Annotated in this window: 54 protein-coding genes and 2 pseudogenes (2 of these 56 only partly in view); 32 read left to right on the top strand and 24 right to left on the bottom strand. The window is 60.5% G+C overall.

From position 1 onward, the window contains the following. Positions 1 to 2,619, top strand: the 3' portion of a protein-coding gene (locus K5K95_RS32080; RefSeq protein ID WP_222590491.1) for a response regulator. 567 nt of this gene lie to the left of the window's left edge; 2,619 of the gene's 3,186 nt are visible here — the last part of the coding sequence; its start codon lies off the left edge, out of view; it ends in the stop codon at positions 2,617 to 2,619. 3 nt (positions 2,620 to 2,622) lie between these two features. On the opposite strand, the gene dkgB is transcribed toward K5K95_RS32080, so the two are convergent. Next, entirely contained in the window at positions 2,623 to 3,426 is an 804-nt protein-coding gene (gene dkgB / locus K5K95_RS32075; RefSeq protein WP_222587779.1) for a 2,5-didehydrogluconate reductase DkgB, read from the bottom strand. Positions 3,427 to 3,679: 253 nt separating this feature from the next. Here dkgB and K5K95_RS32070 point away from each other — a divergent pair, with 253 nt between their 5' ends. The 3 genes from K5K95_RS32070 (at position 3,680) to K5K95_RS32060 (ending at position 6,778) form a co-directional block, all read left to right on the top strand. Next, positions 3,680 to 4,546, top strand: a complete 867-nt coding sequence (locus K5K95_RS32070) for a pirin family protein (protein ID WP_222587778.1) — start codon at positions 3,680 to 3,682, stop codon at positions 4,544 to 4,546. A 243-nt stretch (positions 4,547 to 4,789) separates the two neighbouring features. Continuing rightward, positions 4,790 to 6,232, top strand: a complete 1,443-nt coding sequence (locus K5K95_RS32065) for a mechanosensitive ion channel domain-containing protein (RefSeq protein ID WP_222587777.1) — start codon at positions 4,790 to 4,792, stop codon at positions 6,230 to 6,232. A 105-nt stretch (positions 6,233 to 6,337) separates the two neighbouring features. Then, positions 6,338 to 6,778 (top strand): carboxymuconolactone decarboxylase family protein, encoded by a 441-nt coding sequence (locus K5K95_RS32060; RefSeq protein WP_090186164.1) that lies wholly within the window; start codon positions 6,338 to 6,340, stop codon positions 6,776 to 6,778. Here K5K95_RS32060 and K5K95_RS32055 read toward each other — a convergent pair whose 3' ends face one another. The 3 genes from K5K95_RS32055 to K5K95_RS32045 form a co-directional block, all read right to left on the bottom strand. Next, positions 6,779 to 8,371, bottom strand: a complete 1,593-nt coding sequence (locus K5K95_RS32055; RefSeq protein WP_222587776.1) for a DHA2 family efflux MFS transporter permease subunit — start codon at positions 8,369 to 8,371, stop codon at positions 6,779 to 6,781. After that, positions 8,368 to 9,489 carry an HlyD family secretion protein gene (locus K5K95_RS32050; RefSeq protein WP_222587775.1) on the bottom strand — a complete coding sequence of 374 codons (1,122 nt, stop codon included), beginning with the start codon at positions 9,487 to 9,489 and terminating at the stop codon, positions 8,368 to 8,370. The genes K5K95_RS32055 and K5K95_RS32050 overlap by 4 nt, the downstream gene beginning before the upstream one ends. 96 nt (positions 9,490 to 9,585) lie before the next feature. Next, positions 9,586 to 10,350, bottom strand: a complete 765-nt coding sequence (locus K5K95_RS32045) for an AraC family transcriptional regulator (protein ID WP_222590490.1) — start codon at positions 10,348 to 10,350, stop codon at positions 9,586 to 9,588. A gap of 85 nt (positions 10,351 to 10,435) precedes the next feature. On the opposite strand from K5K95_RS32045, the gene K5K95_RS32040 reads away from it, so the two are divergent. Together K5K95_RS32040 and K5K95_RS33755 are read left to right on the top strand one after the other, a co-directional pair. Continuing rightward, on the top strand, positions 10,436 to 11,419 hold the full coding sequence (locus tag K5K95_RS32040) for an MFS transporter (protein WP_409999710.1): 984 nt from the start codon (positions 10,436 to 10,438) through the stop codon (positions 11,417 to 11,419). Beyond that, entirely contained in the window at positions 11,373 to 11,582 is a 210-nt protein-coding gene (locus K5K95_RS33755) for a hypothetical protein (RefSeq protein ID WP_222587773.1), read from the top strand. The genes K5K95_RS32040 and K5K95_RS33755 overlap by 47 nt, the downstream gene beginning before the upstream one ends. A 54-nt stretch (positions 11,583 to 11,636) precedes the next feature. On the opposite strand, the gene K5K95_RS32030 is transcribed toward K5K95_RS33755, so the two are convergent. Continuing rightward, positions 11,637 to 12,818, bottom strand: coding sequence for an acetyl-CoA C-acyltransferase family protein (locus K5K95_RS32030; RefSeq protein ID WP_222587772.1), 1,182 nt, complete (start codon positions 12,816 to 12,818; stop codon positions 11,637 to 11,639). Then, positions 12,815 to 13,597: an enoyl-CoA hydratase gene (locus K5K95_RS32025; RefSeq protein ID WP_222587771.1), complete on the bottom strand. Its 783-nt coding sequence runs from the start codon at positions 13,595 to 13,597 to the stop codon at positions 12,815 to 12,817. Before K5K95_RS32025 ends, K5K95_RS32030 begins: the two co-directional genes overlap by 4 nt. A 229-nt stretch (positions 13,598 to 13,826) precedes the next feature. On the opposite strand from K5K95_RS32025, the gene K5K95_RS32020 reads away from it, so the two are divergent. From K5K95_RS32020 to K5K95_RS32010, 3 genes are read left to right on the top strand one after another with little or no spacing between them, the layout of a single operon-like run. Beyond that, the gene (locus K5K95_RS32020) at positions 13,827 to 14,930 is read left to right on the top strand and encodes a polyamine ABC transporter substrate-binding protein (protein WP_222587770.1); all 1,104 of its coding nucleotides are present in this window, start codon (positions 13,827 to 13,829) and stop codon (positions 14,928 to 14,930) included. A 30-nt stretch (positions 14,931 to 14,960) separates the two neighbouring features. Further along, on the top strand, positions 14,961 to 16,379 hold the full coding sequence (locus tag K5K95_RS32015; RefSeq protein WP_222587769.1) for an aminotransferase: 1,419 nt from the start codon (positions 14,961 to 14,963) through the stop codon (positions 16,377 to 16,379). 53 nt (positions 16,380 to 16,432) lie between these two features. Further along, complete coding sequence (locus tag K5K95_RS32010) at positions 16,433 to 17,269, top strand: helix-turn-helix transcriptional regulator (RefSeq protein ID WP_409999709.1); 837 nt, start codon at positions 16,433 to 16,435, stop codon at positions 17,267 to 17,269. Between the two features lie 157 nt (positions 17,270 to 17,426). Here K5K95_RS32010 and K5K95_RS32005 read toward each other — a convergent pair whose 3' ends face one another. Next, positions 17,427 to 18,170, bottom strand: coding sequence for an anti-sigma factor family protein (locus tag K5K95_RS32005; RefSeq protein ID WP_222587767.1), 744 nt, complete (start codon positions 18,168 to 18,170; stop codon positions 17,427 to 17,429). Then, the gene (locus tag K5K95_RS32000; protein ID WP_222587766.1) at positions 18,163 to 18,675 is read right to left on the bottom strand and encodes a sigma-70 family RNA polymerase sigma factor; all 513 of its coding nucleotides are present in this window, start codon (positions 18,673 to 18,675) and stop codon (positions 18,163 to 18,165) included. Before K5K95_RS32000 ends, K5K95_RS32005 begins: the two co-directional genes overlap by 8 nt. A gap of 153 nt (positions 18,676 to 18,828) precedes the next feature. Between K5K95_RS32000 and K5K95_RS31995 the strand changes: the two genes are divergently transcribed. Together K5K95_RS31995 and K5K95_RS31990 are read left to right on the top strand one after the other, a co-directional pair. Next, complete coding sequence (locus tag K5K95_RS31995) at positions 18,829 to 19,797, top strand: metallophosphoesterase family protein (protein ID WP_222587765.1); 969 nt, start codon at positions 18,829 to 18,831, stop codon at positions 19,795 to 19,797. Between the two features lie 15 nt (positions 19,798 to 19,812). Next, positions 19,813 to 20,121, top strand: coding sequence for a cupredoxin family copper-binding protein (locus K5K95_RS31990; protein WP_090186128.1), 309 nt, complete (start codon positions 19,813 to 19,815; stop codon positions 20,119 to 20,121). Positions 20,122 to 20,251: 130 nt separating this feature from the next. Here K5K95_RS31990 and K5K95_RS31985 read toward each other — a convergent pair whose 3' ends face one another. After that, the gene (locus tag K5K95_RS31985) at positions 20,252 to 20,812 is read right to left on the bottom strand and encodes a hypothetical protein (RefSeq protein ID WP_222587764.1); all 561 of its coding nucleotides are present in this window, start codon (positions 20,810 to 20,812) and stop codon (positions 20,252 to 20,254) included. Between the two features lie 177 nt (positions 20,813 to 20,989). On the opposite strand from K5K95_RS31985, the gene K5K95_RS31980 reads away from it, so the two are divergent. Together K5K95_RS31980 and K5K95_RS31975 are read left to right on the top strand one after the other, a co-directional pair. Continuing rightward, positions 20,990 to 21,181 carry a hypothetical protein gene (locus tag K5K95_RS31980; RefSeq protein ID WP_222587763.1) on the top strand — a complete coding sequence of 64 codons (192 nt, stop codon included), beginning with the start codon at positions 20,990 to 20,992 and terminating at the stop codon, positions 21,179 to 21,181. A 378-nt stretch (positions 21,182 to 21,559) separates the two neighbouring features. Beyond that, positions 21,560 to 21,922, top strand: coding sequence for a DUF6124 family protein (locus K5K95_RS31975; protein ID WP_222587762.1), 363 nt, complete (start codon positions 21,560 to 21,562; stop codon positions 21,920 to 21,922). Positions 21,923 to 23,650: 1,728 nt separating this feature from the next. Here the strand turns inward: K5K95_RS31975 and K5K95_RS31970 are convergent. Both K5K95_RS31970 and K5K95_RS31965 read right to left on the bottom strand, forming a co-directional pair. After that, positions 23,651 to 24,802: an MFS transporter gene (locus K5K95_RS31970; RefSeq protein WP_222587761.1), complete on the bottom strand. Its 1,152-nt coding sequence runs from the start codon at positions 24,800 to 24,802 to the stop codon at positions 23,651 to 23,653. Positions 24,803 to 24,900: 98 nt separating this feature from the next. Beyond that, complete coding sequence (locus tag K5K95_RS31965) at positions 24,901 to 26,487, bottom strand: glucan 1,4-alpha-maltotetraohydrolase domain-containing protein (RefSeq protein WP_222587760.1); 1,587 nt, start codon at positions 26,485 to 26,487, stop codon at positions 24,901 to 24,903. A gap of 193 nt (positions 26,488 to 26,680) precedes the next feature. Between K5K95_RS31965 and K5K95_RS31960 the strand changes: the two genes are divergently transcribed. Beyond that, entirely contained in the window at positions 26,681 to 27,673 is a 993-nt protein-coding gene (locus K5K95_RS31960) for a diaminopimelate epimerase (RefSeq protein WP_222587759.1), read from the top strand. Positions 27,674 to 27,730: 57 nt separating this feature from the next. Here the strand turns inward: K5K95_RS31960 and codA are convergent, their stop codons facing one another. The 5 genes from codA to K5K95_RS31935 all read right to left on the bottom strand — a co-directional run bounded on the left by codA (position 27,731) and on the right by K5K95_RS31935 (position 33,073). Continuing rightward, positions 27,731 to 28,975 (bottom strand): cytosine deaminase, encoded by a 1,245-nt coding sequence (gene codA / locus K5K95_RS31955; protein ID WP_222587758.1) that lies wholly within the window; start codon positions 28,973 to 28,975, stop codon positions 27,731 to 27,733. A 13-nt stretch (positions 28,976 to 28,988) separates the two neighbouring features. Beyond that, the gene (codB, locus tag K5K95_RS31950; protein ID WP_222587757.1) at positions 28,989 to 30,260 is read right to left on the bottom strand and encodes a cytosine permease; all 1,272 of its coding nucleotides are present in this window, start codon (positions 30,258 to 30,260) and stop codon (positions 28,989 to 28,991) included. A 251-nt stretch (positions 30,261 to 30,511) separates the two neighbouring features. Next, positions 30,512 to 31,342, bottom strand: a complete 831-nt coding sequence (locus tag K5K95_RS31945) for an alpha/beta fold hydrolase (RefSeq protein ID WP_222587756.1) — start codon at positions 31,340 to 31,342, stop codon at positions 30,512 to 30,514. 209 nt (positions 31,343 to 31,551) lie between these two features. Then, positions 31,552 to 31,908 (bottom strand): 6-carboxytetrahydropterin synthase QueD, encoded by a 357-nt coding sequence (queD, locus tag K5K95_RS31940; RefSeq protein ID WP_008152165.1) that lies wholly within the window; start codon positions 31,906 to 31,908, stop codon positions 31,552 to 31,554. Between the two features lie 85 nt (positions 31,909 to 31,993). Beyond that, positions 31,994 to 33,073, bottom strand: coding sequence for a patatin-like phospholipase family protein (locus K5K95_RS31935; protein WP_222587755.1), 1,080 nt, complete (start codon positions 33,071 to 33,073; stop codon positions 31,994 to 31,996). A gap of 268 nt (positions 33,074 to 33,341) precedes the next feature. On the opposite strand from K5K95_RS31935, the gene K5K95_RS31930 reads away from it, so the two are divergent. The 4 genes from K5K95_RS31930 to K5K95_RS31915 are packed head-to-tail and all read left to right on the top strand — an operon-like array spanning position 33,342 to position 35,937. Next, positions 33,342 to 33,650 (top strand): PepSY domain-containing protein, encoded by a 309-nt coding sequence (locus K5K95_RS31930; RefSeq protein WP_222587754.1) that lies wholly within the window; start codon positions 33,342 to 33,344, stop codon positions 33,648 to 33,650. Further along, positions 33,650 to 33,955, top strand: a complete 306-nt coding sequence (locus K5K95_RS31925) for a PepSY domain-containing protein (protein ID WP_222587753.1) — start codon at positions 33,650 to 33,652, stop codon at positions 33,953 to 33,955. The genes K5K95_RS31930 and K5K95_RS31925 overlap by 1 nt, the downstream gene beginning before the upstream one ends. A 3-nt stretch (positions 33,956 to 33,958) precedes the next feature. Then, complete coding sequence (locus K5K95_RS31920) at positions 33,959 to 34,627, top strand: response regulator transcription factor (RefSeq protein WP_090186089.1); 669 nt, start codon at positions 33,959 to 33,961, stop codon at positions 34,625 to 34,627. Then, positions 34,624 to 35,937: a sensor histidine kinase gene (locus K5K95_RS31915; protein ID WP_222587752.1), complete on the top strand. Its 1,314-nt coding sequence runs from the start codon at positions 34,624 to 34,626 to the stop codon at positions 35,935 to 35,937. The genes K5K95_RS31920 and K5K95_RS31915 overlap by 4 nt, the downstream gene beginning before the upstream one ends. A 123-nt stretch (positions 35,938 to 36,060) precedes the next feature. On the opposite strand, the gene K5K95_RS33750 is transcribed toward K5K95_RS31915, so the two are convergent. Both K5K95_RS33750 and K5K95_RS33745 read right to left on the bottom strand, forming a co-directional pair. Beyond that, the gene (locus tag K5K95_RS33750) at positions 36,061 to 36,765 is read right to left on the bottom strand and encodes a methyl-accepting chemotaxis protein (protein ID WP_409999746.1); all 705 of its coding nucleotides are present in this window, start codon (positions 36,763 to 36,765) and stop codon (positions 36,061 to 36,063) included. Between the two features lie 201 nt (positions 36,766 to 36,966). Beyond that, positions 36,967 to 37,023, bottom strand: a pseudogene (locus tag K5K95_RS33745) (hypothetical protein); the annotation flags it as partial. Positions 37,024 to 38,401: 1,378 nt separating this feature from the next. On the opposite strand from K5K95_RS33745, the gene K5K95_RS31905 reads away from it, so the two are divergent. From K5K95_RS31905 to K5K95_RS33735, 3 genes and pseudogenes are all read left to right on the top strand, one after another. After that, positions 38,402 to 39,718, top strand: coding sequence for a Na+/H+ antiporter family protein (locus K5K95_RS31905; protein ID WP_222590489.1), 1,317 nt, complete (start codon positions 38,402 to 38,404; stop codon positions 39,716 to 39,718). Positions 39,719 to 39,910: 192 nt separating this feature from the next. Beyond that, positions 39,911 to 40,687, top strand: a pseudogene (locus tag K5K95_RS33740) (cache domain-containing protein); the annotation flags it as partial. A gap of 84 nt (positions 40,688 to 40,771) precedes the next feature. Next, the gene (locus tag K5K95_RS33735; RefSeq protein WP_408003521.1) at positions 40,772 to 41,593 is read left to right on the top strand and encodes a methyl-accepting chemotaxis protein; all 822 of its coding nucleotides are present in this window, start codon (positions 40,772 to 40,774) and stop codon (positions 41,591 to 41,593) included. Positions 41,594 to 41,710: 117 nt separating this feature from the next. Here K5K95_RS33735 and K5K95_RS31895 read toward each other — a convergent pair whose 3' ends face one another. Next, a complete protein-coding gene (locus tag K5K95_RS31895) occupies positions 41,711 to 42,646 on the bottom strand; it encodes a LysR family transcriptional regulator (protein WP_222587749.1) in 936 nt (311 codons plus the stop codon). Between the two features lie 240 nt (positions 42,647 to 42,886). On the opposite strand from K5K95_RS31895, the gene K5K95_RS31890 reads away from it, so the two are divergent. The 3 genes from K5K95_RS31890 to K5K95_RS31880 all read left to right on the top strand — a co-directional run bounded on the left by K5K95_RS31890 (position 42,887) and on the right by K5K95_RS31880 (position 44,089). Further along, positions 42,887 to 43,381, top strand: coding sequence for a DMT family transporter (locus K5K95_RS31890; RefSeq protein WP_222587748.1), 495 nt, complete (start codon positions 42,887 to 42,889; stop codon positions 43,379 to 43,381). 2 nt (positions 43,382 to 43,383) lie between these two features. Next, the gene (locus tag K5K95_RS31885) at positions 43,384 to 43,836 is read left to right on the top strand and encodes a DMT family transporter (RefSeq protein ID WP_222587747.1); all 453 of its coding nucleotides are present in this window, start codon (positions 43,384 to 43,386) and stop codon (positions 43,834 to 43,836) included. An 85-nt stretch (positions 43,837 to 43,921) separates the two neighbouring features. Beyond that, complete coding sequence (locus K5K95_RS31880) at positions 43,922 to 44,089, top strand: metallothionein (RefSeq protein WP_090186068.1); 168 nt, start codon at positions 43,922 to 43,924, stop codon at positions 44,087 to 44,089. Positions 44,090 to 44,165: 76 nt separating this feature from the next. Here the strand turns inward: K5K95_RS31880 and K5K95_RS31875 are convergent, their stop codons facing one another. Further along, complete coding sequence (locus tag K5K95_RS31875) at positions 44,166 to 44,393, bottom strand: DUF6555 family protein (protein ID WP_090186063.1); 228 nt, start codon at positions 44,391 to 44,393, stop codon at positions 44,166 to 44,168. 145 nt (positions 44,394 to 44,538) lie between these two features. Here K5K95_RS31875 and K5K95_RS31870 point away from each other — a divergent pair, with 145 nt between their 5' ends. From K5K95_RS31870 to K5K95_RS31860, 3 genes are all read left to right on the top strand, one after another. Continuing rightward, positions 44,539 to 45,318, top strand: a complete 780-nt coding sequence (locus K5K95_RS31870) for an AraC family transcriptional regulator (RefSeq protein WP_222587746.1) — start codon at positions 44,539 to 44,541, stop codon at positions 45,316 to 45,318. A 95-nt stretch (positions 45,319 to 45,413) separates the two neighbouring features. Next, positions 45,414 to 45,587, top strand: coding sequence for a DUF1427 family protein (locus K5K95_RS31865; protein ID WP_090186053.1), 174 nt, complete (start codon positions 45,414 to 45,416; stop codon positions 45,585 to 45,587). A 29-nt stretch (positions 45,588 to 45,616) separates the two neighbouring features. Beyond that, a complete protein-coding gene (locus tag K5K95_RS31860; protein ID WP_222587745.1) occupies positions 45,617 to 46,573 on the top strand; it encodes a zinc-binding alcohol dehydrogenase family protein in 957 nt (318 codons plus the stop codon). A gap of 121 nt (positions 46,574 to 46,694) precedes the next feature. On the opposite strand, the gene K5K95_RS31855 is transcribed toward K5K95_RS31860, so the two are convergent. Continuing rightward, entirely contained in the window at positions 46,695 to 47,717 is a 1,023-nt protein-coding gene (locus K5K95_RS31855; protein ID WP_222587744.1) for a purine-nucleoside phosphorylase, read from the bottom strand. A gap of 24 nt (positions 47,718 to 47,741) precedes the next feature. Further along, positions 47,742 to 48,698 carry a nucleoside-specific channel-forming protein Tsx gene (locus tag K5K95_RS31850; protein WP_222587743.1) on the bottom strand — a complete coding sequence of 319 codons (957 nt, stop codon included), beginning with the start codon at positions 48,696 to 48,698 and terminating at the stop codon, positions 47,742 to 47,744. A gap of 255 nt (positions 48,699 to 48,953) precedes the next feature. Between K5K95_RS31850 and selD the strand changes: the two genes are divergently transcribed. After that, positions 48,954 to 49,988, top strand: a complete 1,035-nt coding sequence (gene selD / locus K5K95_RS31845; protein WP_222587742.1) for a selenide, water dikinase SelD — start codon at positions 48,954 to 48,956, stop codon at positions 49,986 to 49,988. Then, positions 49,988 to 51,091, top strand: coding sequence for a tRNA 2-selenouridine(34) synthase MnmH (gene mnmH / locus K5K95_RS31840; protein ID WP_222587741.1), 1,104 nt, complete (start codon positions 49,988 to 49,990; stop codon positions 51,089 to 51,091). Before selD ends, mnmH begins: the two co-directional genes overlap by 1 nt. 44 nt (positions 51,092 to 51,135) lie before the next feature. Here mnmH and K5K95_RS31835 read toward each other — a convergent pair whose 3' ends face one another. Then, positions 51,136 to 51,813, bottom strand: coding sequence for a histidine phosphatase family protein (locus tag K5K95_RS31835; RefSeq protein ID WP_222587740.1), 678 nt, complete (start codon positions 51,811 to 51,813; stop codon positions 51,136 to 51,138). A 372-nt stretch (positions 51,814 to 52,185) separates the two neighbouring features. Here K5K95_RS31835 and K5K95_RS31830 point away from each other — a divergent pair, with 372 nt between their 5' ends. From K5K95_RS31830 to hemB, 3 genes are all read left to right on the top strand, one after another. Continuing rightward, the gene (locus K5K95_RS31830) at positions 52,186 to 52,884 is read left to right on the top strand and encodes a glutathione S-transferase family protein (RefSeq protein WP_222587739.1); all 699 of its coding nucleotides are present in this window, start codon (positions 52,186 to 52,188) and stop codon (positions 52,882 to 52,884) included. Positions 52,885 to 52,917: 33 nt separating this feature from the next. Continuing rightward, the gene (locus K5K95_RS31825; protein ID WP_222587738.1) at positions 52,918 to 53,760 is read left to right on the top strand and encodes a PhzF family phenazine biosynthesis protein; all 843 of its coding nucleotides are present in this window, start codon (positions 52,918 to 52,920) and stop codon (positions 53,758 to 53,760) included. 214 nt (positions 53,761 to 53,974) lie between these two features. Next, positions 53,975 to 54,949 carry a porphobilinogen synthase gene (hemB, locus tag K5K95_RS31820; protein WP_222587737.1) on the top strand — a complete coding sequence of 325 codons (975 nt, stop codon included), beginning with the start codon at positions 53,975 to 53,977 and terminating at the stop codon, positions 54,947 to 54,949. A 123-nt stretch (positions 54,950 to 55,072) separates the two neighbouring features. Here the strand turns inward: hemB and K5K95_RS31815 are convergent, their stop codons facing one another. Further along, on the bottom strand, positions 55,073 to 55,570 hold the end of the coding sequence (locus K5K95_RS31815) for an FAD-dependent oxidoreductase (RefSeq protein ID WP_222587736.1). It continues 1,038 nt past the right edge of the window; only the last 498 of its 1,536 coding nucleotides appear in the window; its start codon lies beyond the right edge, outside the window; it ends in the stop codon at positions 55,073 to 55,075.

The raw sequence follows: 55,570 nt of genomic DNA, 5'->3' as shown, positions 1-55,570 counted from the left end.
TATGGGCAGGATGACGTCTACCTCGGTGACCTCATCAGCGCCAATTACCTGATCAACAACAACTACCTCAATTACATACACCTGGTGGCACCGTCCGGCCTTGACGCCAATCCGTTCGGCTTCGCATTGGCGCGGGACAACCTGGCGCTCAAGGGCGTCATCGACAAGGCACTGGCGGCGATCCCGATGGATCAGCGCTCGCTTATCGAACAACGCTGGAGTGCCGGCCAGGCGAAGGTCATGGGTCAGCAGCGAGTGAGTCTGAGTGAGAGTGAGCAGCGTTGGCTGGATCGGCACCCGAAGGTGAACGTGGGCGTGGTCGAAAACTTTGCGCCGTTGACGTTCTTCGATACCAAGGGGCGATTCAGCGGGTTGACGGCGCAATTGCTGACGTTGATCAGTCAGCGCAGCGGTTTGAACTTCAACGTGCTGCGCGGACAATCCCTGGACCAGCAGGTCCAGCGACTCAGGACCGGCGAGGTCGACGTCTTGCCCGCCATCATCCCCACGACCGAAGGCATAGCCAAACTGCACTTCACCAGAGCCTATATGGTCACCCCGTATGCCTTGGCGAGTATGGTCACCCCGGGTAGCCCCAAGAGGCTGGAGGATCTGAGCGGCAAACGCCTGGCGATTTATCACAGTCATCCGCTGCGCGCTTTTATTCAGACTCGCGTCCCCGGCGTGCGGATGGTGGATGTGCAAAGTCCGGCCGAGGGCCTGGATCTGGTCAATAAAGGGCAGGCCGATGCTGCGCTCAGCTCGTTGTTCATGACCCGCTACCTGATTGCCCGGTATTACCAGGGTCGCTTACAAATCAGCAGTACCGTGGGCGTTGAACCGGCGCGCATCAGCTTGGCCACCGGTCCGGATGCACGGGAGTTGCAGTCGATTCTGAACAAGGCATTGCTGAGCATTTCGCCCGAGGAAATGGACACGCTGGTGGCCCGCTGGAGCAATGATGTGGTGGTCGAAGACAGCTATTGGCTGCGTCACCGCCAAAGTATTTTGCAGGCGTTTGCTGCGGCAGGGGCTGCGTTGATGCTGGCGCTGGGGTGGATCGCCTGGCAGCGTCGGCAGATCCGTCAGCGACAACAATGGTTGCAGCAATTGCAGGAGGCCAAGGACGCGGCAGACGATGCCAATCGGGCGAAAACCACCTTCCTGGCGACCATGAGCCATGAAATCCGCACCCCGATGAATGCCCTGCTCGGCATGCTTGAAATGGCCGACAAACACGCGCAAGAGGGCGTCGTCGACCGTTTTTCCATTGACGTCGCGTCGACCGCAGCACAGCAGTTGCTGGCGTTGATCGGCGATATCCTCGACATCGCGCGCATCGAATCCGGGCATTTGTCCCTGACGCCCGAACGGGTCAATCTTCACGCATTGGTGACGTCGGTCTGCCGGGTGTTCGAAGGGCTGGCCCGGGAGAAAAATTTGTTATGGCGGGTCGATCTGGACCCCGCCAGTGACCGTGATGTGCTGATCGATCCCACGCGCTTGAAGCAGGTGCTGTCCAACCTGTTGAGCAACGCGATCAAGTTTACCCGTGAAGGCGAGGTGGGTCTGACGCTGCGGGTGGTGCCTGGTTTGTCGGGGCATCTGACGCTCGACATGCGCATAAAGGACAGCGGCATTGGCATCAGCAACGCTGATCAACAGCGCTTGTTCAGTCCTTTCGTTCAGGTGGGAAATCTTCAGCCGTCGGGTTGCAAAGGTTCGGGGCTGGGGCTGGTCATCAGTCGCACGCTGTGCGAAATGATGGGCGGGCGACTGACGCTGCGTAGCGTCCTGGGTCGGGGTTCGGAGGTCGAGATCAGTTTGTCGCCGGTTGCCTTGAAACCGTTGCCAGCCTGCGAATCGGAGGATCGCACAGTACAAAAAAACACACGTCTGCTGACGATTCTGGTGGTGGACGATTACCCGGCCAATCGGCAATTGCTTTCCAGTCAGCTCGTTTATCTCGGGCATCGCGTGATGGAGGCCAAGGAGGGGGAACAGGCACTCGAGCTGTGGCGAACCCACGCCTTTGATGTGGTCATCACCGACTGCAATATGCCGCAGTTGAGCGGTTATGAATTGACCGGCGCGATCCGTGATGAAGAACGTGCTCAAGGCGTGCCGCGCACACTGATTCTGGGCTTCACCGCCAATGCCCAACCTGAAGAAAAAGTCCGTTGCCTTGAAGCTGGGATGGACGACTGCCTGTTCAAGCCGATCCGGCTGGCGGACCTGGACAGGTGGCTTGCCGAGCGGTTTGTCGAGACATCGAGCGCACGTCCCTCGGCGTCGGAAATCGACTTGAGCGGGCTGGAATCCTACATCGGTGCTGACCGCACGCAGATCGATCGATTGTTACGCAAGCTGGCGGAGTCCAACCGCGAGGACCGCGAGAATCTGCTACACGCGCAGGCCAACGATAATCTGCCAGCGTTGAAAGACCTCGCGCACCGTATCAAGGGCGGTGCGCGCATCGTCGGCGCCCGGCATCTGATCGAAGCGTGCGAGCAACTGGAGCGTGCCTGCGCCTTGGCCAGCGCAGCGTTGATCAACGAAGCCGTCGATCGGTTGCAGCGTGCCATGCAACGTCTCGATCAGAGCCTGGAGCAGGGCTGACGCTTAATCCCAGTGCGGCGCGATGCCTTTGGGGCTGGTCAATCGCTGGCTGCGATCAAGACCTGCGATCAACGCCATGTCGGCCTCGCTCAACGTCAGGCCGCAGGCTTGTAGATTGCTTTGCAGGTTTGTGCGTTTGGTCGAAGAGGGGATCACCGCATAACCCAGTTGCATGGCCCAGGCCAGCGTGACTTGGGCCGGGGTGGCCTGAAGGCGCTCGGCGATCTGTTGAATGACCGGGTCTTTGAGCACTTCGCCGTAGGCCAGGGTCATGTACGAGGTGATCTGGATGCCCTGGCTTTGCGCAAATTTGACGACCTTGCGGTTTTGCAGGTACGGGTGCAATTCGATCTGGTTGGTGGCGATGTTGTCGGCACCGACGGCGGCGATGGCCTGTTTCATCAGGTCGATGGTGAAGTTGGACACGCCGATCTGACGGGTCAGACCCAGTCGTTTCGCTTCAAGCAAAGCGCCCATGAATTCTTCGACCGGCACTTGATCTTCCGGGGACGGCCAGTGGATCAGCGTCAGGTCCAGGTAGTCGGTTTGCAGTTTGCGCAAGCTTTCCTTGAGGCTGTCGATCAGCCGATCCTTGGCAAAGTTGGCGACCCAGATTTTGCTGGTGATGAACAACTCTTCACGAGGGATGCCGCTGGCAGCGATGGCCTCGCCGACCTCGGCTTCGTTCTCGTAGATTTGCGCGGTGTCGATGGCCCGGTAACCAAGCGCCAGGCCGGTGCTCACCGAATCGATGACCACCTGGCCTTGCAAGCGAAAGGTACCAAGACCGAATGCGGGAATAGACATCAATGACTCCAGGGGTTGCAGTGAGAATGGGCAGGAGTATCCCCGGCCGCCGCCCCGGGAAAAACCGCTGGTTGGGCAAAGCACTGTTGACCGCAAGTCATGAATCGCTGGGGGGCTCGGGTGATTGGAGGTGTCTGGTCTCCAACCATCGTTCTCCAGATAGAACGCTTAAGCCGATTTTTGCTGTCTAGTGCGTTAATGGGTTCGGTTTTAAGCTGTGTCCATCGCGTCAAACAACGAATTTGGAGGCAGGATGAAAAACATCATCGGTATCTATACCAGCCCGCGGACTCATTGGGTCGGCGACGGCTTCCCGGTTCGCACGCTGTTTTCCTACGACAACCTGGGCAAACACATCAGCCCGTTCTTGCTGCTCGACCATGCGGGTCCTGCTGAATTCACCCCGACCACCGAACGTCGTGGCGTCGGCCAGCACCCGCACCGCGGTTTCGAAACCGTGACCATCGTCTACAAGGGCGAGCTGGAACACCGCGATTCAACCGGCAGCGGCGGCAAGATTGGTCCGGGCGATGTGCAATGGATGACTGCCGCGTCGGGGATCATTCATGAGGAGTTCCACTCTGAAGGCTTCGCCAAAAGTGGCGGAACCCTGGAAATGGTCCAGCTGTGGGTCAACCTGCCGGCCAAGGACAAAATGGCCGATGCCGGTTACCAGACGATTCTCGATGGCGACATCCCGAGCCTGCCGCTCAAGGACAACGCCGGCAGCCTGCGCTTGATCGCTGGCGAGTTCGACGGTCATACCGGCCCGGCGCGCACCTTTACCCCGGTCGATGTCTGGGACCTGCGCCTCAACGGCGGCAAGTTGTTGACCCTCGATCTGCATGAAGGTCGTAACACGGCACTTGTTGTGTTGCGTGGCACGGTTCAGGTCAACGGCCAGGAGCTGGTGCGTCAAGGGCAACTGGCGTTGTTCGAACGCAACGGGCATCAGCTGAGTCTGGAAGCCAACGACGATGCCGTGGTGTTGCTGCTCAGCGGCGAGCCGATTGACGAGCCGATCGTGGGTCACGGCCCGTTTGTGATGAACAGCGAGCAGGAAATCCACCAGGCGTTTGCCGACTTTCAGTCGGGCCGGTTCGGTCGGATGAGCGGTTGATTTGATCCCGGACTACCGCAACCTGATGACCCGCTATAACACCCTCACCAATAGCCAATAACGGCTGACGACACACATCCCCTGTGGGAGCGAGCCTGCTCGCGATAGCGGTCTGACAGTCACTTAATCGGTGGCTGTCCTGCCGCCATCGCGAGCAGGCTCGCTCCCACATTTTTTTGTGGTGTTAACAGATCTGCAATTACTCCTACACTGTGCCCATCCGTACATGGCTGGAGTTGTTCGATGCTGTCATTGCTTACCGACCACCCGTTGATTTGCGCCCTGATCCTGATCGTGATCGATCTGGGGTTATGGCGCTTGATCACAGCCAGCGGCAGCAACTGGAAACTGGTCGTACGGCTGGTGATTTTCTCGCTGTTCAGTCTCCTGCTGTTCAACGAAGGCTTGAACCCGCTGGAGCCGGCACCTTGGGCCGACAACGTGCCGCTGCACCTGGCGGCCACCGGTTTGCAGATCGGCTGGTGGCTGTTCGGTGCGCGCACGCTGACGGTGCTGATCGGTGCGTTGATGATGCAACGGGTCGGGCACACCGGACGCTTGCTGCAAGACCTGCTCGGCGCGGTGATCTTCCTGATCGCCGTCATCGCCGCCCTGGCCTACGTGCTCGAACTGCCGGTCAAGGGCGTACTCGCCACTTCCGGCGCCTTGGCGATCGTCGTCGGCCTGGCGTTGCAAAGCACCCTCAGCGACGTGTTCTCCGGGATTGTCCTCAACACCACCAAACCCTATCAACTCGATGACTGGATCTCCATCGACGGCACCGAGGGCCGGGTCATCGATATCGACTGGCGCGCCACGCGCCTGCAAACCTCCCAGGGCAGCATGGCGGTGATTCCCAACTCGCTGGCGGCCAAGGCCAAAATCATCAATTTCAGCCGGCCCAGCGATATCTTCGGCGTCTCGATCAGCCTGCAACTCAGCCCGCATGCGCGCCCGCATACGGTGATCGAGGCGCTGGAACGGGCGATGCAAGGGTGCCGTTATCTGCTGAACAAACCGGCACCCTGCGTCGCATTGAAAAGCTCCAGTCCCAGCGGCGTGGAATATGAAATCAGTGGCTTCGTGGTTTCCATGGATCAGAAACGCATGGTCCGCAATCTGTTGTTCGATCTGGCTTACCGACATTTGCAGGCGTCCGGTGTCAGCCTGTTGTCGACCGTCGAAACCAACGTGCCGTCCGACCTTTCGCGGCCACGGGCGTTGCTGGACAGCTCGAGCATCTTCTCGACCCTGCGCCTGGAAGAGAAAGAAACCTTCAGTCAGAACATGAAGCGGCAAACCTTCCGCGCCGGTGAAATGATCCTGCCGGCGGGGGAGGTCAGCGATCACCTGTTCATCATCGAATCCGGCGTGGTCTCGGTAGAGCTGAGCCGTAACGGGGTCAAGTTCGAATCCGGGCGGATGGGGCCGGGCGAGGTGATCGGCGAGGGCGGGATTTTGTCGGATACGGCGATGCCGGCAGATTTCAGCGCCAAGACCGCTTGCAGCCTGTACCGGATCGAAAAGGACTACCTCAAGCCGTGCCTGGACGCGCGGCATGACATCAACGAAGCGATGAAGGCGTTGCTGGAATTCCGTTTGAACAAGGCACAAAGCTTGACGCAGGAAACGCCTGCGGTGGTGCAGAAGAAAGGGTTTTTGCAGTGGTTGCGCAATCGAGCCTAGGGTTCGCTGGTGAATGGCCTCCTCGTCTTCTGAAATATTGGCTATTTGTGAGTGACACGGGCGGGATTAACGTAGCTCCACCCTCACTTGTCATTGGAGCCCACCATGAAACCTCGTATCGATTTCTACACCGCTTCCCCCGACGCGCTCAAAGCGATGATCGCACTGGAAACCGCGGTATCGAAGCTGCCGCTGGAAAAGACCCTGATCGAACTGGTCAAGCTGCGTACCTCGCAAATCAACGGCTGCGCGTTCTGCCTCGATATGCACAGCGCCGATGCCCGCAAGGGTGGTGAAGAAGAACGCCGCCTGTACACGCTGTCGGCCTGGCGTGAAACGCCTTTCTTCACCCCGCGTGAACGTGCGGCCCTGGCCTGGACCGAGTCCCTGACCCTGCTGAGCCAGACCCATGCGCCGGATGAAGACTATGAGTTGGCCGTATCGGAATTCAGCCCAAAGGAAATGGTCGACCTGACCGTGGCCATCACCACCATCAACGCCTGGAACCGCCTGGCCGTTGGTTTCCGCAAAATGCCTCAAGCCTGATCAATGAGCGTCTGCTGACGGCGCGGCCGGTGGTTGCACCTTGCGCATCAAGGGCACCATCGCCGTGGCGATGATGAAGCAGACCATGATCATCAAAAACGCATCGCCATAGGTTTGCGTCTGCGCTTCGCGGTAGGTCAGCAGCCATAGCTGATGCAGGCTGGCGGTGACGCCGGTGTCACCGCTCTGGCCCAGGTTGGCGAAGTTGTTGCCGACCTGGGACAGCCACTGATTCAGCGCTTCGTTGGTGCTGTTCAGGTGTTCCGCCAACCGGGTGAAGTGCAGGTTGGTGCGGTCGTTGAGGATGGTCGCACAAGCCGCAATGCCAATCGCTCCCCCCAGGTTGCGCATCAGGTTGAACAACCCCGAAGCATGTTTGAGCCGCGCTGGCGCCAGTCCGCCCAAGGTCAGCGTCACGGCGGGTGGCACCGCCAGTTGCTGGGCAATCCCGCGAAAGGCTTGCGGCAACATCAATTCTCTGGCCCCCCAGTCATGGGTGATCGGGCTGAAATCCCACATCGATAACGCGAACAGACCAAGACCGGTCATCATGATCCAGCGCAGATCGATGCGGTTGGCCAGAAAGGCGTACAACGGAATCGCCATGATCTGGAACACCCCGGTGGAGAAAACCGCCAGGCCAATGTCCAGCGCGCTGTAGCCACGCACCCGGCCGAGAAACAGTGGCGTGAGGTAAATGGTGGCGAACAGGCCGATCCCGGTAACGAACGAGAAGAAACAGCCGAGGGCGAAGTTGCGGTCCTTCAGGGCGCGCAAATCGACGATGGGGTTGACCACGTGCAAGGTCCGGCCAATGAACGCCAGTCCCGCGATGCCGCTGATCCATGCCGTGGTCAGGATCGTGCTGTCGCTGAACCAGTTCCAGCGCGGGCCCTCTTCGAGGGTGTATTCCAGGCAGCCGAGAAACAGCGCCATGAACAGCATGCTCAGGTAGTCGGCGCCCTTGAGCAGCGAGAGTTCCGGCTGGTCGATTTTCACCAGCATCGGCACCGCCACCGCGACAAAAATCCCCGGCACCAGGTTGATGTAGAACAGCCAGTGCCAGGACGAAATGTCGGTAATCCAGCCACCGATCACCGGCCCCAAGGTCGGCGCCAGCGAGGCCACCGCACCAATGGTCGCGGCGGCAATCACCCGTTGCTTGCCGGTGAAGAAAAAGAACGCGGTGGTGAACACCAGCGGGATCATCGAGCCGCCGAGAAAACCTTGCAAGGCGCGGAAGGCGATCATGCTCTGGATGTTCCAGGCTGCGCCGCAGAGCAGACTGGCCAAGGTGAAACCCACTGCCGAAGCGCAGAACAACCAACGTGTGGAGAACACTCGCGACAGCCAGCCCGACAATGGGATCACGATGATTTCAGCGATCAGGTAACTGGTCTGCACCCACGCCGTTTCGTCGGTGCCGGCCGAGAGACCACCGCCGATGTCGCGCAACGAGGCGGAGACGATCTGGATGTCCAGCAGCGCAATGAACATGCCGATGCACATCGTGGCGAAGGCAAAGACCTTGGTCACTGTCGCCATGCTGGCGGCATTGAACGGTTGCGCGGGGGCGGCGAGGGCGCGGCTCATGGTGCGCTGGCCACGGCAGAAGTTTGCGGTTCTTCACGGGTGTCCACTTCAGCGGTCACCGACAGCCCCGGACGCAGGTGGCCCAGCACGCCATCCGCTGGATCGAGGATGATTCTGACCGGCACTCGCTGCACGATTTTAGTGAAGTTTCCGGTGGCATTTTCCGGTGGCAGCACGCTGAACTGAGAGCCGCTGGCCGGCGCGAGACTGTCCAGATGACCGTGGAATTGCTGCCCTGAAAGCACGTCGGCATGGATGATCACCCGTTGGCCCGGGGTCATGCGCGCCAGTTGATCTTCCTTGAAGTTGGCATCAACCCACAGTCCGCTGGACGGCACCACCGACAGCAACTGTGAACCGGCCTGCGCATACGCACCGACCCGCGCCCGGCGATTGCCGACCACGCCATCAACAGGGGCCTTGAGTTCGGTGTAGCCGACGTTCAACTGCGCAAGATCACGTTCGGCCCGAGCCTGCACCAGCGCGGCGCGAGCTTGTTGTTTCTGGGTTTCAATCACGTTGAGCTGACGCTGTGCGGCCAACAGCTCTGCCTGAGCCCGGGCACTGAGCGCCTGCGCGGTCTTGAAGGTGGCGCTGGCCCGTTGAGCGCTTTCCACCGAGACCGCATTGCTGCCGACCAGTTTTTTGTAGCGCGCATCGTCATCCCGGGAACGCGCGGTTTCGGCCCCGGCGGCATCTATACCGGCACGAGCCTGACCGATCACGGCCTGTTGCAGTTGTTCGGTGGCGTCGAGGTTGGCCAGCAGCGCTTCTTCGGCAGCCACCGCGCCTTCGGCCTTGGCCAGGTTGGCGCGGTAGTCGCGCGAATCGAGGCGGATCAACACATCGCCGGCCTTGACCTTCTGGTTATCGGTGACCAGCACTTCCTCGATATACCCGGCGACCTTCGGCCCGATCACCGTCACGTCACCGCCGATATAGGCATCGTCGGTTTCCTCGATGAAACGCCCGGCAGTCCACCAGTGAGTCGCATACAGCCCGGCAAACACCAAGGCAGCGAGGGCGGCAGTCAACAGGATCAGGCGCTTGAGCAGGGGCGGCTTGGCTGGGCTCACCGGGACAGCAAGGTCGGATTCGAGGCTGGGCATGCTGGTCATGGGGATTACCTGTGAGAAACGGGTCTTTATTACGTATGTAATATGACGTAGGTAATATTTTGTGGCAATTGGTTTTTGCTGCCGATCGTCAGGTGCTTATTTGAGCCAGTGGCCAGGCGTGAGGCCGGTGAGGTCCTTGAAGAACGCGATAAACGCGCTGTCACTGGCAAATCCTGCTTCGAATGCGCAGTAGCTGATGCTGCGCCCGGTGGCGAGTAATTCCATTGCACGCATCAGCCGCCACTGTTGGCGCCATTGCTGATAACTCATGCCGGTTTCGCGCTGGAAGATTCGCCCGATGGTGCGTCCGCTGGCACCGATTTGCTTTTCCAGCAGCTGAAGCTCCGGCGGCAGTTGCTCGGGTGTGGCCAGCAGCGGCGCCAAGCGCTTGTCCCAAGGCAGGGGCAAGAGCATCGGTTGCTGGGGCGCCTCGCGAATCTCGCTCAGGCAAAGCCCCAACAGATGAACCCATTTTCCCTGCTGCCAATCCGTGTCGAAATCGGCGAGTGCTATCGGCTCCAACACCGCCCGCAGCAACGGGCTGACTTCAATCACGCAGATTTGCTGCGGCAGCCCGGAGCACAACAACGGTGTCAGGTAAATGGAGCGATAGTCGACGCTTTGCTGCATCACGGCGCGGTGTTCGATTCCCGGGGGAATCCAAGCGGCGCGGGAGGGCGGCAACAGGCAAAGCTGCTGCGCAAGGGTGATGCGCGTGCAGCCTTGACGGGTGAACAGCAACTGTCCGCGTGCATGCCGATGCCGTCCGGAATCGTGATCGCCCAGGGTGGCCGCAATGCCGATAACCGGTGCCGGAGAGTGGTCGGGATTGAATTGCGCGTGGGCGTCGAGCCAGGCCATGGATTGTCCGATTTCAACGATTAATTGGCAGGACTTGGATAGTACGTCAGTCACGACTCCTTAAGCTGCTCGACAGTTTTTCTTGATGAGTGAAGTCGCGATGAATTCCAAAAGCCTGTTGATATTGGCAATCGCCCTGCTGATGTTCCCGCAGATCGCCCAAACCCTTTACAGCCCGGCACTGGCAGATATCGGCGAAGTCTTTGCCGTGGGTGCGCAACAAGCTGCGCAAACCCTGTCGGTGTATTTTCTGGCCTTTGCGTTCGGCGTGGTGGTGTGGGGCCGGTCGTGTGACCGGATCGGACGTCGACCCTCGATGCTCGCAGGTCTTGCGCTGTACGCAGGGGCTTCAGTGCTGGCTTTAAATGCTCGCACATTCGATGCCTTGCTGATGGCCCAGGCATTGGCCGCGTTCGGTGCAGCGGTGGGTTCGGTGGTGACGCAAACCCTGTTGCGCGATCGCTTCAAGGGCACAGAACTGGCGCAAGTGTTTTCAATAATGGGCATCGCGCTGGCGGCCAGTCCGGCGATTGGCCTGTTTACCGGGGCGAGCCTGGTGCACGCGTTCGGCTATCGAGGCGTGTTGATGCCTGTTGCTGGTGTCCTCGACGCTGTGGCTGTGGTGCCTGCGGACCTTGCCGGAAACCCGCCCGCAAAAGGTGGAGACACCGCCCCTGTACGAGACGCTGTGGCGCATGCTGCAAGACCTCGATATCTGGCGCTCGACGCTGCTGGTGGCGGTGTTCAATATCGCGCTGTTCAGCTACTACAGTCTCGGCCCGTTCATGTTCCAGCGACTGGGCTTGAGTGCGCAAGGGTTCGGCTACAGCGGCGTGATCCTGGCCCTGGGTTCAGGACTCGGTGCCTGGCTCAACAAGCGATTGCTGCGTCGCGGCTTGAGCGGCCCACAGCTTGTTCAGCTGGCAGGGGCGGTGATGTTGTCGGGCGCCAGTGGTGTGTGGCTACTGGAAGAAAGCGCTTTGCTCGTGTTGCCTATGACACTGGTGGTGTTGGCGTTCGGCATGGCGATCCCGAACATTCTGGGCTCGGCACTGGCCAACTATGGTGACCGATTGGGAACGGCCGGTGCGTTGTTGGGTTTGCTGTATTACCTGTTGATCGGGGGTGGGCTGATGCTTGTCGCCTGGGGGCTGGCGTTAGGCGAAACCTTGATGCTCTGCGGCGTGTCTGCTCTGTTGTTGGCGGAAACAGCATGCATCCGGCAAACCTAGAAAATCATCAAGCGAGGGCGATGCCCGGCATTGCGCCGGACATCGCGATAACGCTTAAACCCGTTCGAAAATCGCCGCAATCCCTTGGCCGCCGCCGATGCACATGGTCACCAGCGCATAACGGCCGTTGATGCGGTGCAGTTCGTGGATGGCTTTGGTGGCGATGATCGTGCCTGTCGCGCCGACCGGGTGGCCCAGGGCAATGCCCGAACCGTTCGGGTTGACCTTGGCCGGGTCCAGATCCAGTTCCTGGCTGACCGCACAAGCCTGGGCGGCGAAGGCGATGTTGGCTTCGATGACGTCCAGATCAGCCACGGTCAGGCCAGCGCGTTTGAGCGCCAGGCGCGTGGCGGGAATCGGGCCGAGGCCCATCAATTCCGGCTCGACACCGGCGTGGGCATAGCTGACCAAACGAGCCAGTGGGCGCAGGTTATTGACCTGAACTGCCGTGCCGGTGGCCATGACCAGCGCAGCAGCACCGTCGTTCAGGCCTGAGGCGTTACCCGCCGTGACCGAACCGTCTTTCTTGAACGCGGGCTTCATTTGCGCCAGCTGTTCCAGAGAAGTGGAACGCGGATGCTCATCGACGTTGAACAGCGTGGTTTCCTTGCGACCGCGGATTTCGACCGCGGTGATTTGCTCGCTGAAATAGCCATTGGCAATCGCGAACGCGGCACGTTTTTGATCTTCCAGGGCCAGGGCGTCCTGCATCTCGCGGGTGATGCCGTTGCGCTCGGCGACGTTCTCGGCGGTGATGCCCATATGGATGGCCTGGAACGGGTCATGCAGGATGCCCAGCATGTAATCGATGGCCTGGACGTTGCCCATGCGCGCGCCCCAACGGGCGGATGGCATCAGGTACGGGCCACGGCTCATGGATTCGGCACCGGCGCCGATGGCGATTTCGGCATCGCCGAGCAACAAGGTCTGGGCCGCGCTGATGATCGCCTGCAGGCCGGAACCGCAGAGGCGGTTGACGTTGTAGGCCGGTGTTTCCTTGGGCAGGCCGGCGTTCATCGCGGCCACTCGGGAGATGTAGGCATCACGGGTTTCGGTCGGGATCACGTTGCCCATCACCAGGTGGCCAACCTGCGCCGGGTCGACGCCGGAGCGTTGCAAGGCGGCCTTGACGGTCGTGGTCGCCAGATCGGCCAGGGGCACATCCTTGAGTGAGCCACCAAAGGAGCCGATGGCGGTGCGTGCGGCGCTGACAACAAATACTTCCGGGGTGTTCATGACGGCTGTCCTGTGAGTGATTTCTTATCTGTACTTCGATTAAGTATGGCGTTCAATGCTGTCTGCGCTTCAGGGCTTTGCAGGCGCTTGATGAACAGCAGGTTTTCTTGACGAATGGTGGCTTGCAGTTCCGGCATCGACGTCTGTTTGAGCAATTGCCGGGTCTGGCGCAAGGATTCCTGGGGCATCGCCAGCAGGCGTCGGGCCATGTGCTCCGCCGCCGCCAGGCACTGTTGCCCGTCATCGAACAATTCGTTGGCCAAGCCACAGGCAACGGCAGCGGCACCGTCGAGGCTGTCGCCCCACAGCAACAGGCGCGCCGCCCGGGCATGGCCGAGCAGGCGTGGCAGCAGCAGGCTGGCGCCGAATTCCGGGCACAGGCCCAGGTTTACGAATGGCATGCGCAGCTTGGCGTTGCGCGTGACCAGTACCTGATCGCAATGCAGCAGCAAGGTGGTGCCAATCCCGATGGCCGCTCCGCACACAGCGGCAATCAACGGTTTTTGCAGGTGGATGACCACGCGCATCAGGCGAAACGCCGGGCTGTCCAGATCGGTCGGTGGATGCTGGAGAAAATCCGCCAGATCGTTGCCGCTGGTAAAGCACGAAGCGCCACCGGTGACGATGATCACACTGGTCTGGTCGTCTTCGTCAGCGGCCAGCAACAGGTCGGCCAGCTGCGTGTACATGCGGTTGTTCAGGGCATTGAGTTTGTCGGGGCGGTCAAAGGTGAGCGTCAGTACGCCTTCGTGTCGTTCTTGTTTGATCAGGTCGTTCATTGGCTTGCCCTGTGTGATCGGTGCATGGGGCACTCTAAGCGCGCGACCCGTGCCGGATCTATGACAAAACGAGTCAACGAAACTGCTGCTTTTTGCCATGTCTGAACATTACAAGCGGCGCGAACCGGCGCACACACCCATTCGGGGTATGGTGCCGTTTGCCGAACCGCTCGATAGTTGATTCATCCGCTCATCCAGAACGGAACTCGCTTGATAAGGTGAATTTGCTATGCGCAAGGCCTTCTTGGGGATGTTTGGTGCGTTACTTGTGCCGCTGTCGGTAGGCGTCCACGCCGCCGAAGTGGACGACGGCAATACGCTGCGGCTTTATAACTGGGCCGATTACATCGGCGAAAAAACCATTGCCGACTTTCAGAAAGCCACCGGCATCAAGGTGATTTACGACACGTTCGATGCCTATGAAACGGTACAGGCGAAGTTGCTGGCCGGTCACTCCGGCTATGACCTGGTGGTGTTGAATGCCTCTTTGGCGCCGCCGCTGATCAAAGCCAAAGTGTTCCAGCCACTCGATAAAAAGTTGCTGCCAGGTTGGACCAATCTCGACCCGAAAGTCTTGCAGGACTTGCAGGGTTTTGATGCCGGCACGCAGTATTCCGCGCCTTATACCTGGGGCAGCAACGGCATCACCTACAACGTCGACAAGATCAAGGAGCGTATGCCGGACGCGCCGATTGGCTCGCTGGCGATGATCTTCGATCCGAAAATCGTCTCGCGTTTTGCCGATTGCGGTGTGACCCTGGTCGATGCGCCGACGGAAGTCATTCCACTGGCCCTGAAATACCTGGGACGCGACCCCAGAAGCGCGACCCCCGAGGACCTTAAAGCCGCCCAGGACTTGCTGCTTTCAGTGCGGCCCTTCATTCGCAAGTTCGATTCGGTCAACTACCTGACCAGTCTGCCTAATGGCGATGTGTGTATGGCGATGACCTGGTCCGGCGATTACGCCACGGCGATGGCCCGCGCCGAAGAAGCCAAGTTGAAGATCAAGCTTGCCTACTTCATACCCAAGGAAGGTTCGCTGATCTGGTTCGACAATCTGTACATCCCCGCCGATGCGCCGCACGTGAGCAACGCCCACAAGTTCCTCGATTACTTGATGCAGCCACAAGTCATGGCGGACGTGACGGACTTCATTCATTACGCCAACAGCAACGCGGCCGCCACGCCGTTAGTGCAGGCCGATGTGCGCAACAACCCGGCGATCTACCCCGATGAAGAAACCCGCCAGCGGCTGTTTCCGCAAAAGACCCAGGACGCGAAAGAGATGCGCGCCATGACCCGGGTCTGGAGCACGGTGAAGAGCGGAATTTGATCGATTACCCCTTTGGTTTGAGGTTTGTGTATGGCTACTCCTACTCAGAAAGTGCTGTCGAGCGTCGATAACGCGCAGTTGGTCAAAGCCGATAAAGCCCACTACATGCACGGCTATCACATGTTCGACGAACACGCCGAGCAAGGTTCGCTGAACATTGTGGCCGGTGACGGCGCCTATATTTTCGATGCGCAGGGCAACCGTTTTCTCGACGCCGTTGGCGGCATGTGGTGCACGAACATCGGTCTGGGCCGCGAGGAAATGGCGCTGGCGATTGCCGACCAGGTGCGGCAACTGGCGTACTCCAATCCGTTCTCCGACATGTCCAACAACGTCGCCATCCAGTTGTGCGAAAAACTCGCCAGCCTGGCCCCGGGCGATCTTGATCACGTGTTCCTGACCACCGGCGGCTCCACCGCGGTGGACACTGCGTACCGGCTGATTCAGTACTATCAGAACTGCCGTGGTAAACCCGAAAAGAAGCACGTCATTGCCCGTTTCAACGCGTATCACGGCTCCACCACGCTGACGATGTCGATCGGCAACAAGGCCGCCGACCGGGTGCCGGAATTCGATTACGCCAACGACAAGATTCACCACGTCTCCAACCCCAATCCTTACCGGGCACCGGACGGCATGGATGAAGCGCAGTTTCTCGAGTTTCTGATCAAGGAGTTCGAAGACAAGATCCTGTCCATCGGCGCGGACAAGGTCGCGGGCTTTTTTGCCGAGCCGATCATGGGTTCCGGTGGCGTGATCATCCCGCCCAAGGGCTATCTGAAACGCATGTGGGAAGTCTGCCAGCGCTACGACATTCTGTTTGTCGCCGATGAGGTGGTCACCTCGTTCGGGCGCCTGGGCAAGTTCTTCTCTTCCCTGGAGGTGTTCGATGTGCAGCCGGACATCATCACCACGGCCAAAGGCCTGACGTCGGCCTATTTGCCGTTGGGCGCCTGCATCTTTTCCGAGCGGATCTGGAAGGTGATCGCCGAGCCCGGCACTGGCCGCTGCTTCACCCACGGCTTCACCTACAGCGGCCATCCGGTGTGCTGCACGGCGGCGCTGAAAAATATCGAGATCATCGAGCGCGAAAACCTGTTGGCGCATGTCGACGTGGTTGGCGCGTACCTGGAACAGCGCTTGGCGACGCTGCGCGATTTGCCGTTGGTGGGTGATGTGCGCTGCCAGAAGCTCATGGCCTGCGTCGAGTTTGTCGCCGATAAACGCACCAAGGCGTTGTTTGCCGACGAGATCAACATCGGCGAGATGATTCATTCCCGGGCGCAGGCCCGAGGGCTGCTGGTGCGGCCGATCATGCACCTCAATGTGATGTCGCCGCCGCTGATCCTGTCATGCGCGCAGGTCGATGAAATCGTCGAGATCCTGCGGGTGTGCATTCTTGAAGTGGCGGCCGAGCTTGAGCAGAACGGCCAGTATTTCGGCCAATGAGTGCGCTGACACTGCGGTTACCAGAGGCCGGTTCACCCGCTAGACTGCGGGGCATGAGCAAACCAAACGACGACACGTTGATCGCCTTGCCCTTCGGTGCCTTGCATAAGTGGCATGGCGACATGCGCCAGGCGTTCGCCCACATCGACGAGCCCGATGCGCTGCGCCACCTGGCGTCGGCCTTCGGGCACCTGGTGTCCATCGAGTCGGTGATGATCAGCCTGGAACACAAGGACCGGCCGCCACAGTTGCTGTATCAGCGCGGCATACCGGAAAAATACCGGGAGTCGATCATCGACCGCTACTTTTCCGGCGGCTACTTGCTCGATCCGTTTTGCCTGGCCGTCGAGCAGGGGCTGGCGGAAGGGTTTTATCACCTGGAGGAAATCGCCCCGGACAACTTCTTCGACAGTGAGTATTACAAGACTTACTACTTGAAGGCGGGGAGTTCTGAAGACAGTTTTTATATTGTCGATACCGGCCATGACACCAAGGTGTCGGTGAGCCTGTTTCAAGGATTTGGCGGGGAAAGTCTGCGGGCTGAACAGTTGAACCTGTTACGGGCGGTCGAGCCGCTGGTGCGCGAATTCATCCGCGAGTTCGGGCATCGGGGCTTGCAGCACAGTGCCGTCAGTGAAGGCGGGCGCGACGAGCTCAAGCAGCGCGTGCAGTCTGCGTTCGAACACTTTGGCTGCGACCTGCTGACCGAGCGCGAGCGGGAAGTGGCGCACATGGTGCTGCGTGGGCACTCGGTAAAATCCACGGCCAGCCAGATGAGCATCTCGCCGGAGACGGTGCGCATGCACCGCAAGAACCTTTATCTGAAGCTGGAAATCGGATCGCAGTCGGAATTGTTTGCGCTGTTTATCGAGTGGCTGCGCAAGCACTGATGATCGTTCCCACGCTCTGCGTGGGAATGCAGCCCGTGACGCTCTGCGTCACAGTGGACGCAGAGCGTCCATGGAGGCATTACCACGCAGAGCGTGGGAACGATCAGTTAGGCGCTATCTTCGCGCTTAACGACCCTGACCACCCACTTCTGTTTCTTCAAGCGCCGTGCTTGAGCAGTTGACTGAACGCCTCCAACTCACCTTTCTCGACGTCGGAGACCAGCACGTAGCGCATGTGATTCTCCTGCCAGGAGACCACGGTGAAGCCACGAATCGACTGGGTTTTCGGCGGTTTGTCCGCCTCGGTGGTCGGCAAGATGAAGACGTTGATGATGTGCTTGGCCCGGCCATAAGTCAGTGCCGCCGTGTTCTGGTGCTGCAAATAGTCCAGCCGGCCACCCAGCAATGGAAAACCCTGCGCCGAGTAATCGAACACTGGCGGCGAGAAGTCGAGTTTGCCGGTAAACCAGGGCTTCACAGTGTGGCGGTCAGACGACACCACATCGTTTAAATGCTCACCCATCAACGAACGAACATGGCTCGACACCGCCTCATCCATCAACGGTTGTTCACCGCCGGGCATGGCCACAAAAAGCACCGCCGCCAGGGCCAGCGCTGTCGCTGAAAAGGCCGGTGCGAACCATTGGCGCCAACGCTCGACGACACTTGTCCGGGGCGCAACTGCGGCCAACACGCCGTCGAGCAGCGATGCAGGCGCCGGGTAATACGGTGCCTGGCGTTTCACACTGACCATCAGCAGCTTCGCCTGATCATGCAATCGCGCGCACGCCGCGCACCCGGCCAAATGCCCGGCCACCTTCGCGGTTGTCGCCGGATCGAGTTCCTGGTCCAGATAGCCATGCATCAGTGTCTGGCAAGACTTGCAGTCGAGTTCATTCATGGTCGTGCAACTTCAGTAGTTCGAGCTTGAGCATGGCGCGAGCCCGCGCCAGCCTCGACATCACGGTGCCGATGGGAATGTCGACCACCAGGGCGATGTCCTTGTAGGGCATGTCTTCAAGATCCTTCAGCACAATCACCTCCCGAAACACCGGCGGCAGGGCGCACAAGGCTTGTTGGATCAGTGCCGCATTTTCCATGTGAATGGCCAGCAATTCCGGGCTCTCGCGATGGCTCAGCGCTGCGTCGTCTTCAGGCAGTTCATCGCCGATGGACACCCACTGGTGCCCGGCCGAGGCCTTGAGCCAGGTGTAGCTTTCATTGCGCACGATGGTCAGAAACCAGGCCTTGGCGTTGCCATCAGCGAAGCGATGCAAAAATCTGAAGGCGCGCAGGGCGCTCTCCTGCACGACATCGCGCGCGGCGCTGTCGTTGCCCGTGAGCCAGCGCGCGAGGTTGTACGCTGCGTCCAGATGGGGCGCAAACAATTCCTCAAATCGCTTCATAGTGTTTCCCGCACTGTCCCACCCTTATAACTGTGATGCGTCGGGTTTTATTCCCGGGAAAAAATATTTGTTTCGACCCGGAATAAAGTCCTGCCCCGGCAGGTTTACCTCATGTCAGCTACATCACTGTAGTTCGCCAGCGAGGGAATTCCGATGGACATTCAAGCAAAACACTTACGACGCACCGACGGCCCGCTGAGCCCTGACCGCCGAACACTGCTCAAGTGCTCGGCCTGGGCCGGGGCGGGGGTGATCTGGGCGCTGTGCGGCGGTATCCCCCGGGCCTTTGCGCTGGATGAGTCGGGCACGGTCTCCGACCCCAAGGCGCTGGCCAGCACCTTTCACTTCGTGCAGATCAGTGACTCGCACATCGGCTTCAACAAGGAAGCCAATCCTCAGCCGGCGAAGACCTTGCAAGAGGCCATCGACAAGGTCATCGCGTTGCCGAAACGGCCGTCGCTGATCCTGCACACCGGCGACATCACGCACCTGTCCAAGGCCGAAGAGTTCGACACGGCCGCGCAACTGCTCAAAGGCCTGCCGTCCACCGTGCACTACGTGCCGGGCGAACACGACACCCTTGATGAGGGCGGCGGCAAGCTTTACCTCGAGCGTTACGGCAAGGGCACCAAAGGCAACGGTTGGTACAGTTTCGATGACCACGGCGTGCATTTCATTGCGCTGGTCAATGTCTTCAACTTCCAGGCCGGCCGTGAAGCGACCCTGGGCGCCGATCAACTGGCCTGGCTGGCCGATGACTTGCGCGCCGTCACCACCAGCACGCCCATCGTGGTGTTCACCCATATTCCGTTGTGGACGATTTATCAGCCGTGGGGCTGGGGCACCGAGGATGGCGATCAGGCGATTGCCATGCTGCGCAAGTACGGATCGGTGACGGTGTTGAACGGACACATCCATCAGGTTATCCAGAAGGTCGAAGGCAACATCACCTTCCACACCGCGCGCGGTACGGCTTATCCACAACCCGCACCCGGTGCGGCGCCGTCGCCCGGGCCGATGACGGTGGCGGCCGATCAACTGCGCAATTACCTGGGGCTGACCGATGTGCGGGCGACGCAGGGCGAGCATCCGCTGGCGCTGATCGATTCGACATTGGTTTAAGGGGAGGGCACTCGGATGAAAAAGCGATTGTTGGCTGTAGCCTGCCTGCTGCTGTCGATGCCGGTGTGGGCTCAGGAGGTGAAAATCGACATCAAGGAGTTCATGTTCGGACCCAAGGATTTGAACGTGGCCGTGGGCACCAAGGTGACGTGGGTGAATGATGACCAGATTCCGCACACGGTGGCGGAAACCCACAAGGTGTTTCGCTCAGGGGCACTGGATACCAATGACAGCTTTTCCTGGGTATTCAACACACCAGGGGAGTACGAGTATTTTTGTGCGCTGCATCCGCAGATGATCGGGAAGATTGTGGTCAGCCAGTAATGGCGCAAGACACTTGCGACAAATCCGGCTGAATGTGGGAGCGACGGTGCGGCGTTCCGACCTGCTCGCTCCCACAAGTCTTCGTGCCTGGTTTTCGATCTTCCAGGGTTGAAGGCAGCGGGTGCTTGGCTCACCAAAAGCAATAAATCAATGCCACCGCAGCGGCGACACCCAAGGCGGCCAGCGCCTTGATCAGCAAGGTTTCGCTCAACCGCTGCGGGGGTGAGCCCGCATTATCGGCGGGAGCATATTGCTCGCGCTTGATTGCCCGGAAGGTGAAGCGCAAGCCGATCAACAAAAACAGCATGATCACGCCGAGGGCAACGCCGCGAGTCGTGGCCGGCTTGGCCGATGGCGGCGTTTTGTCTATCTGGCACGCGACGCTGTCGGCTTCGACGACGGTGATTCGTCCGTAATCGGTCGAGGGCATCTTCTCGCCTTTGAGGATCGCCGCCTCTTGCTCCAGATCCAGGGCCTGATATTTCCACAGCGTCGGCAATCCTTCACGGCAGTAGGTGAACGTGATGGGGTTTGGGGCGGTAATAATGCACGCGTCGTTGATGCCGAGTTTTTTCAGGGTTTCGGTAGCAGGCCGTGTGAAGTCAAGGTCCAGGACCGGAACAATTCCCGTGGCAGACGCAACCGTCGAAACCAACAGGCTCCCGGTAGCGCAGAGTGTTGAAATTTTCAAGGTTGGATGCCCCTTGTTTTCCAATGACTTTTGTTTTTTTGGAGCTCGGCTACAACCGGCCTGATCAAGTCTAGAATTCTAGTTGAACCTCAATGACCGGCGTCGAATCATTGCCAATAATGGCCGAAAAGATTCTCGACTCTGCGAGCGGCCGGCGATTCATTTCAGAGTGTCTGGATGACAATTGAAAAATTCAACGAAGACCTGCGTCAGGCGCGCGAGGAGCTGAAGGCCGCTACGGCCCAGGTCATGGAGCTGGTTCGTTCGGGCAAGGCGTTCGGAGATGAATGGGACGCGGCGGTTGCACGAGAGCGCAAAGCCTTTCAGAAAATGCAGTGGGTGCTGGACAGTCCCTTGGCGCCTCGGTGAGGCGGGCTTGCCCAGGAAAGCGGTGTCATTTCGGGGTTCTGTTTAACGGCGTTTAAGGTTACTTCCTGAAAGCTACAACGCCTTGCGCCATTGCCTACGACTACGCCAGAATCCGCCGGCTTGTGCGCTTTGGCCCCCCTCGGTAACTTGATCCCCGTCACTGATTCCCAGTGATCGGGTTTAGTAGCCCGAGGATTTGAAAGCTGCACAAGTGTCTGTCAGACAGGTATTTCCATGCCTGTATTTGATGGTGGTTGTGCGCAGGGCGTCCTCGGACGCGCCGGCTTTGCTTTCGTTCCCCGGTCTACTAACCTGCGTACAGCCGCCACCCCTCGTATTAGTAGCGAGGCGTGGCTGCCCAGTAAGGAACGAATGAATATGTCCAAAGTTACCCCCAACCCGCCAGACACCGATCCGGCATCCCCCTACGAATCAGTCGATTCAAAAAAATTCCACGAAGCCGCCGACCGCGCCCTCGATCACTACTTCAACCCCGCCGCCCTCAAGCCCCCACTCGTGCGCAAACCCAGCACCATGTTCATGATCGCACCGGACATCCGGGACGAAGACCTGCTGGCACACACCTGCGAATCCCTGGCCTCGGCCAGCGTCATGACAGCCGACTTCGCCGCCTACCTGGAAGGTCCGCACCGGCACACCGCGCTGGGGATTGCGCAAATCATCATGCAGGCGGAACTGGCGGTGAACCGGATGCTGGATAACGTCGACTTGCCCAAGTAATCACTGACACCGCGTTTTCGTTCATCGTCGGAACGCCGCCCGGAGCAAGCCCGCTCCCACATTAGACCGCGTTTGCTGGACAACTCGGTCAACTGTGGGAGCGGGCTTGCCCGCGATGGCATCGCCTCGGTCTCTAGTGAACCAAGTCCTACACATCAGCCCTTCCGAGGTGACCCCATCGCCAGCAGGCTGGCTCCCACATTGATCTCTGCTAAACACAGAATTTGTGTTCACTGAAGATCCCCTGTGGGAGCCAGCCTGCTGGCGATAGCTTTTCAGACTTTCAACACTTTCCCGCCAATGGCCACGTTCATCGTCGGAACGCCGCCCGGAGCAAGCCCAATCCCACATGAAACCGCGTTCGCCCGGACAACTCGGTCAACTGTGGGAGCGGGCTTGCCCGCGATGGCATCGCCTCGGTCTCTAGTGGACCAAGTCCTACACATCAACCCTTCCGAGGTGACCCCATCGCCAGCAGGCTGGCTCCCACATTGAGCTCTGCTAAACACAGAATTTGTGTCCACTGAAGATCCCCTGTGGGAGCCAGCCTGCTGGCGATAGCTTTATCAGACTTTCAACACTTTCCCGCCAATGGCCACGTTCATCGTCGGAACGCCGCCCGGAGCAAGCCCAATCCCACATGAAACCGCGTTCGCCCGGACGACTCGGTCAACTGTGGGAGCGGGCTTGCCCGCGATAGCATCGCCTCGGTCTCTAGTGAACCAAGTCCTACGCATCAACTCTTCCGAGGTGACCCCATCGCCAGCAGGCTGGCTCCCACATTGATCTCTGCTACACAGAGAATTTGTGTTCACTGAAGATCCCCTGTGGGAGCCAGCCTGCTGGCGATAGCTTTTTCAGACTTTCAACACTTTCCCGCCAATGGCCACGTTCATCGTCGGAACGCCGCCCGGAGCAAGCCCAATCCCACATGAAACCGCGTTCGCCCGGACGACTCGGTCAACTGTGGGAGCGGGCTTGCCCGCGATAGCATCGCCTCGGTCTCTAGTGAACCAAGTCCTACACATCAACCCTTCCGAGGTGACCCCATCGCCAGCAGGCTGGCTCCCACATTGATCTCTGCTAAACACAGAATTTGTGTTCACTGAAGATCCCCTGTGGGAGCCAGCCTGCTGGCGATAGCTTTTCAGACTTTCAACACTTTCCCGCCAATGGCCACGTTCATCGTCGGAACGCCGCCCGGAGCAAGCCCGATCCCACATGAAACCGCGTTCGCCCGGACGACTCGGTCAACTGTGGGAGCGGGCTTGCCCGCGATGGCATCGCCTCGGTCTCTAGTGAACCAAGTCCTACGCATCAACTCTTCCGAGGTGACCCCATCGCCAGCAGGCTGGCTCCCACATTGATCTCTGCTACACACAGAATTTGTGTTCACTGAAGATCCCCTGTGGGAGCCAGCCTGCTGGCGATAGCTTTTCAGACTTTCAACACTTTCCCGCCAATGGCCACGTTCATCGTCGGAACGCCGCCCGGAGCAAGCCCGATCCCACATGAAACCGCGTTCGCCCGGACGACTCGGTCAACTGTGGGAGCGGGCTTGCCCGCGATGGCATCGCCTCGGTCTCTAGTGAACCAAGTCCTACGCATCAACTCTTCCGAGGTGACCCCATCGCCAGCAGGCTGGCTCCCACATTGATCTCTGCTACACACAGAATTTGTGTTCACTGAAGATCCCCTGTGGGAGCCAGCCTGCTGGCGATAGCTTTATCAGACTTTCAACACTTTCCCGCCAATGGCCACGGCCACCAGCAACAGCGCCATCAACCCGAACGCAAAACTCAAACTGCTGCCATGGGCGATGAACCCGATCACCGCCGGGCCAGCGAGGATTCCCGCGTAGCCGAGCGTGGTGATGGCCGGTACGGCGATGTGTTCGGGCATCACTGTCTGTTTGCCCACGGCGGTGTACAGCACCGGCACAATGTTCGAGCATCCGGCGCCGAGCAATGCATAACCCACCAGTGCCGCTTCCCACGCCGGGGCGAATGTGGCCAGTGCCAGGCCCACCGCCGCGGTCAGCCCACCGAACACAATCACCCGTGTCGAGCCCAGCCGTCGAACGATTCGGTCACCGGTCAGGCGTCCGACCGTCATGGTCAGGGCGAACGCCGCGTAACCCAGCCCGGCATACGCTGTGTCGATCCCGCGTTCCTGCGTGAGGAACACGGCGCTCCAGTCAAGCGCCGCGCCTTCGGCCAGGAACACGATGAAACACATGCCGCCAATGAACAGTACGATGCCATGGGGCACGGCAAACGCCGGTCCCGAGCTTTCGCTGCCGTAAGGCAACAGATGCGGCGCGGCTTTGAGCAATGCAATCACCAGCACCACAATCACCACCAACATTGCACTCAGTGGTGACAGGCCGAGGCCGAGCAGGGCGCTGACACCTGCCGCACCGACGATCCCGCCGAGGCTGAACATCCCGTGAAACCCCGACATCATGTGCTTGCCGCTGGCCCGCTCGACGATCACCGCTTGCAGATTCACCGTCGAATCCACCGTGCCCAGGCCCGCGCCGAACATGAACAACGTGGCGATCAATGCTGGCACTGACGACACCGTCGCCAATAACGGCAGCGCCAAGCAGATCAACAACGTTCCCCCGGTCGCGACCCGACGGCAGCCGAAACGCGTGGAAAGGAGACCCGCCATCGGCATCGCCAGAATCGACCCGACCCCCAGGCACAACAGCAGCAAACCGAGGGTGCCTTCATCCAGCCCGGCCCGTGCCTTGGCGTAAGGCACCAACGGTGCCCACGCGGCAATGCCCAGACCTGCGATGAAGAAGGCGATGCGGGTGGACATCTGCTCCAGGCGTCCGGGGATGACGGGCGCTGGCGTGTTGAGGGCAGTCATGAAAAATCCTTGGCGTTGCGGGTTGCTGACAGAATGCAGGACAACATCCTTGCATATCAGGCAGCGCACCGCGACCTCGAAGGGTTTTCACCAGTCGCCTAGAACGCACCTCGCGTCTCCCTGCCTGCCTCGCTGGTGAGGCTGACGTTGGCGCCCGGCTGCCAGCGCGCAGTCCCCGAGGCATCGTTACTGCGCACGATGCATTTCCATTGAATGTCTTGTTTTGCCGGCAGATCGATCACACCGCTCCATTGCTTGCTTTGGGAGTTGTAGGTCAATGGCACGGCATGAACAGGGTCCCAGGCCCCCAGTTCAAGTGTCGAGCCTGCGGCATAAACGTTCTGGCCGGGGTAGGTCGTGGCGTAGTCGCAGGTGAAGTGAACACTGACGGCAGGTTGTTCAGGCGCCGTGCTCCAGAGACGGATTTTTCCGTCATCCCAGATCAACCTGGGATCGGTCAGCCCCGGGGGAAGTTTTGTCAGGTCCGAACTCAAGGCAATCACCAGGCTTCGGTTGTCCCCGGTCGTTGTCGCGACCAACCCTGAATATTGGGTGTGGAAGCGAATTGGTGAGTCGGCCTTGATTCCGGCTTCCTTGCGGATTTTGATCAGTTGGCGGATGAGCTCGCCGCGTTGCCAGTCAAAGAAGTCCGGCCAATACACGGCCGGTGTCCCGGGGCTGCTGAGGATGTAGGCGTAGGCTTGATTGCGTAGTTCTTCGGGCAAAGGCCAGTGATGTTGACCACCGTAGCGTCCTGGTGAATAACCGGTGTCATGGTTGTCGACGAAGGTGACGGCGGCCGCGCGCCAGGCTGGATCGGGATTGCCATTGAGCCCATGTCGCCATTCGGCGATCGAGCCGTTTTGCATGCGCTCCTTGAGGGCAAAGTCGAAGACGGTGCAATGGGCGCGGTCGGACCAGTCCTTGAGCGCATCCTGCCAACTGGCCTTGCTGCGCCAGTCCCCAGCCGGGTATTCACTGGGGCCTTTCCAGAGTTCACCGACACAGAATTGAAGATTCCCAAACGCATTCATCCAGCGGTCCACGTTCTGCGGCGCGTAGCCGCGAACAAAGTCGAAACGCAGGCCCATGGCGCCATAGTTGTCGCGCAGGTTGCGCAGTTCGTTTTTAAAGGTCTCGAACACTAATGGATATTGGATGTTCACATCGGCATTGCCGTCGATAAATGGATCGCCATCGTCACACTCGGCACAATCGTGACGCCATTCCCCATGCCCTCTCGGGAACAGCGGGACATCGCCCTTGGTGTCATCCATGTGGTTGGGCACCACGTCATAAACGACTTTTACACCCGCTCGATTCAGGGCCGCGGCTGCTGTTTTGAGCTGCTCATCGGTGCCGTACTGGCTGTTCTTATCAAAGCTACGCCAGAAATAACCTTCACCACCACCGGACGTGTTGCTGCCGCCGTCCACCCAACTGGACGTGTCTTTCCACGGCGGCGGCATCCAGATGGCGGTGAAGCCGTCGAGGCCGATCTGACCGGCCATGTGTGCCAGTAACGCATACCATGTTTCGGTTTCGTTGCGGCTGGAGTTCCAGTGGAACCCCTGCAACAGGATTTCTTTCCCGTTGCCGTTGCGCACCGGTGTGACTTCATCCGCCGTCGCCGCCCCGGCCAGAAGCAGCAAGAGAAGCAGCGACAGTAGTCCGAACTTTTTCATGAGTGTATTCCGAGGAATCCCAGGTTTTTACTCTGGGCTCGTGAATGTGGCTTGTCTGCTGTCATAAATGACAGATGTTCCCAACTGTTTTGCGATAAAAGTGCGGATGCTCATAACCGATCGGGTGGATGTGATTTTTCCGGGCCGTCGCCTAAAGTACAGCCTCTCCACAGGCTGACTTCAGGACCGATCCATGACGCCGTTCTACGATGCTCGAGGCAATATCTATGCGGTGATGGCGCCTGACGCCGTGCGTGAACGCGGTATCGATCTGCCTCGACTCGCCAGCGACGCCGCGCAAACCCGCGAAAACTGGACGTTGGCGGCGATTGAGGCGTTCTGCGCATGGGCTCCCGGCACTCAACCGCCGGGCAGTAAAGACCATCGCTGCGACGGTCTGCTGGTGGGGCCGTTTCAGTCGTCGCCGCCGTTTGATCTGTTGATCGTCAATACCGACGGCACCCTGGCCGAGCGCAGCGGCAACGGGTTGACGATTTTCTCTCAGGCCCTGAGCGAGCAAGGATTGTTGCCCAGGGACGAGGCGTGTTTGCTCAGGGTTCATCACGACAAGGCTGATGCGGTTTCACCCGTGGGCACTTCGGTGAAGCCAGCCGAGGTCGAGGGGGTGAAAGGGTTCTGGCTGGACCTGGGCAAACCTTCGTTCGGGCCGGACGCGGTGGGGGCTGAAAGGGTTGAAGGCGCGCTGTTGAACGGTCGCGACGTCAGCCATGTGCAGCCGTTGTCGGCGCTTGATCCAGCATGGTCTCGAAGCCAGTTCGTGCGCATTGGCAATCCACATTGCGTGACACTTTTGGAGAACGCCGAAGCGTTGCCGAGCAATGAACAGATGCGCGAGCCCGGGCTGTGCGAAGGTCTGACGCGAATTGCTTACGCCATGCCGGCGGGGGCAGGGGTACCGTGTCCTGCCGGCGTGAATCTGCAATGGGCGATGCTAGCGTCTGAAGGACAAATCGCCGCGCGGGTATTTGAACGTGGGGAAGGGCCGACGGCGTCGTCGGGCACCAGCGCCAGTGCGGTGGCGTGTGCTGCCTGGCGGGTTGGCTGGGTTGCGGCGGGTGAGGTGAGGGTGGTGATGCCCGGTGGCACAGCGCCGATTTTACTGGAGGAATCGGATGGCGAGTTGAGTCGGGTAAGGCTTTTCGGTACGGCTCGGTTGATGGATTGAATTGTCGGCCGTCATCGCGGGTAAGCCCGCGATGGGGCCTTCAAGATCACTGCAGTCTTACAGTTGCCCCGGCCATTCCACCACCGGCATCGTCCGCTTCATCAATACCTTGCCCTCCCTGACCGAATACAGCGGCAAGCCCTGGCTGCGAATCACCTCGTAGTCGCTGTCCGCCGACAGGATCAACAGATTCGCCGGCCGGCCCTGTTCCAGTCCATATCGATCGCCCAGGTTCATGGCTTTGGCGCTGTTGTCGGTGACCAGGTCCAGCGCACTTTGCAGGTTGCGGTAACCGAGCATGTGGCAGATGTGCAGACCGGCTTCGAGCACCCGCAAAATGTTGCCGTTGCCCAGCGGATACCATGGATCGACGATCGAGTCCTGGCCGAAACACACGTTCATGCCCGCTTCGAGCAACTCGTTGACCCGCGTGACGCCCCGGCGTTTCGGGAAGGTGTCGAAGCGGCCTTGCAGGTGAATGCTTTCGGTGGGGCAGGAGACAAAACTGATGCCCGAATGCCCGAGCAGGCGGAACAGTTTGGCGCAGTAAGCGTTGTCGTAAGAGCCCATCGCCGTGGTGTGGCTGGCGGTCACCCGCGAGCCCATGTCGCGGCTTCGGGCTTCTTCGGCCAGCACTTCAAGAAAGCGCGAATGCGGGTCATCGGTTTCATCGCAATGCACGTCCACCAGGCAGCCGGTGCGCTCAGCCAGGTCCATCAGGAATTTCACCGAGCTGACGCCTTGATCCCGGGTGTACTCGAAATGCGGAATGCCACCGACCACATCGGCGCCCATGCGGATCGCTTCTTCCATCAACTCCCGGCCGTTGCGGTACGACTCGATGCCTTCCTGGGGGAACGCGACGATTTGCATGTCGATCAGGTGGCGGTTTTGCTCGCGTACTTCGAGCATCGCCTTGAGCGCAGTGAGCTGCGGGTCGGTGACGTCGACGTGGGTGCGCACATGCTGGATGCCATGGGCGGCGAGGGTCTGGATGGTTTTATTGGCGCGGGTCCTGGTGTCTTCCTCGGTGATGGTCACCTTGCGCTCGCCCCAGCACTCGATGCCTTCGAACAGCGTGCCGCTCATGTTCCAGCGCGGCTCGCCAGCGGTGAGGGTGGCATCGAGGTGAATGTGCGGCTCGACGAAGGGCGGCACCACCAGGTTGCCGCCGGCGTCCAGGTCATCGGGGCCCAGGGTCGGGGCTTCGGTCTGACGGGCGATGCTGCGGATCAGTCCGTTTTCGAGGTGCAACTCATGCAGGCCATCCTGGTTGCGCAAGCGGGCATTGATGATGTGCATCAGGCGAATCCTTTTATAGATCTTGTAATGGCGCTTCAGCGGCCCGGGCACCCAGGACGCTGGTCAATAACACATACGTTAACGCGGCAGCGGCAATCCCTACCAGCGGCGCGACCCACGGCGAATTGAACGCCGCGACGGTGCCGACCGCATAGGCCGTCAACCCGGGCCAGTTGAACGCCGGCAGCCGCGCGTCGGCCAGGCGGGGATATTGACCACGATAGCGAAAGAAGAAGTCGGCCATGATCACGCCGCCGATCGGTGGAATCACCGTGCCCAGCAGAATCAGGTACGGCACCAGCATGTCGTACATGCCCAGCAAGGCGAGCAGCGTGCCGATCACTGCGCCGGCCAGGGTCACGGTCTTGCGTCGACCGGTGCGCAGCAGGTTGCAACCGGCGACGGCGAAGTTGTAGATGGTGTTGTCCTGGGTGCTCCAGATGTTGAGCAGCAACATGGCCATCGCGGCCATGGCGAAACCTTGCAGCAACAGCACCTCGACCACGTCCGGCTGCTGGTAGACGATGGCCCCGTAGGCCCCGATCAACACCATCAGACCGTTGCCGACGAAGAAACCGATCAGGCTGGCCAGGACCGCGACCCGGGCCGAGCGGGAAAACCGCGTCCAGTTGGTGGCCTGGGTGGCGCCGCTGACGAAGGTGCCGAACACCAGGGTAATCGCGGTCGACCAGTCCAGCGATCCGGTCGGCACCACGGCAAGCAACCCATCGAGCCCGCCGACCTTCACCGTCGCCACCCACATCGACAGCATCAGCAGCAACATCATCGCTGGCACCGCGATGTAGGAGAGGATTTCCAGCCCGCGATAACCGACATACGCGGTGGCGCAAAACATCAGGCCGAACAGCACCATCAAGCCCAGCACGGTGCCTTGGTCCAATTCGAAATACTTGCCCAGCACCACCGCCGCCGTCGCGGTGCCCCAGGCGTACCAGCCGATCTGGGTAAAACCGAGGATCAGGTCGCTTAGTTTGCTGCCGACCTCACCGAAGCAGAAACGGCCCATCAATACGGAATTGAGCCCGCTTTTGAACGCGATGTAACCCAGCCCCGCGGCATAGATTCCCAGCAGCAAGTTGCCGACGATAATCACCGCCATCATCTCGCCGAAACTGAACGCCACGCCGAGCTTGCCGCCGGCGAACATGGTGGCGGTGAAGAAGGTGAAACCCAGCAGCACCATGGCCGTGGAGGCGAGGCCCTTGCGCGCGTGCATCGGCACTTCGCTGAGGGGGTAGTCGTTGCCTGGATCGTTCTGCGTCATGTGGCGTTCCTTGCTGAATGAGAGACGCGCTGGGTTGTGCAGTGGTCGTGCCAACGCCAAGGTGGTGCAGTTATTTATAGTCGAGCCGACAAATTTGGTGCGGGCGAAGGCACGAAAGCAGTGCACCTGCAGGAATACACAACCCATGTGGGAGCGGGCTTGCTCGCGATAGCGGTGGGTCAGTAGATGCATGTGTCTAATGACACACCGCTATCGCGGGCAAGCCCGCTCCCACAGGGGACTCGGTTTCTTCAGGGGGACTGGATCAGGGGCAAAAACTTCAGCAACGCCGCGACAATCGCCTCGGGCGCATCTTCCTGTACCAAATGCCCGGCATTGGCAACCGGGTGAAATTGCGCTCCGGCAATCATCTGTTGCAGCGCCCGACCACGCTCGATGGGAATCCACTGATCGTCTTCGCCCCACAGGATCTGCACCGGGCAGCGAATTGTCGGATACAGCCCTTCGGCCTCACGGGTATAACGCTCATCCATCTGCGCAATCTGCCGATAGAACGCCGCTTGTCCCGGATCGCCTAGCCATGGCTGCACATAGGGCGCAAGTTCTTCATCGCTGATGTCTCGCTTGATCGCCCCGCGAATATAAGCCGGCACAATGGCGCGCTGGATGTAATCGGGCAGGCCGCTGAACGCCGCCTCATGCTGGCGCACATGCTGGACGAACGGCGAACCCCACGGCGTCAGCGCCACCGGGTCGATCAGCGTCAGGCTGCGATAGTTCTTGCCGTTGAGCAGGTGCGCGCGAAGCGCAGTGGCGCCGCCGAAATCGTGGGCCACCACATCCGGCCGTTCCAGCCCCCAGTGATCGAGCAACTGTGCCAGCAAGACGTTCTGCACCCCCAGCGATACATCGCCGTCGATTTTTGCGGATTGGCCATAGCCCAGCAGGTCCAAGTAATACACCCGGTGCGTGGCGATGAAATGCGGCGCGATCCGGTGCCACACATAGGAAGAGAATGGCGTGCCATGTACGAACACTAGCGGCGGGCCGTCGCCCCGTACGGCGTAGCGAGCGCAGTGTCCGTTGAAGCGATAGGTCTGGGGCAGTGGCCAGTCAGTCATGTGCGTGTCCTTTTGGCAGGTGCAAGCCAAAAAGCATAGGCATAAAAAAACAGCCACGAAGGCTGTTTTCTGTATCACTGACGAAACACATTCGCCCCTTTGTGGGAGCGAGCCTGCTCGCGATAGGTCTGACATTCAGTGTGATGTGACTGACACCGCTATCGCGGGCAAGCCCGCTCCCACAGGGGGATGTGTTTTTTCAGGTCGGTTTACTCGCCGTGATAGATGCAGCCGCTGGTGCATGTCTCATGGATTCGGATCGCGCTGAGTTCCGGCAGCAGGGGCTTCAGTTCTTTCCAGATGAATTTGGCCAGCACTTCGCTGGTCGGGTTTTCCAGGCCGGGAATGTCGTTCAGGTAGTTGTGGTCCAGACGCTCGTAGAGCGGCTTGAAGATCGCCTTGATTTCCGAGAAGTCACGGATCCAGCCGGTGTGCGGATCGAGGTCGCCGCTCAAGTGGATCGCCACTTTGAACGAGTGACCATGCAAGCGACCGCACTTGTGGCCTTCCGGCACGTGAGGCAGGCGGTGGGCGGATTCGAACGTAAACTCTTTGAAGATTTCCACAGTGATTTTCAGCTCTGTCAGGTGGCGATCGCCGCGGCGATGTGGGCAGGCGGCGAGTTTACCAGAGCTCTGGGCAAAACACTGACTAAAGGGTCAGCAAGCGCTCGCCGAGGCGACCATTGGCGGCCAGTTCGAGGAACTCGTCGCCCAGACGACGGCTTTCATCCATCGCCGCTCGCCAGTATTTCTGCCGACTCGGTGCATCGCCCATGAAGCGTTTGAAGTCGTTGCGGTCCGGCAGCTTGCCGTAGGGCAGGCGCGCCAGGTAGTCCTTCGACGGCGCCAGCAGCAGAACGTCCTGCAATCGCGCAGGGCAGGCGCGACGCCACGGTAGCGACTTGTCGAACCAGCCGGGGATCACCCGGTCGGTGAAGTGCGGGTACAGCACGATGTCTTTGCCGCTGTAAGGCAGATCGAGGTGATAGTCCAGCAGACCGCCATCGCGGAACGTCCCGGCGCCGGCACCCGGCAGATCACGCACGCCTTCCATGACCATCGGAATCGAGCCCGAGGCGAGCAGGGCCTGGCGCAGGTTGCCAGCAGTGAGCGCGACGAAGCGCGACGGGAAATCGTTCAGCGCATTGACCGGAGGCACCAGGCGCGGGTCGTGGATGATCAGCCGCTCGAAATGCCGCGACAGCCGCGCGCGACCGCGCAAGTTGTCGGCGATCACCGATCCCAGCGCCAGCCCGAGCCGGCCGCGATGATCGTCCGCGAGTCGGCCGTGGCTTTTGACCACCATGATGTTCAGTCGGTAATGGGCGTTGTTCAGGATCGACGCATCGCGGCCGTCGAGCAGTTCATCGAGCATGCGCCGGGAGCTTTGACTGATCTGCGCCATGGTCACGCCTTTGGCGAAGTCCTGCCCGGTGTAGAGGTGACCGAGGCGCCGAATGCCTTCGGCGGCATCCGGCAGACAGGCGCTCGCGAACCGCCAGGAACCCACCGAGGCGCCAATCAGCGAGCGCTCTCGCGGCGCGGCCGGCAACCATTCGCCGAACAACGCCAGGTCCAGACCTTGAATCCCCAACGCTTTCGGCCCACCGGCCGCCCCGGGCAGGGTACCGACATCGGCGGCGCTCAAACCGTTTTTGCGAATGCGCGCAAAAGCCCGAGGGCCGGCCTTGAGGGTCAGGGCAGGGAACTTGATGTGGATGGCGGTCATACCGGTCTCAATTGTTGGCAAGCGCAAGATTATAAACAGGCAACACGGTCATTGTAGGAGTGAGCCTGCTCGCGATGGCGGTGGATCAGTTCACATAACCTTTGACTGGTACACCGCTATTGCGAGCAGGCTCGCTCCCACAGGTTTTTGTGCAGGTCTTTGATATCGAGGTGCCACTTCAATGATGGCAATTCAGTTTCAGTTAAGTTCAGCTCGCTAAGGTGCCCGGCGTAGGCAACACATAAGAAAATACGGAGACACCCCCCTTATGAAAATCCTGACTGCCCTGTTCGCCGCGTCCCTCATTGCCATGACCGCCAGCCTCGCCCACGCTCGTGACCTGGGCCCCGATGAAGCCCTGCGGTTGCGCGACGCTGGTACCATTGTGTCTTTCGAGAAGCTCAACGCCACCGCTCTAGCCAAACACCCCGGCGCCAAAATCACGCAAACCGAGCTGGAAGAAGAGTACGGCAAGTACATCTATCAGGTTGAGCTGCGCGACCCACAAGGCATCGAGTGGGACCTGGAATTAGACGCGGTCAGCGGCCAGTTGCTCAAGGATCATCAGGATACGTAATGAAGGTGCTTTCGTTTTCAAGCATGGCGCTGCTGTTGCTGGTGTTTTGCTCGGTGGTCATGGCGCGCGACCTGGATCAGGACGAAGCCCTGCGCCTGCGTCAGCGCGGGGTCATCCTGCCGCTGGAGCAACTGTTGCAACAGGCGCTGGACCGCTATCCGGGGTCCAAATTGCTGGAAGCCGAGCTGGAAGAAAAACATGACGTCTACATTTATGAAGTCGAGTTGCTGACCGCCCAGGGCGTGGTCCGCGAACTGGACATCGAAGCCGCCACTGGCCGCTTGCTCAAAGACAGGGAAGACTGACCGATGCGATTGTTGCTGGTGGAAGACCATGTGCCCCTGGCCGACGAATTGATGGCCGGGCTCAATCGCCAGGGCTACGCCGTGGACTGGCTGGCCGATGGCCGCGACGCGGTGTATCAGGGCAGCAGCGAACCGTACGACCTGATCATCCTCGACCTCGGCCTGCCGGGTTTGCCGGGGCTCGAGGTGCTGGCGCAATGGCGCGCCGGCGGCCTGATGACACCAGTGCTGATCCTCACCGCACGGGATTCCTGGGCCGAGCGCATCGAAGGCCTCAAGGCCGGCGCCGACGATTACCTGACCAAACCGTTCCACCCCGAAGAGCTGCACCTGCGGGTCCAGGCGCTGTTGCGCCGCTCCCACGGCCAGGCCAATCAGCCAACGCTCAAGGCCGCCGGTTGGCATCTGGACGAAGGCCGTCAATGCGTGACCCGCGACGGCGCGGACATCCAGCTGACCGCCGCCGAATTCCGTCTGCTGCGTTATTTCATGTTGCACCCCGAACAAATCCTCTCCAAAAGCCACCTCGCCGAACACCTTTACGACGGTGAAACCGAGCGCGATTCCAACGTGCTTGAAGTGCACGTCAACCACCTGCGACGCAAGCTGGGGCGCAGCGTCATCGAAACCCGGCGCGGCCAGGGTTACCTGTTCGGCGGACAAGCCCGGTGAGGTCGATCCAGCGCCGCTTGAGCCTGGGCCTGATCAGCGTGATGGTGGTCGTCGGCCTGGTGCTGGCGCAGACCAGCCTGTGGTTGTTTGAAATGGGCTTGCAGCGTTACCTCGAAGCCGGTCTGCGTGACGACAGTGAAAACCTGCTGGTGGCGTTGGTGCGCGGGCCACAAGGCTTGCAGCTGGACGAGCGGCACCTGTCGCCGGCCTATCAACGGCCGTTTTCCGGGCATTACTTCCGTATCGATTTCGCTGACAAACACTGGCGCTCCCGTTCGTTGTGGGACCAGGAGATGCCGAGCCTTGACCACCCTGGCCTGCACAGCAACTTGCAATTGGGGCCGGAAGGCCAGCAGTTGCTGGTGCTGCGTTCGGACTATCGGCGGCTCGGTCAGTCGATTTCGATCAGCGTGGCGCAGGATTACACCCCGGTGCGCGAGAGTTTTCGGCGCATGCAACAAATTGGCATTGGCTTGGGGTTGGCGGGGCTACTGCTGATTCTGCTGCTGCAACGGATCACGGTGCGTCGCGCCTTGCGTCCGCTGGAAAAGGCCCGCGAGCAAATCGCCCAGCTGCAACAGGGCCAGCGCTCGCAACTCGATGATCAGGTGCCGGTGGAGCTGGAACCGCTGGTGGCGCAGATCAACCATTTGCTCGCGCACACCGAGGACAGCCTCAAGCGTTCGCGCAACGCCTTGGGTAACCTGGGGCACGCATTGAAAACGCCGCTGGCGGTGTTGCTGAGCCTGGCGTCGAGCGAAAAACTCGACGCTCATCCCGAGTTGCGCAAGACCCTCAAGGCGCAACTGGAACAGGTTCAGCAGCGACTCAATCGCGAACTCAATCGCGCGCGGTTATCCGGCGATGCGCTGCCAGGGGCATTGTTTGATTGCGATGCGCAGCTGCCGGGTTTGCTGGCGACGTTGCGCATGATTCACGGCGAGCACCTGGACCTGAGCTACCGGGCACCCAGCGGTTTGCAGTTGCCGTGGGATCGCGAGGATTTGCTGGAGTTGCTGGGCAACCTGCTGGACAACGCCTGCAAATGGGCGGATGCCGAGGTTCGCTTGAGCGTGGTCGAGACGGCTGAAGGGTTTCGGTTGAGTGTGGAAGACGATGGGCCGGGGATTCCCGAGGCGCAGCGTGAACAGGTGTTCAGCCGGGGCACGCGGCTGGATGAACAGACCGACGGGCACGGGTTGGGATTGGGCATCGTGCGCGACATTGTCGATTCGTGGGGCGGGGTGTTGAGGCTGGAGGAGAGCGAGTGGGGCGGGCTCAAAGTGATCATTCAATTACCCAAACGCTGAATATCCTGTGGGAGCGGGCTTGCTCGCGAAAGCGGTGTGTCAGTCGACATCTCTGTTGCTGAAACACCGCATTCGCGAGCAAGCCCGCTCCCACATTGGATCTTTAGTGGGCATTAAATCGGGTTACACGCGGAACTGATCCATCAAGCCCTGCTGCTGATTCGCCAGGCTGTTGAGCGACTGACTTACCCGCGCCGACTCGTTGGCCTGTCCCGATAGCGATTCGGTCACGTCGCGAATCGTTGCCACGTTGTTGTTGATCTCCTCGGCCACCGCACTTTGCTCTTCGGCCGCCGAGGCGATCTGCAGGTTCATGTCGGTGATCACTGTCACGGCCTCGCCAATCTGGCGCAACGCGGTGACCGCCTGACCCACTTGTTCGACGCTGCCTTGGGCCTGGCGATGGCTGTTGTTCATCGAGCCGACCACGTCCTGGGTGCCGCTCTGCAATTGCTCGATCACCAGTCGGGTTTCTTCGACCGACTCCTGAGTGCGGCGCGCCAGGTTGCGCACTTCATCAGCCACCACGGCAAAACCACGTCCGGCTTCACCGGCCCGGGCCGCCTCGATGGCGGCGTTGAGCGCCAGCAGGTTGGTTTGTTCGGCGATGGCGCGAATCACTTCCAGCACCGAACCGATTTTCTCGCTGTTCGCCGCCAGGCCTTCGACTTGCACCATTGCTGCGCTCATGTCGGCGGCGAGGTTGTCGATGCTGGTGGTGGTCTGGTCGATCACGGTCAAGCCTCGGCGAGTCGCCTGATCCGCCTCCTTTGCCGCCTGGGCCGCTTGCGCCGCGCTGCGGGCGACGTCCTGGGCGGTGGCGCTCATTTCGTGGGACGCCGTCGCCACTTGGTCGACCTGGCGGTATTGCTGCTCCATACCGGCGCTGGTCTGGGTGGCGATGGCGGCCGATTGGTCCGCCGTGCTGCGCGCGTCCTGCACCGAGCGTTTGACCTCGGCGATGATCGGTTGCAGCTTGTCGAGGAAACGGTTGAACCAGCCGGCCAACTGGCCCAGTTCATCCTGTTTGTCATAGGCCAGGCGCCGGGTCAGGTCGCCTTCGCCGCTGGCGATGTCTTCGAGCATGTGCGCCACGCCGAGGATCGGCCTGGTCACGCTGCGCGCCATCAGCCACACCAGCAACAAGCCAATCAGCGCGGCGAGCACGCCCAGGCTGAGCTCGACCAGCGTGCCGGACCGGTTGCTGTCATCGAGTTGTTTTTTCAGGGCATCGGCGGGGCCGACCAGGACTTTTTCCGGCACGTCGAGCAACACGCCCCAGGACTTGCCACCGGGAATCGGCAGGAACGGCGCCAGTACTTTGAGTTGATGATCATTGTGCAGGCTTTCGGTTTTGCTGCTGGCGGCGAGCAGGCGAATCAGCTCGGCGCCGCTGGTCTTGTCCACGGCGTCCAGGCGCTGGCTGAGTTTGCTCGCGTCCGGGCTGTAACCGGCCAGCAGGCCGACCGGGCTGATGATGCTGACGCTGGTCTGGCCGTCGTAGAGCTTTTTACTGGCGCCCTGACTCATGGCTTGCAGGCTGTTGAGGTTGATGTCCACCGACAGCGAGGCGATGACTTTGCCGTTGACTATCAGCGGGAACACGATGCTGGTCATCAGCACGTTCTGACCGTCGATCACAAAGAAGTACGGTTCGATCACGCAGGGCTTGAGCGTGGTGCGCGGGCAGGTGAACCAGGCGTTGGCCGGCTCGCCACTGGGGCCGGTGCTGGTGTCGGCCATGTCACTTTCCGGCAGCGCCATGGAGGTGACCTTGCCTGGCGTCGGTTGCGACCAGTACAGGGCAAACCGCCCCTTGTCGTTGCTGCCCAGCTCCGCCTGGCCTGCGAACAGCTCATCCTTGCCATCCAGCGCGTTGGCTTCGAACACCAGTGACAGACCGAGCAGTTCCGGGTTGGCCTGCAGCGCCGATTTGACCTGGCGAGTCAGGTCTTCACGCAGGTCGAAGGCGTCCAGAAAACGCTTTTCGGCCTGATCGCGCAGGAACAGCACCTGCCGCGAAAAACCATGGCCATATTGATAGGCGTCCATGAACTGCTGGCGAATCCCCAGCGCCTGGTTTTCACCCTGGGATTCGATCCGGGCCTGCGCGGCTTCGGTGAGCATCTCCATGCTTGAGGCTTTCACCATCTCGGAGCTGTGCTCCATGCGGTACAGCGAAAGACCCACCAGCAGGGTCACGATGCCGGCCAGGCACAGCCCGGCCAGCAGGGTGATTTTCCATTGAATGGAAAGTTGTCTGATCGACATGGAGACGTCCTTTATTCGATAAATATCTGAGACTTTGCACTGTAACGGCGCACGATCGACTTTCTTGAGGGTTGCAGCTTGCGGCCGCTTCCTTCAAAGTGCGCGCCCTCTAATAAAACCCATTCCCTGATCCGCTGGCGGCTCTTCGCAGACTGCCGGCTGAGCTCATTTCGCTTGCCTTGAGGTAACGATGATTAATGCTGTAATTGCTGCGGTCGGCGTCATGCTGATCCTCAGCCTGTCCCGCGTGCACGTCGTGATCGCACTGATCGTCGGCGCGCTGGTGGGTGGTTTGACCGGTGGCCTGGGCATCGACGCCACCCTCAAAGCCTTCAACAGCGGCCTCGGCGGCGGCGCGACGGTGGCATTGTCTTACGCCTTGCTCGGGGCATTCGCGGTGGCGATTGCCAAGTCGGGCCTGGCCCATGCGCTGGCGGATAAAGCGTTGGCAATGGTCGATCGGCAGCACGCCAGCGGTGGCCGCCAGGTCAAGTGGCTGCTGATCGGTCTGCTCTGGGTGGTGGCGATCGCATCGCAGAACATCCTGCCGATACATATCGCCTTTATTCCGTTGCTGGTGCCGCCGCTGCTTTATGTGTTGACCCGGCTGCAACTGGATCGCCGGTTGATCGCCTGCGTCATGACCTTCGGCCTGATCACGCCGTACATGTTCTTGCCGGTGGGCTTTGGCAACATTTTCCTCAATGAAATCCTGCTGGCCAACGTGGCCCGCAGCGGCGTGGACATCACGGGAATCAACGTCACCCACGCCATGGGCATTCCGGCGCTGGGCATGGTCGTGGGGCTGGCGGCGGCGTTTATCAGCTACCGCAAAAAGCGCGTCTACGACCTGGAAAAGATCGAGCAAGTCGAGCAAGTCGCGGTGGAGTACAACCCGCTGAGCCTGATGGTCGCCGGTGTCGCCATCGTGGCCGCGTTCATCATTCAGTTGCTGCTGGACTCGATGATCATCGGTGCGCTGGCCGGATTCCTGATCTTCTCGGTCTCGGGCATCGTCAAGTGGCGCGACACGGACGACCTATTCACCGAAGGCATGAAAATGATGGCGATGATCGGCTTCATCATGATCGCCGCGTCCGGTTTTGCCGAAGTGATGAAGGCCACCGGCGAGGTGCAAACCCTGGTCGAGGCGTCGGCATCGTGGATCGACCACAGCAAAGGCGTGGGGGCATTGCTGATGTTGTTGGTCGGTCTGCTGGTGACGATGGGCATCGGCTCGTCGTTTTCCACCGTGCCGATCCTGGCAGCGATCTTCGTGCCGTTGTGCGTGCAGCTGGGCTTCAGCCCGATTGCGATCGTGTGCATCGTCGGCACGGCCGGCGCCTTGGGCGACGCCGGTTCGCCGGCATCGGATTCGACGCTGGGGCCGACCTCCGGCCTGAACATCGACGGCCAGCATCACCACATCTGGGACACCGTGGTGCCGACCTTCCTGCACTACAACCTGCCGCTGCTGGCGTTCGGCTGGGTCGCCGCGATGATTTTGTAGTCACATCACCCCTGTGGGAGCGAGCTTGCTCGCGATGACGGCGGCACATCCAACATTGATGTTGGCCGATACCCCGCTATCGCGAGCAAGCTCGCTCCCACAGGGGACCTCATTGCCCTCGAGCTCAACTTTTGACTTGGCGTGCCGTTAAAGCCTTTAACCACGCCAATAAAATCAAAAGAGTGAACCGTCATGCGCCTGAGCCTCAAGGCTAAAGTCCTGTCCCTTGCCGTCCTCCCGGTGTTGCTCTTTGCGCTGGTCATCAGCCTGACCACGTTGTTCATTCTGCAGGAACAGGCTCGCAAGGAAGTCGAGGAAACGCGCGAGCGCCTGCTCAGCGACGCCAAGGCCACCCTGCAAAGCTACGTCGCGGTTGCCATGACCACGATCAAACCGTTGTACGACGCGGCGGCCCAGGGCGATAACGCGGCGCGGGCCCAGGCGATCAAGCTGCTGTCGAGCATCAGCTACGGCAAGGAAGGCTACTTCTTCGGCTACGACTCCAACACCGTGCGCCTGTTCAAGGCCAACAGCCCCGATGGCGTGGGCCAGAGCTTCAAGGACAACCGCGACCCGAACGGCGTCTACGTCAACCGTGACCTGGTGAACGTCGCCAAGGACGGCACTCACTACCTGCAATACAGCTCGCCATTGCCTGGCAACACCCAGGTGCTGGTGCCCAAGCTCGGTTACACCGAATACCTGCCCAAGTGGGACATGGCGGTCGGCACCTCGGTCAACCTTGACGGCATCGAAGCGCAAGTCGCCCTGGTGGACGCCAAGGTCAAGGAGCGCATGGAAGGCGTGGTGCTGAGCATCGTCGGGATTGCCGTGGTGGTGCTGTTAATTATCGCCGCCGCCGGGATGCTGCTGGCCAACACCATTCTGCGTCCGCTGAACCTTATGAAAGCCAACCTCGATGACATCGCGGCGGGCGAGGGCGACCTGACCCGTCGCCTGACCATCACCAGCCAGGATGAACTCGGCGATCTGGCCGGCTCGTTCAACCGTTTCGTCGACAAGATCCACGGCCTGGTGCGTCAGATCACCGAAATGACTTCGCAGCTGACCGGTCTGGTGACTCAGGTCTCCGATCAGGCCCAGCGTTCGGATCAGGCCATGGAGCGTCAGCGTCACGAGACCGATCAGGTCGCCACGGCGATCAACGAGATGTCGGCGGCGGCGCAGGAAGTGGCGAAGAGTGCACAAAACGCGGCGGTTGCAGCCCAGCAAACCGACGAGGAAGGCCAGGCTGCCAAGCGTGTGGTGGCGGGCAGCATTGTGAAGATTCATGCGTTGGTGGACGACATTCGCAGCAGCGGCGTGTCCCTCGACAGCCTGCAAAAAGACGTGTCGTCGATTGTCAGCGTGCTGGGGGTGATTCGCTCGATTGCCGAGCAGACCAACCTGCTGGCGCTGAACGCCGCGATTGAGGCGGCGCGCGCCGGCGAAGCCGGACGTGGTTTTGCGGTGGTGGCCGACGAAGTGCGGGCACTGGCCAGTCGTACGCAGATCAGCACCCAGGAAATCCAGGGCATGATCGACCGTTTGCAAGCCGGGACTCAATCGGCGGTGGAAGCGATGCGTCGTTCCAGTGAAGCGGGCGATGGCACCTCGGCCCAGGCCAATGAGGCCGGTGCATCGCTGGACACCATGGCCCAGCTGATCGGCACCATCAACTCGATGAACGCGCAGATCGCCAGCGCGGCGGAAGAACAGACCGCCGTGGCCGAAGAGATCAACCGCAGCGTGCACCAGATTGCGGTGGCGGTGGACAGTGTCGCCGACGAAACCCAACTCGGCGCCCAGACCTCGCGCAGCCTCGCCGACCTCGGTCAGCGCCTGGGCAAACTGGTCGGTCAGTTCCGTATCTGACACCCCGAAGAACCTGTGGGAGCGGGCTTGCCCGCGATGGCGTCAAGTCAGTCGACATCAGTGTCTGTTGTGCTGGCCTCATCGCGGGCAAGCCCGCTCCCACAAGGGGATGTAGTTTCAGGGCCTGTCCCAGTACGGCACCGCGCCAAAGCATTCCACAAAGAAATCGATCACCGTCCTGACCTTCACCGACAACCGCCGACTACCGGGCCACAGCACCGCAATCTGCTGCGGCTCAAGGCTGTTGGACACCTGATAGTCCCCCAGCACCGGCACCAGCGTGCCGTTGCGCACCGCCTCACCAATCAGCCACGACGGAAACATCACCAGCCCCAGCCCCTGTTCAGCGGCCTGGGTGAGTGTGTCGGCGTGGTTGCCGGTGATCGGTCCTTTCACCGAGTAGGGCGTCCAATCCTGCTGGTCCTGGCGGAAAAACCAGCGCTGTTGCCCCGTCACGCCCTTGTAGGCCAGGCATTTATGCGCCGCCAGATCCTCGGGATGTCGCGGCGTGCCGTGGCGTTGCAGATAGGCCGGGCTGGCGGCGACTTGAAACCGGTGCGGCGCAAGGATGCGCGCCTGCATGCTCGAATCGTGCAGCGGGCCGATGCGAAACAGCAGGTCGGCGCCTTCCTGTAACGGGTCGATGTAACTGTCGGTCTGCTGGATATCCAGTTGCAGTTTCGGGTAGCGCTCGCACAGCTGCCCCAGCCAAGGCGTGAGATGACGCTGCCCGAACACCACGGGCGCGTTGATCCGCACCAGTCCGCTGGGTTCGCTTTGCTGTTCCTGCAAGGCTTGCTCGGCCTCTTCCAGTTGCACCAGCACCAGTCGCGCGTGATGGCCCAGCATGCGCCCGGCTTCGGTGGGCGTGACGGCGCGCGTGTGGCGATAGAGCAATTGCTGGTTCAAGGCCTGTTCCATCAGCTGGATCTGCCGGGAAATCGAAGAGGGCGCCAGGCCTTCACGGCGGGCGACTTCGGAAAAACTGCCGTGGTCGAGCACCGCGACAAACAGCCGGAGTGCCTTGAATCCCAGTTCGTTGAGGCCGTGCATTAGTGATCCTGCTGTGCGGTTTGCGCAAAAGTGTTGTCAGGATGCTCCCATTTATCGCAAAACACCGCCAGCCGATAATGCGCGCCAATTCCACTGAGAACACAAACCCTGTGGGAGCGAGCTTGCTCGCGATAGCGATTTGTCAGTCACATTGATGTTGGATGTTCCGGCGCTTTCGCGAGCAAGCTCGCTCCCACAGGGGGTCGTGTTCTATCTGATAACTGGTAGGTGTCCCCCCTTATGCACACTTCTTCAATCGACGACGTGGGCGTTGTCGCCGCGCCGACCACTAAACCGGGGCTGCGCCTGTTGCTGCTGCCGCTGGTGATCCTGGCCGGCATGGGCCTTTCCGTGGAGGCCGGTCTGCTTGGCCCGCTCGGGGTTCAGGTCGGGCATTTATGGGCGACGTTGAGCATCTTCGGCGTGGGTTCGGCGATTTTGTTTTTGCTGCTGTTGTTCAGCGGCAAGCAACAGGGACCGGCCTTGAACACCTTGCCGCGCTGGCAGTTGATCGGCGGTTTCCTCGGGCCGATCTACGTGGTGGTGCTGACCATGGCCACGCCGCACATCGGCATTGCCATGACGATGATCGCAATCCTCTCCGGGCAGGTCGGCAAAAGCGTGTTGATCGACCACTTCGGCTGGTTCGGCGCCGCGCGCAAAAAGGTCAACGGTGAACGTTGGCTGGCCTTGCTGCTGATTGTCGCGGCACTTGTTCTGATCGCTCGGGGTTAATGATGAATCTGATTATTTTGTTGGCGGTGGTCGTGGCCGCCGGTGCGGTGTTGAGTGTCCAGGCGGCGATTAACGGGCGTCTGGGTGAAACGGTCGGCGTGTTGCGCAGCAGTTTGCTGACCTTTGCGGTCGGTGCGGTGGTCACCGGGTTGCTGATCCTGTTTTTCGAACCGGCCCACACCGTCAGCTTGCTGGACGTGCCGAAATGGCAGCTCAGCGGCGCGCTGTTCGGCGTGGTTTACATGATGGTCATGGTCGGCGCGGTGCCGCGCGTCGGCACAGCAGTGGCGACCGTGGCGGTGATTCTCGGGCAACTGGGTATGGGGATGTTGATCGATAACTTCGGCTGGCTGGGCAATCCGGCGATCGAGTTGTCGAGCAGCCGGATCGTGGCAATGGCGTGTCTCGCGCTGGCCTTGTTTTTCATGTACCGCAGTAACACCCGTCAGGCCTGACGCTGAAACCCCGGCCAACTCCTACACTGTCAGGACGGTGCCAGCGATTGCGCACCCGACGACCACCACACATGGAGTCAGGCTCATGATCAGCAGTGACAGTACCTGCGACTGCCCCAAATGCTCATGCAAACTGGGCGAACATCCGATAGCGCGTCACGGCAAGCACTATTGCTGTGAAGCGTGCGCCAAGCACCACGAACATGGCGAAGAGTGTGCGAGCAAAGGCTGCAAGTGCGCCCACGCCAAATAACTCATCCACGTAAAACGTAAAGTGGAGCCGCCCTGGCTCCACTTTTTTTATGTCTGTTTTCCCCTTTTCTCGAGCTTCAGCCAGCCGGTCGCCAGGTCACGTTTTCGATCCCGAACTTTTCCGCCAGCGGCTTGCTGGTTTTTTGCACCTTCTCCCGGCCAAAGCGAGGGATTCGTCCGACGCCGGCGTCACAACTGGCCCAATGCCAAGCTTCCGCGTTGTCCATCTTGTCCAGGCGAATAATGAATGACTTGGGAACGCCATGAAGGGTGTATTCAATGACGAAAAGTTTTGCGTTGTTCATAAAGCCCGTATTCCTCCCTGTGGTAATAGAAGGATCGTCGAGGTAGCGGAAAATTCACTTGGATTGGCGGACGGCTGCCGCCAGTGGCGACAATGCCGGTGGCTCGTTACCATGCAAGCACCTGAAATCCCAATGATCATTGCCCATGGCCCTTGCTGCCCCTCCAGACCTGAGTGACACCGATGTCCCCGTGCAACCGTTGGCACGGACCTACCCGCGTGGCCTGTACATCGAGCCGCACCAGCATGACTGGGGCCAGCTGCTGTACGCGATGAGCGGGGTCATGTGGGTTGAAACGCCCCATGAAGCGCTGGTGGTGCCACCGCAGCGTGCGGTGTGGCTGCCACCGGGCGTGCCCCACGGGATTCGTGTGGTCTCGGACCTGCAGATGCGCAATATCTACCTGCGGCCCTCACTGGCCGCCACGCTGGATCACAGTGTTCAGGTGATTGAAGTCGGCGGCCTGCTGCGAGAGCTGATCGTCGGGCTGGTGGAGCAGGGCGATGATGGCGCGCCCGAGTATTACGAAGCACTGGTCGGCCTGGCACTGCTGGAGCTTAGACGGGCCAGGCGTTCACGGCTGAAAATTCCCTTGCCAGATGAGTCCGAGCGACGGTTGATGAACCTGTGTCAGGCGGTCATGGCCGCGCCCTCGCTGGACATCCCTTTCGAGCAGCACGCGGAAAATGCCGGGGCCAGCGTGCGTACCCTCGCTCGGTTGTTCAAGGACGGCCTGGGCATGGGCTTCGCTGAATGGCGGCGACAGGTGCAACTGGCGACGGCAGCGGCGGAATTGATCCAGGGCGTGCCGGTCAGCACGATTGCCCGGGAACTGGGCTATTCACCGAGCAGCTTCAGCGACATGTTCCGCCGGGAGCTGGGTGTCGCGCCTTCGCAGTTTTCGGCGAGTCAATGTCAGGCGTGAAGACGCTTTGGCCGATATTCAGAAGCACTTGGCCGATGCCCGCCGTCACCTCGCTCTAGACTTCAGGCATACCTTTTTTGCCCACGGAGTCTGCCATGAGCTACCTCATCTCGCTGGTCATCGGTCTGGGCGTCGGCCTGGTGTACGGCGCCCTGGATTTTCGTTCCCCCGCACCACCGGCCATTGCGCTGGTGGGCCTGCTGGGCATGCTCGCCGGTGAAAAGTTGTGGCCCATGGGCCGGCAACTGGTCAGCGGCTGGATCTCCTGAACCCCTTCCTTGAAGCGATGGACACTCCCATGAAAGCACTGCAATTCGACAAGACCGGCGACCTCGCGGCCTTGCGCTATGTCGATGTTCCAACCCCCGTTCCCGGCGCCGATGAAGTGCTGGTCCAGATCAAAGCCGCAGGCCTCAACCCTAGCGACGTGAAGAACGTGCTCGGGCGCTTCCCCTACACCACCATGCCGCGCATTCCCGGGCGCGATTTCGCCGGTGTTGTGGTTGAAGGGCCTGAGGCGCTGATCGGTCAGGAGGTCTGGGGCACCGGTCGCGAGCTGGGTTTTTTTGCCGACGGTTCCCATGCGCAATTCGTCAAGCTGCCGGCCAATGGTGTGGCGCTCAAACCCACTCACCTGAGCTTCGCCCAGGCCGCCAGCCTCGGTGTGCCCTACACCACGGCGTGGGATGCACTGGAACGCAGCCTGGTGACGGCGCAAACGCGGCTATTGGTGATCGGTGGCGGGGCGGTGGGCAGTGCCGCGCTGGCGCTGGCCAAGGTGCGTGGCGCCCGGGTGCTGGCAGCGGCGCGGCGCCCCGAGCAGGTCAAGGATTTACAGGCTCAGGGTTATCAGACGCTGCAACTGGATAAGCCGGAAGACTTGGGGGCGCAGGTCAACGCCGTGTATGCCGGCGGTGCCGACGTGATTTTCGACACCACGGGCTTCTGGCTGCCGGCCTCGGTCCCGGCGCTGGCCGCGTTCGGGCGCATCGCAATCATCGCCGCGCCGGTGGACGGCATGGTGCAGCTGCCGGCGTTGGCGCTGTATCGCAAGGGCGGTTCGGTGGTGGGGATCAATTCGTTGCTCTACGGCGTCCAGGCGTGTGCGGCGATGCTGGATCAGTTTGGCAAGTTCTTTGACCAGGGGTTGCTGCCGTTGCCCCAGGGCCTGCTTGAATCGCCGTTGGCGCAAGGGCTGGATCGGTATGCCGAGGTGAACCAGGGCAGTGGCGACAAAGTGATTTTGTTGCCCTGACCCCAATCAAATGTAGGAGCGGGCTTGCTCGCGAAAGCGGACTGACAGTCGACATCGATGTTGAAAGTTATGCCGCCTTCGCGAGCAAGCCCGCTCCCACAAGGGGATATGTAGTGTCAGATCAAGCGTCGGGAACACCGTTCTCCCACGCCGACCAGTTGTTCAAAATCTCCTGCACCAACGGATTCCCGGTGCGGTACAGGTTTTCCAGCGCCGGTACGAATCCGCCCTGATCGGCGTACTTGAGCAGGTTATCCGCTTCGCTCTGGCCCGGCACCGGTCGATCAAAGTCGGAACCGGCGCGCACCACCGCCAGACGCTGGACGTCCACCAGCCCCTCGCGACTAGCCCGCAACAGCGCTTCATACGTGGAATTGTCTTCCTGCTGCGTCGTGCAGTACTCGCCTTTATTGTCCGTCAGCAACCGGGTCCAGACTTCGGCGCGCTCGCTCAAGCGTGTCCCGGAAAACCAGGTGTTGCCCGCCAGCGTGTCGCACTGCGTCACCACCGGCGGTTGATTGGCCGGGGCTGATGGATATTTCATGCGCCAGGCGGCCGACTCTTTGCTCTCGCTCAACTGGACGTTGTGCGACAGGGCGAACGCCTTGGCCTGCAATTTCGGATTGAGCTCGAAGACTTCGGTCTTGTAGTCCAGCGGCGGCTTTTCGTTCGGGCCTTTGGTGTTGATGCCGATGTAACCGGTCGGCCAGTCTTTCGGCGCGTCTCGCGAATCCAGTTCCCACTGAGTGCCGAACTCCACCAGATAATGCGCCCACGCGGCAGTGCCGATGGTGCCGTGTTTGGGGCTGATGCCGGCAATCCCGGCGATCAGGAAATAGCTTTTACGCAGGTCGAATTTCGGCGACAGGGCCAAGGCCAGTGTCGACGCGGCGGCGTTGGTCTGGCCCATGCCGGTGACCATCAGGCACACCTGCTGCGTGTTGCAGCGAATCGTCGGGTACTCGGCGGACAGGCCTGGCACTCGAACTTCCTGCTTGAGTTCCAGGCGATCGATCCAGTGCTGCGCCTCGGGGGCGAACATGGTGATCAGCAGCACTTTCGGCTCGATCGGAGTCTCACTCGCCCAGGCCGTTGAAGAGAGCAGGGCGGCACAGGCCAGGGAAAGACGCGTCATTGCATTCATAAAACCTCCAGGTTCAAACAAGCTTCAGAACTGATAACCGATGCCGGCGTAATAACCCCAGCCGTTGGACCGGGCGCGGAAGTCGCCGTCGCCGAAATTCAACTCGCTGCCATCCTCCCAATTGCCGCCGTTATGGAAGTAACGGCCGACCAGGGTGAAACGTAAATGGGTAAACGAATACAGCAAGACGTTGGTGGCGACGGTGGCGTTGGCGGTGCGTGCCGGGTTGTCCTTGTGCAGGTCCGAGCCAAAATCGAAGTTGGTGAAACCGATGTACGTCAGTGACGCGCCGTTCTCGAAGCTGCTGATCGGCACGATGTATTTGAGCTGGGCGCGGTAGCCGTCCCACGAGTATTCATTGCTGGCGCCATAGTTTTCCCATTGGTAACGCCCGTAGAAGTTGGCCGACAGGTTGACCCGCGAATGGGTGTCGATATCGGTGCCCAAGCCGCTGTACAGCGTGTTGGCGCGGTTGGCGCTGTTGCTGCCATGGTCGTAGATCCAGTCGAACGCGACGTACCATTCCTTGAACGGCCCGACCGCCAGGCTGCGACCGGCCAGGTAGTCGATGGAGATGCGCGGTTCGTGCTCCATGAACACCGGTGAGCCGTGGTCCCAGACGCCTTTGTCATGGCTGTTGCCGATGTCGAAGATTTTCGGGATGTCGATGTAGCCGTACAACTCGAACGGTCCTTTGCGCCCGAAGTATTCATATTCCAGGTAAATATCGTCGGCCGGCTGCGGGCCGAAACTGATGTCTTTGCTGCCGATGACGGTCAGGTCCTGATTGAACCAGTCCGACAGGTACACGCCTTTTTTCGCGGGGCTGGCCTCGACGCTGAGGGTTTCGCCCTGGGCGGATTCTTCGACGGCGGCGGGTTGCGCCAAAACGGTGCTGCTGAGTAGTCCTGTAACGCTGGCCAGCAGCAAGGAAACAGCAGCGGTGCGCGAGCAAGTCGCGCGGCTGGACATGCGTTGCATTAAAAGTCCCTTTTCGTGCGGATCGAAAGCCCGGTTCTCCGAGCTTGGTGCAGTTTGGTTACGAACATGCCGGTATTGGCTACTCGCAAACGTTTGCACAACAGATGCCAATTATCCCAATGCCATGAAAAATCGACGAAATCAGGGATTTTACTGTCGTTATGGTCAGGTACAGGGCGCTGCTACAGGGCGGTAGGGCCTTGCAGGGGTCGTCAGTGCTAGACTCGGTCGCATTGACTTCAAAGGTATTGCCCCATGAGTGAACCGATTCGTCTGACCCAGTACAGCCACGGCGCAGGATGTGGCTGCAAGATTTCGCCGCAAGTGCTGGAGGTGATCCTGGCGGGTAGCGGGGCGCAGAACCTTGATCCGAACCTCTGGGTCGGCAACGCTTCGCGCGATGACGCCGCGGTGTATGCCATCGATGAAGAGCGTGGCGTGGTTTCCACCACCGACTTCTTTATGCCGATCGTCGATGACCCGTTCGATTTCGGTCGTATCGCGGCGACCAACGCCATCAGCGATATCTACGCCATGGGCGGCGATCCACTGATGGCGATTGCGATCCTGGGCTGGCCGGTCGACAAGCTGGCGCCGGAGATAGCGCGTGAAGTGATTCGTGGCGGGCGCTCAATATGCGACGAGGCTGGCATCCCATTGGCCGGCGGGCATTCCATCGACGCGCCGGAACCGATCTTCGGTCTCGCCGTGACCGGCCTGGTGCAAAAACGCCACATGAAACGTAACGACACCGCCACCGCCGGATGCCTGCTTTACCTCACCAAACCGCTGGGCATCGGCATCCTCACCACCGCCGAGAAAAAGGGCAAGTTGCGCCATGCCGACATCGGCCTGGCCCGCGACTGGATGTGCACGCTGAACAAACCCGGCAGCCGTTTCGGCAAGCTCGATGGCGTGACCGCGATGACCGATGTGACCGGTTTTGGCTTGCTTGGGCACCTGGTGGAAATGGCGGACGGCAGCCACCTGACCGCGCGCATCGAATATGAGCGTGTGCCACGTCTGCCGGGCGTCGAGTATTACCTTGAGCAGGGCTGCGTGCCGGGCGGCACGCTGCGCAACTTCGACAGCTACGCCAGCAAGCTCGGGCGTCTGCAGGAACTGCACAAGCGCGTGCTGTGTGATCCGCAGACCAGCGGTGGCCTGCTGGTTGCCGTCACGCCTGAAGGCAACGAGCAATTCCTCAAAGTGGCCGCCGAATTGGGCCTGACGCTTGAGCCAATCGGTGAACTGATCGAGCGACAGACCCACGCGGTCGAGGTGATTTGATGTCACAGGACTTCACCGACTACCGCGACATTTTCCTCAACGATCGGCCGCTGATGGATGTTCGTGCGCCGGTCGAGTTCTTCAAGGGATCGTTCCCCGGTGTCGTCAACTTGCCGCTGATGAACGACAACGAGCGCCAACGGGTCGGCACCTGCTACAAGCAACACGGCCAGCAAGCGGCAATCACGCTGGGGCATCAGTTGGTGTCTGGCCAGATCAAGGCAGAACGCGTCGAGGCCTGGGCCGACTTTGCCCGGGCGCATCCAGAAGGCTATTTGTATTGTTTTCGCGGCGGCTTGCGTTCGCAGATTGCCCAGCAATGGCTCAAGGACGAAGCCGGCATTGACTATCCGCGAGTGGGTGGCGGCTACAAAGCGATGCGCACCTTCCTGCTGGACACAGTCGAACAGGCCGTGGCCCAGTGCGATTTCGTGTTGCTGGGCGGCATGACCGGCACCGGCAAGACCGAGGTACTTTGGCAGCTGAACAATGCGCTGGACCTTGAAGGCCACGCCAATCATCGCGGCTCCAGTTTTGGCAAGCGCGCCACTGGCCAGCCGTCCAATATCGATTTTGAAAACCGCCTGGCGGTGGACGTGCTGAAGAAGCGCGCCCACGGCATCGAGCAGTTTGTGCTGGAAGACGAGAGCCGCGCGATCGGCAGTTGCGCCTTGCCGTTGCCGCTTTATCAGAGCATGCAGCAGTATCCGATGGTCTGGCTGGAAGACAGCCTGGAAGGGCGAGTCGAACGGATCTTGCGCGATTACGTGGTGGACTTGTGCGCTGAGTTCGTCGCGGTACATGGTGAGGAAGGTTTTGCGCTGTTTTCCGAGCGATTGCTGGAAAGCCTGAACAACGTCCAGAAACGTCTGGGCGGTGAGCGGCATCGGCGGATGTTGATCCTGATGGAAGACGCGCTGGCAGAGCAGGCGAGCAGCGGGGCGGTGGACTTACACCGGGGCTGGATCGAAGGGTTGCTCCGTGAGTATTACGACCCGATGTATGCGTTCCAGCGGGAGAAGAAGGGCGCGCGGATCGAGTTTGCCGGAGAGCGGGGCGCGGTGCTTGAGTACCTGCAAGCCCGGCTTATCAACCGAAAGTAACAGGGTGTTTTTGCCCCGGCAGACGCTATAAAACGTTGATCAGCTCACGTCGGACACGCCGTCGGCCCGTTATTCAGACCTTGCTTGTAGGTGTGGCTCTGCAAACTGGCCTTGCCGTTGTGCCAGGTCAGCGTTAGCACCACCAGCGAGTCATAGTCGTTGGACTCCCAGTCTTCAGTGATTTTCTGTTCCTTGCCGACGGCTTCCTCCGCGACCTTGTTGATCAGCTCGGGCAGGTAGCCGTGGGACCAGGCCGTATAGATCACTGAGTTGTGGTACTTGTCGTGGAGCAATTCTTCCGCCAGATCGCTAACGTCGTTGGCCGAAAAGTTGATGTTCACCGGCAAGCCGAGCTTGATGGCGGTGGGGCTGATGGTCATCAGCGGGCGGATGTAGCTGTAGGAGTTGTCCTGTTCGCCTTCCTCGACATTGCGGGTCGGGTCGGCGGCAAACACGTAATTGGCCTTGCCGAATTTTTCCGGCAGCAGGGTGGCCAGTTTGATTGCGCGGTTCAGGCCCTGACAGTTGAGCTGGCCAAGACCGCCTTCAGGTTTTTCCGCATGACGCAGGAAGACCAGGGTCTGGGTGCCGTCAGCCGCCGCTTGGGCACGACTTTCACCGGGCTCCAGTGCAAAAAACAACGTGCCCGCCGCCAGCGCCGCAGTCAGGACGACATAGGTGCATTGCTTGAAGCGGCCAGCGAATTTCAAAGGGGTCATCATTTGAATAGGTGATCTTCAGCGCGTTCGGTTAAGGCTGACAAACCTTTGCACACGAGCTCCAAGCCTCGGGTGTTTTCCCTGTCGTTGAGCCGGTCCCGTTTCCGAAAAGGCAGTGTTCAGATTCCTCTTTAGCCTGTTGGTTCGTTTTCGGCTTGTGCGCAGCAATGTACCGGTAACCTCGAACGGCTTGCAGCAGAGGTTATCGACAAGATGTTTCGGATTTTTGGATACATTACGGGGCGCGCAGCGACATTAAAGCTGCAATCTTACGCTCTTGTTCATCAGCCATATTGATAAGGTCAAAAAGATCGCAACCGTCAGGCGATCAACCTGGATTATGCTCATCCCTTTCTTTGCCGATGGAGGCTCCCCATGACCGATCTGTCTTCGTTCCCCATCACCCGAAAATGGCCGGCGCAATACCCCGAGTGGATTCAGCTTTATTCCCTGCCGACCCCCAATGGCGTCAAGGTCTCGATCATGCTCGAAGAGATCGGCCTGCCCTACGAGCCCCATCGCGTGGGCTTTGACACAAACGACCAGATGTCTCCCGAATTCCTGTCGTTGAGCCCCAACAACAAGATCCCGGCGATCCTCGATCCCCATGGTCCGGGGGACAAGCCCCTGCCGTTGTTCGAGTCCGGTGCCATTCTGATTTACCTCGCCGACAAAAGCGGGCAACTGCTGGCGCAGGAATCGGCGGCGCGGTACGAGACGATCCAGTGGCTGATGTTTCAGATGGGGGGCATCGGGCCGATGTTCGGCCAACTCGGTTTCTTCAACAAATTCGCCGGCAAGGACTACGAGGACAAACGTCCGCGTGATCGTTACGTCGATGAAAGCAAACGCCTGTTGAAGGTGCTCGATCAACGCCTGCAAGGACGCGACTGGATCATGGGCGAACGCTACACCATCGCCGACATCGCGACCTTTCCGTGGGTGCGCAACCTGATCGGCTTCTATGAAGCGGGGGATCTGGTGGGCATCAAGGACTTCCCGAATGTCACCCGGGTCCTGGAGCGCTTCCTGGCGCGGCCGGCGGTGATGCGCGGGCTGGAAATCCCCAAGTAAACCGCTTCGACTTTCTCAAGACCAAGGCAGGCAATGAGCTCATTCGATTTCAAGCAGGTAGATGTCTTCAGCGGTATCGCGCTCAAGGGCAATCCGTTGGCGGTGGTGTTCGGTGCCGATGAACTCGGTGATGAGCGCATGGCGGCGTTCGCGAGCTGGACCAACCTCAGTGAAACCACGTTCATCCTCGAACCGCGCGACCATCGTGCGGATTATCGCGTGAGGATCTTCACCACCCTCAACGAGCTGCCGTTTGCCGGTCATCCGACGCTGGGCACTTGCCACGCGTGGCTGGAGGCCGGTGGCGTGCCCAAGGGCGAGGAGATCATTCAGGAATGCGGTGTCGGGCTGGTGCGAATCCGCAGGCAGGGCGCGGAGCTGGCTTTTCTCGCGCCACCGCTGATCAGGACCGGGCCGGTGGAGGCCGACGTGGTCGAGCGCGTGCGTCGCGGGCTGCGACTGGAGCCCGGGGTGATTGTCCGGGCGCAATGGGTCGATAACGGTGCCGGCTGGCTGGCGGTGATGGTCGAGGATCGCCAGCAGGTACTGGACCTGCAGCCGGATCACTCGCAAATGCTCGGTCTCGCCGTTGGCGTCATTGCACCGTGGAGACCCGAGCGCGATGGCGACGACGCACAGTTCGAAGTGCGGGCCTTCATTTCGGGTGACGGTATGCCGGAAGACCCGGCCACTGGGAGCCTGAATGCCGGGATTGCCCAATGGCTGCTCGCAGAAGGCCTGGCGCCGGCGTCCTATGTGGTCAGTCAGGGGCTGACGATGGGACGCGCCGGGCGCATTCAGGTCGAGCAGGTGGGCGATGAAATCTGGATCGGTGGTTCTGTAGTGACGTGCATCAGCGGCACCCTGAAGCTTTAACTTGTGGGAGCGAGCCTGCTCGCGATTGCGTCGTGTCAGCCAATAAAGGTGTCGATTGACACAGCGCCTTCGCGAGCAAGCTCGCTCCCACAGGGTTCTGTGCTGGATTATTGCCGGACCGGTAATGGTTTGTTCCGCGCCTGAGGTGTGTACCCCACACCTCGCAAGGCATAAGCTTCGTCCCCTACGACTTTTGTCTTGTTCAGGAAACCCCATGTCCAGTCAGTTCCCCGAAGCACGTCCACGCCGTCTGCGCCGCAATGCGAGCCTGCGCAGCCTGTTCCAGGAAACCGAGTTCAGTTTGAACGACCTGGTGTTGCCGATTTTCGTCGAGGAAGAAATCGACGACTTCGTGCCGATCAAAAGCATGCCCGGGGTGATGCGTATCCCGGAGTCGAAACTGGCCGGCGAGATCGAGCGCTACGCCCGGGCCGGGATCAAGTCGGTGATGACCTTCGGCGTGTCGCATCACCTGGACAGCAGCGGCAGCGACACCTGGAACGATAACGGGCTGGTGTCACGCATGTCGCGCATTGCCAAGGACGCTGTGCCGGAGATGATCGTGATGTCCGACACCTGCTTCTGCGAGTACACCGATCACGGCCATTGTGGCGTGCTGCACAACCACGAGGTCGACAACGACCAGACCCTGATCAACCTCGGCAGACAAGCGGTGGCCGCGGCGCGTGCCGGTGCGGATGTGATCGCGCCGTCAGCGGCGATGGACGGTCAGGTCCAGGCGATTCGCCGGGCGCTGGATGACGCCGGTTTCACCCAGACTGCGATCATGGCCTATTCGACCAAGTTCGCTTCGGCGCTTTATGGCCCGTTCCGTGAAGCCGGCGGCAGCGCCCTCAAAGGCGACCGCAAAAGCTATCAGATGAACCCGATGAACCGCCGCGAAGCGGTGCGCGAATCGCTGATGGACGAGCAGGAAGGCGCCGACGCGCTGATGGTCAAGCCGGCCGGTGCCTACCTGGACATCATCCGCGACATCCGTGAAGTGTCGCGGTTGCCGTTGTCGGCGTATCAGGTCAGCGGCGAGTACGCGATGATCAAATTCGCCGCGCAGGCCGGGGCGATCGATGAGGATCGGGTGGTGCGTGAAAGCCTGGGCGCGATCAAGCGAGCCGGCGCGGACCTGATCTTTACCTACTTTGCGATGGACCTGGCCCTGGCCGGGATCTGACACCCACCGCAAAACAACTGTGGGAGCGAGCCTGCTCGCGATGGCGGTGTATCAGTCAAAACACAATCGACTGACACGACCCCATCGCGAGCAGGCTCGCTCCCACAGGAGTATGGGGTGGACTCAGGCGCTGCCAAAAAACGGCCGGATCCCGTGATGCTTGAAGTACCGCTCGATCACCTTCGGATCAGCACAGGTCTCGGCAATCGCCACATACGTGTCCGGGCGCAACAGGTAAAACCCGTTGCGCCCCAGACCCGCGGCTTCAAACGCCGGGCGCCAGTCGAATACGTGCAGCGGCAGGTGATGCTCGATGCACCAGTCGATCATCTCGTCGCTGGTGTCGCCGTAGACATGCACCTGCCAGGTCGGACACTTCAGTGATTCGAAATTATCGCCCTCGCCGTCGTGAGCCCAGGGCAGGCGATCGCCGCCATGAACGTGACCGGCCACGCCCGTGCTCAACGGCGTCCCGCGATAATTGAGGGTGATTTGCGACACCGTCCGAAACAGAAATTCGCGGGTCGTTTCGAACGAGGCCATTTTGGGAATCACGAAGGGCGCCAGGCGCGTGCGCAACAAATCGGCCAGGCGGCCCTCGGCGGTGACGAACGTGAATAC

It is taken from the genome of Pseudomonas sp. DR48 (genome assembly GCF_019823085.1).
In the GTDB taxonomy this organism is placed as follows: Bacteria; Pseudomonadota; Gammaproteobacteria; order Pseudomonadales; family Pseudomonadaceae; genus Aquipseudomonas.
The sequence above is the reverse complement of the archived record's forward strand: the minus strand, read 5'-3'. Positions and strand labels throughout refer to the sequence as shown.

Coding starts and splice junctions, on each gene's coding strand:
- dkgB (WP_222587779.1), bottom strand. CDS start 3,426: ATGTCTATTCCCGCATTCGGTCTTGGTACCTTTCGCTTGCAAGGCCAG.
- K5K95_RS31855 (WP_222587744.1), bottom strand. CDS start 47,717: ATGAATGCAATGACGCGTCTTTCCCTGGCCTGTGCCGCCCTGCTCTCT.
- K5K95_RS32070 (WP_222587778.1), top strand. CDS start 3,680: ATGAAAAACATCATCGGTATCTATACCAGCCCGCGGACTCATTGGGTC.
- K5K95_RS31875 (WP_090186063.1), bottom strand. CDS start 44,393: ATGAACAACGCAAAACTTTTCGTCATTGAATACACCCTTCATGGCGTT.
- K5K95_RS31965 (WP_222587760.1), bottom strand. CDS start 26,487: ATGAAAAAGTTCGGACTACTGTCGCTGCTTCTCTTGCTGCTTCTGGCC.
- K5K95_RS32005 (WP_222587767.1), bottom strand. CDS start 18,170: ATGAATGAACTCGACTGCAAGTCTTGCCAGACACTGATGCATGGCTAT.
- K5K95_RS32000 (WP_222587766.1), bottom strand. CDS start 18,675: ATGAAGCGATTTGAGGAATTGTTTGCGCCCCATCTGGACGCAGCGTAC.
- K5K95_RS31830 (WP_222587739.1), top strand. CDS start 52,186: ATGACCGATCTGTCTTCGTTCCCCATCACCCGAAAATGGCCGGCGCAA.
- K5K95_RS32025 (WP_222587771.1), bottom strand. CDS start 13,597: ATGAACGACCTGATCAAACAAGAACGACACGAAGGCGTACTGACGCTC.
- K5K95_RS32040 (WP_409999710.1), top strand. CDS start 10,436: ATGAGTGAAGTCGCGATGAATTCCAAAAGCCTGTTGATATTGGCAATC.
- K5K95_RS32050 (WP_222587775.1), bottom strand. CDS start 9,489: ATGACCAGCATGCCCAGCCTCGAATCCGACCTTGCTGTCCCGGTGAGC.
- K5K95_RS31960 (WP_222587759.1), top strand. CDS start 26,681: ATGACGCCGTTCTACGATGCTCGAGGCAATATCTATGCGGTGATGGCG.
- K5K95_RS31895 (WP_222587749.1), bottom strand. CDS start 42,646: ATGCACGGCCTCAACGAACTGGGATTCAAGGCACTCCGGCTGTTTGTC.
- codB (WP_222587757.1), bottom strand. CDS start 30,260: ATGACGCAGAACGATCCAGGCAACGACTACCCCCTCAGCGAAGTGCCG.
- K5K95_RS31920 (WP_090186089.1), top strand. CDS start 33,959: ATGCGATTGTTGCTGGTGGAAGACCATGTGCCCCTGGCCGACGAATTG.
- K5K95_RS32045 (WP_222590490.1), bottom strand. CDS start 10,350: ATGGCCTGGCTCGACGCCCACGCGCAATTCAATCCCGACCACTCTCCG.
- selD (WP_222587742.1), top strand. CDS start 48,954: ATGAGTGAACCGATTCGTCTGACCCAGTACAGCCACGGCGCAGGATGT.
- K5K95_RS31945 (WP_222587756.1), bottom strand. CDS start 31,342: ATGACTGACTGGCCACTGCCCCAGACCTATCGCTTCAACGGACACTGC.
- K5K95_RS32060 (WP_090186164.1), top strand. CDS start 6,338: ATGAAACCTCGTATCGATTTCTACACCGCTTCCCCCGACGCGCTCAAA.
- K5K95_RS31835 (WP_222587740.1), bottom strand. CDS start 51,813: ATGATGACCCCTTTGAAATTCGCTGGCCGCTTCAAGCAATGCACCTAT.
- K5K95_RS31880 (WP_090186068.1), top strand. CDS start 43,922: ATGATCAGCAGTGACAGTACCTGCGACTGCCCCAAATGCTCATGCAAA.
- K5K95_RS31850 (WP_222587743.1), bottom strand. CDS start 48,698: ATGCAACGCATGTCCAGCCGCGCGACTTGCTCGCGCACCGCTGCTGTT.
- codA (WP_222587758.1), bottom strand. CDS start 28,975: ATGCACATCATCAATGCCCGCTTGCGCAACCAGGATGGCCTGCATGAG.
- K5K95_RS31990 (WP_090186128.1), top strand. CDS start 19,813: ATGAAAAAGCGATTGTTGGCTGTAGCCTGCCTGCTGCTGTCGATGCCG.
- K5K95_RS31970 (WP_222587761.1), bottom strand. CDS start 24,802: ATGACTGCCCTCAACACGCCAGCGCCCGTCATCCCCGGACGCCTGGAG.
- K5K95_RS31980 (WP_222587763.1), top strand. CDS start 20,990: ATGACAATTGAAAAATTCAACGAAGACCTGCGTCAGGCGCGCGAGGAG.
- K5K95_RS31860 (WP_222587745.1), top strand. CDS start 45,617: ATGAAAGCACTGCAATTCGACAAGACCGGCGACCTCGCGGCCTTGCGC.
- K5K95_RS31995 (WP_222587765.1), top strand. CDS start 18,829: ATGGACATTCAAGCAAAACACTTACGACGCACCGACGGCCCGCTGAGC.
- K5K95_RS31890 (WP_222587748.1), top strand. CDS start 42,887: ATGCACACTTCTTCAATCGACGACGTGGGCGTTGTCGCCGCGCCGACC.
- K5K95_RS31925 (WP_222587753.1), top strand. CDS start 33,650: ATGAAGGTGCTTTCGTTTTCAAGCATGGCGCTGCTGTTGCTGGTGTTT.
- K5K95_RS32030 (WP_222587772.1), bottom strand. CDS start 12,818: ATGAACACCCCGGAAGTATTTGTTGTCAGCGCCGCACGCACCGCCATC.
- K5K95_RS31825 (WP_222587738.1), top strand. CDS start 52,918: ATGAGCTCATTCGATTTCAAGCAGGTAGATGTCTTCAGCGGTATCGCG.
- K5K95_RS31930 (WP_222587754.1), top strand. CDS start 33,342: ATGAAAATCCTGACTGCCCTGTTCGCCGCGTCCCTCATTGCCATGACC.
- K5K95_RS33750 (WP_409999746.1), bottom strand. CDS start 36,765: ATGAGCGCCACCGCCCAGGACGTCGCCCGCAGCGCGGCGCAAGCGGCC.
- K5K95_RS32010 (WP_409999709.1), top strand. CDS start 16,433: ATGAGCAAACCAAACGACGACACGTTGATCGCCTTGCCCTTCGGTGCC.
- K5K95_RS31935 (WP_222587755.1), bottom strand. CDS start 33,073: ATGACCGCCATCCACATCAAGTTCCCTGCCCTGACCCTCAAGGCCGGC.
- K5K95_RS32015 (WP_222587769.1), top strand. CDS start 14,961: ATGGCTACTCCTACTCAGAAAGTGCTGTCGAGCGTCGATAACGCGCAG.
- K5K95_RS32020 (WP_222587770.1), top strand. CDS start 13,827: ATGCGCAAGGCCTTCTTGGGGATGTTTGGTGCGTTACTTGTGCCGCTG.
- K5K95_RS31885 (WP_222587747.1), top strand. CDS start 43,384: ATGAATCTGATTATTTTGTTGGCGGTGGTCGTGGCCGCCGGTGCGGTG.
- mnmH (WP_222587741.1), top strand. CDS start 49,988: ATGTCACAGGACTTCACCGACTACCGCGACATTTTCCTCAACGATCGG.
- K5K95_RS31865 (WP_090186053.1), top strand. CDS start 45,414: ATGAGCTACCTCATCTCGCTGGTCATCGGTCTGGGCGTCGGCCTGGTG.
- hemB (WP_222587737.1), top strand. CDS start 53,975: ATGTCCAGTCAGTTCCCCGAAGCACGTCCACGCCGTCTGCGCCGCAAT.
- K5K95_RS33735 (WP_408003521.1), top strand. CDS start 40,772: ATGACTTCGCAGCTGACCGGTCTGGTGACTCAGGTCTCCGATCAGGCC.
- K5K95_RS32065 (WP_222587777.1), top strand. CDS start 4,790: ATGCTGTCATTGCTTACCGACCACCCGTTGATTTGCGCCCTGATCCTG.
- K5K95_RS31975 (WP_222587762.1), top strand. CDS start 21,560: ATGTCCAAAGTTACCCCCAACCCGCCAGACACCGATCCGGCATCCCCC.
- K5K95_RS33755 (WP_222587773.1), top strand. CDS start 11,373: ATGGCGATCCCGAACATTCTGGGCTCGGCACTGGCCAACTATGGTGAC.
- K5K95_RS32055 (WP_222587776.1), bottom strand. CDS start 8,371: ATGAGCCGCGCCCTCGCCGCCCCCGCGCAACCGTTCAATGCCGCCAGC.
- K5K95_RS31870 (WP_222587746.1), top strand. CDS start 44,539: ATGGCCCTTGCTGCCCCTCCAGACCTGAGTGACACCGATGTCCCCGTG.